Source organism: Streptomonospora wellingtoniae, assembly GCF_031845375.1.
Lineage (GTDB): Bacteria > Actinomycetota > Actinomycetes > Streptosporangiales > Streptosporangiaceae > Streptomonospora > Streptomonospora wellingtoniae.
In genome coordinates this window covers 57,672-115,342 of sequence record NZ_JAVREK010000019.1, presented here as the reverse complement: position 1 = coordinate 115,342, position 57,671 = coordinate 57,672, and the positions used below count along the sequence as shown (strand labels likewise).

Sequence of the window (57,671 nt, the reverse complement as noted above, 5' to 3'; positions counted from 1 at the left end):
AGCAGGCCCTGCACAAGGTGCTGGACAAGCCCGAGGTCCGCTTTCTGGGCAACGTCGACTTCGGCCGCGACCTCAAGCTCGACGACATGCGCCGCCACTACGACGCCGTGGTCTTCGCGACCGGCTCCGACCGTGACCGCCCGCTGAACATCCCCGGCGTCGACCTGCCCGGCTGCCACGGCGCCGCCGACTTCGTCTTCTGGTACGACAGCCACCCCGACGTCGCCCCGTCCTGGAGCGTCGAGGGCACCGGAGTCGCTGTGATCGGCGCCGGAAACGTCGCCGTCGACGTCGCCCGCATCCTGGCCAAGGACGCCGAGGACCTCCTCGACACCGACATCACCGACAACGTCCACAGCGCGCTGGCCGCCAAGGACGCGACCGACGTGCACGTGTTCGCGCGCCGCGGCATCGCCCAGGCCAAGTTCACCCCGATGGAGCTGCGCGAGCTGGACAAGCAGCCCGGCGTCGAGGTCGTCGTCGACCCCGAGGACTTCGACCTGTGCGCGGCCAGCATGGCCGCCATCGAGGAGTCCAACCAGGTCAAGACCAACGTCAAGATCCTGCAGAACTGGGCGATCCGCGACCCCCGCGGCGAGCCGCGGCGACTGCACCTGCACTTCCTGCACCGGCCCGTCGAGGTGATCGGCGAGGACCGTGTCTCCGGACTGCGCACCGAGCGCATGGAGCTGACCGGCGACGGCGGCGTCCGCGGCACCGGCGAGTACGTCGACCACGAGGTGCAGGCCGTCTACCGCGCCGTGGGCTACCTGGGCTCGCCGGTGGCCGGCCTGCCGTTCGACGAGGAGAGCGGGACGGTCCCCAACGACGGCGGCCGGGTGCTCGACCTCGACGAGGACCCCGTCCCCGGCGTCTACGCCACCGGCTGGATCAAGCGCGGCCCCGTGGGCCTCATCGGCCACACCAAGGGCGACGCGCTGGAGACGGTCACCAACCTGGTGGCCGACCGCGAGCGCCTCGAGGAGGCGCCCGAGCCGGAGCCCGCGTCGTTCCTGCGCCTGCTCGACGAGCGCGGGGTCGCCTACACGACGTGGGACGGCTGGCAGCGCCTGGAGTCCCACGAGGAGGAGGTGGGGCTCTCGCACGGGCGCAAGCGGATCAAAGTGCGCTCGCGCGAGGACATGACCCGCATCGCCCGCGCCGACGGGACCGAGTCGGCCTGAGGCCCGTCCACGCCGGGTACGGGGGCGGCTCTGCGGCTCCCGTGTCCGGTGTGACGCGGATTACCACGCGCGATCCCCGGACCGGCGGAACACGGCGGCGCCGTGATGGGTTACAGTCGCCAGTGGCCGGTGTGGTAGCAAGTGTCCCCCGGGCCTCACCTATAGCCTTCGCGGAATACCGCGTGCGGCGCCCGCTCGCCGGGTGACCGTTCGGACTTCGGAGCCGCGTTGTGCCCAGCGCCGAGAGGCGACCGCCACACCGGCCACTCATCCTCTCTTCCCGCCCCGCACTCCTGCCCCCAGGAAGGCGGGGCGGCGCTGTTCGGAAGGACGGACCCCGTGGAAGACGACCGGCGCCCTCCGGGGCCGGGTGGCCCCTCCTCGCCCTCATCCCAGCCCGGCTGGCACGGTGGCCATGCGAACAGTCCCGAGCCCGGCGCGGAGGCCTCCCCCGAAGCGCCCCGCCCCTACAGCCCGCAGGCCGACCCGCCGGATGCCGATCAGCCGGACGCCGGCCAGGCGGACCGGTGGCGGCCGGCCGCACCGGCGAACCCCTACTCCATTCCCGCGCGCGACCAGGGTGCCGCTTCGAGCGACGCCCCCGGGAACGCACACGGCGCCGGGCAGGGCACTCCGCCGCCCGGGAGCGGCGACCCCTACGCCCACCCCGGCGGCCCCCACCACAGCGCCCCGCCGCCCGGCGACACCCCGGCCGGACCCACCGGCGGCGCGGTGTTCGCCCGCGGCGGGGCCTCCGACGGGCAGCCCCCGCCTCCTCCGCCGGGCGTCGACTCCGCCTTCGCCGCCGGTACCCCCGACCCGGGCGAGGCGCCGCGCCGCTCCCGCAAGGGCCTGGTGATCGGTGTCGTCAGCACCCTTGTCGTCCTCGCCCTCGTGGGCGGCGCCGCCTCCTGGTACGTGCTCACCATGCCCGAGCCCGAGGACGCTGTCACCGCCTACGCCGGCGCGTGGAGATCCCAGGACTACGCCGCCATGGCCGAGGTCTCGACCGGCGGCGACCCCGCCGCGGCCCTCAAGCGCGTGGCGGAAGGCCTCGGCGTCGAGGGCGTCGAGGTGACCACCGGCCAGGTCCAGGAGGACGGCGACAGCGCCTCCGTCCCCTTCGACGCGGTCCTCGACCTGAGCAACGCCGGCGAATGGAGCTACTCCGGCGAACTGCCGCTGGTCCGCGCCGACCGCGAATGGAAGGTCGACTTCAGTCCCGCCGTCGTCCATCCGAAGCTCGGCGAGGGCCAGACGCTCGTCCGCACCAACCAGTGGGGCGAGCGCGGCCGCATCCTCGCCGCCGACGGCACCCGTCTGGACGACGGCAGCGCTTCGGGGTCGGTGCAGATGATCGTCGGCGAGGTCGGCACGGCCGCGAAGGAAAACCTCGCCGACCTCGGTCCCGCCTACCAGGTGGGCGACCCGGTGGGCCTCAGCGGCGTGCAGCAGACCTACGAGGAGCGCCTGGCCGGCAAGGCCTCCACCGCCATCCGCGTCGTCGACTCCGGAACCGCGCCCGCCGACGTGCCGGAGGATGCCCCCACCGTCGGCACCCTCGGCGGCTCCGACGGCAAGGACGTCACCCTGAGCCTGGACCCGGCGATCCAGGCCGCCGCGGCGCAGGCGATCGTGGGCCAGTCCAAGCCCACCGCGATGGCGGTCGTGCGGCCCTCCACTGGCGAGGTGCTGGCCGCCGCCAACGTTCCCGGCGGCTTCAACCGCGCCCTCGACGGCCAGTACCCGGCGGGCTCCATCTTCAAGATCATCTCCTACAACGCGCTGCTCGACTCGGGCATGGGCATGGACGCGCAGATGAGCTGCCCCAAGACGGTCGACGTGGCCGGGCGCACCTACAAGAACGCCGGCGACGCCGCCTACGGCGCCCAGACCGTCACCGAGGCCTTCGCCACCTCCTGCAACACAGCGCTGGTACAGGAGGTCGCCAACCGGCTCGACGGTGCCTCGCTGCTGAAGAGCGCCGAGCAGTTCGGCTTCAACACCGGATTCCACAGCGGCGTTCCCGTATTCAAGCCCTCGCTGCCCCAGCCCGACAGCACCAGCCTGCTCACCGCATCCAGCATCGGCCAGGGCCAGGTCCTGACCTCGCCGCTGCACCTGGCGACGCTGCCTGCGGCGGTAGCCGACGGCTCGTGGCGCTCGCCGATGCTGGTGACCGAGCCGGCGCCGGCGAAGCGGCCCGAACCGCGGCCCATCGGCAACGCCGACCGGCTGCGCGACATGACGCGCGCCGTGGTCACACAGGGAACCGCCAAGAACGTGGGGTTCACCGGCGAGGTGCACGGCAAGAGCGGAACGGCCGAGTACGGCACCGCCGAGGAGGGCGAGGAGCTTCCGGCGCACGGCTGGTTCGTGGGCTACGAGGGCGACATCGCCTTCGCGGTGGTGGTCGAGGACGGCGAGAGCGGCTCGGGCGCGGCCGCGCCGCTGGCCAAGTCGTTCCTCGACGCGCTCTGAGCACGCCCTCGGGCGGGCGCCCGGTACTCGGGCCGCGCCGACGCGCCGGTCTCCGGTGCGGCGGCGCGGGGCCTACGGGTCAGCCGCTGCCGCCCCCGGTGCCGGGTTCGACACCGCCCGGTGACGCCGGCGGCACGGCGGGCTCCGTGCCCTGCACCGGCGCACTGAAGTACAGCCCGGCCATCATGGCGCACAGCACCAGGGCGGCCACCCCGAGCAGTAGCCACAGTACCCAGCGGCCCGGCCGGTCGCCGTCGCCCCAGGCGTCGTCGACGCCGAAGCACCTCAGGTGGTCGTCGAGGTCCGGATCGTCCTTGGCCAGGGCGTTCTCGATCTCGGCGAGGATCCGCCGCTCGTTCTCACGCAGTGACATCGCACCCTCCTCGCCGTTCCCGCGGCCGGCGGCCGCGGCCGCCGTGCATGCAACCGCGTCCTTGATGTGTTTCTAACCGCGCTGCCCCTGCGCACGCGTGCGCGCGTGAGAATTCGTGTCCGAATACGAGGGCGCTCGCGCGCCGCCGGTGCGCCGCCGCCTCACAGGTACAGGCCCGGCCGGTGCTCGTCGGGCCCCAGACCTCGGGCCGTGGCGGGAACGTCGGCGGCGAGCAGCTCGCGCAGCTCCTCGGGATCGGTGCCGCCGCTGCGGGCCAGGCGTGCCGCCTGGTTGGCGGCAGCCTGCTCGAAAAGCGCCTCGGCCAGCAGGCCGTTGGCCGCCGAGGCGGACCGGGGCGTGTGGGCCAGGCAGGCCGCCACGGCCTCCGACACACCCGGCGCCGGCGTGAACCCGGCCTCGCGGGCGCGCTCGGCGACGACGGCGGCAAGCTCGGCGTCGGTGTAGTCGGGGAAATGCATGCGCCGGGAGACGAGAGCGGCGAGGTCGGGGTAGGCGTCCAGGAACGCTCCCAGCTCCTCGCGGCCGCCCGCCAGCACTACGACCAGGTCGTGCCGGAGCTCGGCCATGCGCCGTGCCAGCGCCTCCACCGTCTCGGCGGCGGGCGGGGCGCCCGGCCTGTGGGCGCCGAGCCGGTGCGCCTGCGGCACGAGCAGCACACCGCCCAGCGCCGAGGCGAGGGCCTCCTCGACGGGTGCACCGCGTTCGGCGGAGGGTGCTGTGAGCGTGTGCGGTTCGGCGCGCACGAAGTGGCCCGAGCTGAGCAGTCCCCGCTGGCCGAAGATCCCGCCCAGCAGCGCCGCCACCGTCGACTTGGCCGTGCCCGGGTTCCCGGTGAAGGCCATGTGCCCGGGCGCGGCCGCAGCGTGGACGCCGGCGTCGCGGCGGGCCTCCTCCACGCGGGCGCGCGCCTCCAGATCGCGCACCTCCCGCTTGACCCGGTCGTGGCCGACCAGGCCCGCCAACGTGGCCAGCGGGTCGCCCGGGGGCACGGCGCTCACCCGGCCGCTGGCGGTGACCGGGATGTCGGCGGGCAGCAGTTCGCGCAGGCTCGCGGCGGCGCTGTCTGCTCCCTCGGTGACGCGCCGGGCCTGCAGCGCGGTGGCACGCTCCAGCAGGTTGCGCACCAGCCGCGCGTTGCCGAACGAGCCGTCCCGGGGTGCGGCGCGCAGCACGTGGCGGACCCGGGCGGCGGTGCCGGCGCCCGCGGACAGACCGGCGTCGGCCGCCATCGCCGCGAAGATGTCGGCCAGCTCGTCGTCGTCGTAGTCGGGGAAGCGCAGGTGGCGGGGGAACCGCGAGGCCACGCCGGGGTTGGAGGCCAAGAAGCCCGCCATCCGCTCCTCGTAGCCGGCGACGACCACCACGAGGTCGTCGCGGTGGTCCTCCATCAGCTTGAGCAGGGTGGCGACGGCCTCGGCGCCGAAGTCGTTGCCCCCTCCGGAGTCGGTGAGCGTGTAGGCCTCGTCGATGAACAGCACCCCGCCCACGGCCGTGCGCACGGCCTTCTCCACGCGCGGCGCGGTCTGGCCGATGTACTCGGCGACCAGGTCGGCCCGGCTCGTCTCGACCAGGTGGCCCGATGCCAGCAGGCCCAGCTCCGCGTAGATCTCGCCGAGCAGGCGGGCGACCGTGGTCTTCGCGGTGCCCGGATTGCCCATGAACACCATGTGGCGGGCCGGCGAGGAGACCGGCGCCCCGGCGGCCCCGCGCAGCCGCTCGGCGCGCGCCTCGGCGGCGTAGAGCGCGATCTCGCGCTTGACCGTGTCCAGGCCGACCAGGCGGTCGAGCTCGCGCATCGCCGTGCCGGTCCGCTCGCCCCCGGCCGCCGCGGCGGGGGCGTTCCCGCCGGAGGCGTGGGCGGTCGCGCCGCCGGGCCGCGCGGCGACGGGTGCGGTCGAGCCGGGCGTGTGGGCGCCGGTGCGCGGCACCGCCGACTCGGGGATGTCGCAGGGCAGCAGCAGCCGCAGCTCCTCGGCGCCGGCGTCTTCGCCCAGCCCCGCTGCGCGGCGGCCCTGCAGCGAAGCGGCGCGGTCGGCCAGCGCGCGGGCGGCGCGCGCGTTGCCGAACGAGGGGCCGCGGGCGGTCCGGTGCAGCACGCGGCACGCCTTCTCCCGAGCTCCCTCGCCCAGCGCGAACCCGGCGCCGGTCGCAGCGGCGGCGAAGATATCGGTGAGCTCGGGCGAGGTGTAGTCGGCGAATGCCAGCCGGTGCGGGAAGCGCGCCGCAAGGCGCGGGTTGGCAGCCAGGAAGTGCCCGATGTCGCGCTCGCCGCCCGACAGCACGACCGCGAACTCCCCCGCCCGGTCCTCCATGTGCCTGAGCAGCGCGGTGATTGCGTCGAGGCCCAGGCCCCGGCCCGACTCGGACTCGGTGAGGGCAGGGGCCTCGTCCACGAGTAGAACGCCGCCCAGCGCAGACGTGACGACCTGCTCGACGCGGGCGGGCGTCTGGCTCAGCGACTCGCCGACCAGGTCGGCGCGGCCGACCTCGACCAGATGGCCGGAGGAGAGCACGCCCAGCCCTGCGTAGAGGGAGCCGAGGATGCGGGCGACGGCGGACTTGGCGGTTCCGGGGCCGCCGGTGAAGACCAGGTGGCGCGAGGGCGGCGCGGTCTCCACTCCCGCGGCGGCGCGGCGGCGCTGGGCGCGCGCTTCGTCGGCGTACGCGCGGACCTCGTGCTTGACCCGCTCCAGCCCCACGAGCGCGTCCAGCTCGGCCAGCGCCCGTTCGGCGGCGTCGCCCTTCGCATCGGGTCCGTCGCCGGCCGCCTGGGTTCCGCCGGCCGTGCTCTCCGTGCCGCGGGGCAGCGCGGCGGGCACCCCCGAGGGCCGCCGCGGCGGACGCCCGTAGCGGCGCAGGTCCTGCTGGAAGCCCATGACGGGCAGCGGGACCGACCGCGAGGGCTTCTGCAGGACACTCTCCTCGCTGGAGCCCAGCGCGGCGGCGCACCGGCTGCCCATGTCCAGCCAGGCGCGCGCGGCGTCGAGTTCGCCGGCCAGCGCGGCCTGCCACAGCCAGGTGCGCACCCGGCTCATCCAGTTCCGCTGCTGGTAGCCGCCGCGCTCGTCGTCGAACCGCTCCGCCTGCTCGCCGAAGGCGTCGCCGTCCAGGACCACGCTGGCGATGGGAGGAAGGCTGGGCAGCCGCAGCGCCTGGCAGAGGTCGGCGACGGCGTCCTCGATCCCGGGCACGTCGTGGGCCACGGCGGCGAGGCGCTCGTGGGCGGCTGCGAACCCGGTGAAAGCCCATCGCAGGAAGTCGGCGGGGGGCGCGAGCTCGGGCATGGCGGCGAGGACGTCGTCGCCGGCCGCGGCCCTCCACTCCTTGCGCACCTCCCGCAGGCTGCCGGCGAGGTCGCTCTCGCGGGCCTCGGGGTCCTCCGCGCGCCGCTGGTGCAGCCGCAGCAGGGCGTCGCGCCGGTCGTCCCAGGGCGCGATGCCCTCGACCGCCTCGATCAGCTCGCGCACGAGCGCGAGATCGGTCTCGCGGCGCTCCCGGTCGGTGGACTCGAACAGCTCGTAGCAGGGCGGCAGGCGCAGGTTGTCGAAGATCGACTGGGTGGGGTCGGTCGCGGTGTCGGAGTTGGGCAGGTGCTCGGCAGTGAGGGCGGCGGGCAGGCGGGCGTAGTGGCCGGCGTTGATGCGCAGCGTTCCCGAGAGCATGATGGCCTGCTGCAGCGCCTCGTGGGCGATGGGGTCGCGCTTGCGGCGGCCGTCGGCGCGGTAGGGGCGGGCGCGGGGGTCGTCCAGGATCTTGCCGATGCGCCGGGCGAGCTCGTCGACCAGCCCGTCGGGCACCCGCCACGGGCCGTAGGAGTAGACGTCCAGCACCGGTTCGTCGGTGAGGAGCAGCTCCAAGTGCTCGGGCAGGCGGATGGCCGTCAACCTGGCTCCTTCTTCTCGGCCGCTGCGGCGCGGGGGCGCGCCGGGGCACGCGTCGGGGGGTGCGCGGGCGCGGCTCGGGAGCACGGGCGCCGCGGGCGGTGCGTCGTTCCAGGATCACCGCAGGCCGCCGCCCGCCGCGCCGGGAGCGCCGACCGGTACCGGCCACGGCGCCGCCGGACGGAGCCCGCTGCGCCGCACCGCTTCACGCTACCGCCGCCGCGCGGGAGGCGGCGCAGGGCACGGCGGGTCTATCCGGGCGACAGCCGGGCGGCGGGGCCGGGGGCGCTTTCGGCGCGGTAGTCGTCCAGGACGGTGACGTGGTAGCGGACCGAGCCTTCGGCGGGGTCGGCGTCGGTGAAGGCGGGACGCTTCGCGTCGGCGCCGGTGACGGCGAGCAGGTGGGAGGCGTCGGCGAGAGCGCAGGGGTCGCCGCCGTCGCCGGGGACACGGTAGACGGCGTAGAAGCGGGCGCCTTCGACCCTGGTCCAGCTCAGCCGCACCTCGTCGGAGGAGGTCCGCTCGGCGTTCAGCTCGGCGACCGGCGCGGGCGCGGAGTCGCCGCCGGAGTCGGCGGCCGGCGGCAGCGCCGGCCGGCTGTAGTGGTCCTCGCCCACAGAGCCCATGGCCTTCTCGGCACGGCCGGTCAGGTCTGTGATGGAGAAGTAGACGTCGCCGCCGACCTCGCTGTGCTCGGCGTTGAGGTCGAGCTGGCGGGTGAGCGCGTCGCGGCCGCGGAACCCCTGCTCGCCGACGCGGTAGGCCGCCTGGCCGATGTAGAGGTCCACGCCGGTGCCGGCGACCTGTTCGGACCACCAGGGCACCAGCTCGGCGTAGTCGGCGACGTCGTAGCCGCGCGGCCAGTAGAGCTGGGGGACGATGTAGTCGACGGTGCCTTCGCGGATCCAGGCCAGGGTGTCGGCGTACTGGGCGCTGTAGGACTCCAGCCCCTCGGTGGCGGAGCCGGCGGGGTCGCTGTCGGCGTTGCGCCAGATGCCGAAGGGCGAGATCCCGAACCGCACCCAGGGCTTGGTCCGCTGGATCCGCTCGTGGACCTCGGAGACGAGGGTGTCGACGTTGTCGCGGCGCCAGTCGGCGCGGCTGTCGAACCCGCCGCCGTGGCGCTTGAAGCTGCGGTCGTCGTCGAACTCCTCACCCTCGGCGGGGTAGGGGTAGAAGTAGTCGTCGAAGTGGACGCCGTCGATGTCATAGCGGTCGACCACGTCGAGGACGACGTCGCCGACCCATTCGCGCACGTCGGGGTTGCCCGGGTCGAGATAGCCCTGGTCGGCGTACTCGATCAGCCAGCCGGGGTGCCTGCGCGCGGGGTGGTCGGGGTCGAGGTTCTCCAGGTCGGGGTCCTTCCAGCCGACCCGGTAGGGGTTGAACCAGGCGTGCAGCTCGATGCCGCGCCGGTGGGCCTCCCCGACGGCGAAGGCGAGCGGGTCGTAGCCGGGGTCGCCGCCCTGCTCGCCGGTGAGGTAGCGGGCCCAGGGCTCCTTGGCGGAGGCGTAGAGGGCGTCGGCGGTGGGGCGCACGTGCAGGAAGACGGCGTTGAGGCCGAGGCTCTCCGCGCGGTCGAGCATCCTGCGCAGCTCCCGCTGCTGCTCCTCGCGGTCCAGGCCGGCCTCGGAGGGCCAGTCGATGTTGCGGACGCTGGCGATCCAGGCGCCGCGCATCTGGCGCTTGGGATGGGCCGGGTCGGCGGTGCAGTCGTCGGGGACGGGCATGGTGCCGCGCGCTTGCGGCGAGGCGGCGTCCTCGCCGGGGCCGGGGCCGGACCATGGAACGCAGGCGCCCAGCAGCGGCATCGTGGCCGCCGCGGCCGCCATGCCGAGCAGCAACCGTCGCATATGCCCCATTACCTCCCGGTCAATCCTCTTTAGACATTGCAGACAAGAATACGGGGCGGCGTTGACCGCCGTGTCACTTTCAACCGAGCCCGATCGCGGCACCGTCGCGGCGCCGCACGGCGGATCCGGTGTGGTTTCAACCGCATAGCGGGTAAACGGCCGGTCACGGTCGGGTTTGGGACCGGAAGGAACCTAGGATTGACCGTTGTGAGCGCCACACCGGACGAACAGCCGACCCTGGCCGTGCGCACGGCGCCGCTGGAGGAGGACGGCGGCCTCCTCGCGCGCCTGCCCGCGGCCGCGCCGCTGGCGTGGCTGCGCCGCGGCGAAGGACTGGTCGGCTGGGGCGAGGCCGCCCGCGTCGACCTGCCCGCCGAGGCCGCGGCGCAGGGCACCCGCCGCTTCGCCGAGGCGTCCCGGGCGCTGCGGCGGCTGGTGGACAGCGCCGAGGTCGACGACGGCGTGCGGGTGCCCGGCAGCGGCCCGGTGGCCTTCGGCGGATTCACCTTCGACGCGCGCTCGGCCGGTTCGTCGCTGATCGTGCCGCGTGTGGTCGTGGGCCGGCGCCGCGGCCGGTCCTGGATCACCACGGCCGTCCCCGCCGGCGAAGCGCCGGCCGGGGACCAGTGTCCGGACGGCTCCGCTCCCACCCCCGTGGGACCGCTGTCGTGGCGCACGGGCGCGCTGTCCGCCGCCGAGTGGGGCGCCGCCGTGGGCGCCGCCGTCGAGCGCATCCGCGCCGGAGAGCTCGGGAAGGTGGTCATGGCCCGCGACGTCGTCGCCGAGGCCGAGCGCCCCGTGGACGTCCGCACCCTGCTCGCGCGGCTGGCCCGCGACTACCCGGACTGCTACACGTTCTCGGTGGACGGCATGGTCGGCGCCACCCCCGAACTGCTGCTGCGCCGCGAGGGCGACGAGGTCGCCTCGCTGGTGCTGGCCGGCACCCGCCCGCGCGGCGCCTCCCCCGAGGAGGACGCGCGCCTGGCGGCGGAGCTGGAGGAGTCGGCCAAGGACCGCGAGGAGCACCGGTACGCGATCGACTCGCTGCGCGCCACGCTCGCCCCGCTGTGCGACGCAGTGGAGGCGCCCGAGCGGCCCCGGCTGCTGCGGCTGGCCAACGTCCAGCACCTCGCCTCGCCCACCCGGGCCCGACTGCGCCCGGGCGTCTCGACGCTGGACGTGGTGGCGGCGATGCACCCCACCGCCGCCGTCGGCGGTACGCCCACCGCGGCGGCCGTGGAGATGATCCGCGAACTGGAGGGAATGGACCGGGGCCGCTACGCGGGTCCGGTCGGCTGGCTCGACGGCGCGGGCAACGGCGAGTTCGGGATCGCGCTGCGCTGCGCCCAGGTCCGGGACCGCCGGGCGCGGCTGTTCTCCGGCTGCGGCATCGTCGCCGGCTCCGACCCGCGGGCCGAGGTCGCCGAGTCCGAGTCGAAACTGCGGGTCATGCGCGAGGCCCTCACCGACTGAGGCGCCCCGGCCCGGGGGACGCCCGCCGCGGCGCCCGCCGGAGACGCCTGGCGTGCACCGTCGGTCTTGTGGCCATCGCAAACGGAAATCGCTTTCCTTCATGATGGCTGCAAAATCGACGGGGTTGGGCGGGCAACGGGTTCAGAGTCCGTCTGAGGTCTGGTCGACGGCCTCGAAGTCGGCGAAGTCGAATCCGGGCGATACGAAGCAGCTGACCAGCGCCTCCTGGTCGGCCAGCGGGTGCGCGGCCTGCCAGGTCCCGGCCGGGACCAGCGCCTGCAGCACCTGCCCGTCGTCGACGGCGGTGCCCAGGGTCAGGGTCCGCTCCCGTCCGGGGCGCTCCCCGCTGCCGCCCAGGGACAGCGCGAGCGGCCCGCCGCGGTTGAAGACCCACATCTCGTCGGAGCGAACCCGGTGCCAGCACGACCGCTCGCCGGGGTTGAGCAGAAAGTGGATGCCGGTCGCGGTGGAGCGGTCGCCCGGGTAGCCCTCGGGGCGCACCCGGACACCGGTCCTCCAGGTCTGGCGGAACCACCCGCCTTCGGGGTGGGGCAGCAGGTCGAGCCGCTCGGCCGTGGCGCTGCGCTGCTCGACCGAGACGAACACGCCTTGGGGGTCCCGGCGCAGGTAGCGCACGCCGGCCACCGCCTCGCGCGGGAGGGGACCGTAGATGTGCGGGAACAGGGCGTCGGCGGCCACTCCCGGCGGCGGGGCCGGTGCCGCGGCCTCCCACCGCACCTCGGCGTCCAGGAGTTCGGTGTCGACGACCAGGACCGCCTGGGGCTCGGCCGCCTCGGCGTAGAGGGCGTTGGCGACGGCGAGGACCGTGGCGTCGTCGGGCGAGGCGTGCACGAACCCCTCGGTTCGCAGCGACTCCGGCGCGATCGGTCCTTCGCCCTCGCGCCACGTGGCGACGTCCGTCATGTGCAACAGGTACCGCATGGTCGGAGAAACTAGCAGAGGGCGACGCGCCCGGGCGGGCGCGGCCGGCGCCGCTCAGTCCTCCAGCGCGGCCTCGACGGCCTGCTGCACGGTGCGGCGCAGCGCGGCCGAGTCGGCCCGGCCGGTACGCACCTCGACGATCCGCAGCCCCTCCCCCAGCAGCGCCTTGGGCAGGTCGGACGCCCACTCCAGATGCGTGTAGGGCACGTCGGCCATCTGGGCCACCCGCTCCATCGAGACTCCGTGCGGCGTCCCGAACAACCGCTCGAAGCGGGGGTGGCCGGCCTGTTCGAGGCCGGAGAAGATGCCGCCGCCGTCGTTGTTGACCGCGACCAGGGCCAGGTCCGGGCACGGTTCGCCGGGCCCAAGCACCAGGCCGTTCTGATCGTGCAGCATCGCCAGGTCCCCCAGCAGCGCGTAGGCGCTCCCGCCGCCCGCGCGCTGGTGGGCAAGCGCCGCGCCCACGGCGGAGGAGACCGTCCCGTCGATCCCGCTGACCCCGCGGTTGCCGATAATCCGCGCGCCGCACCGCGCGCTCATCGCCGCATCCAGGTCGCGGATGGGCATGCTCGACCCGGCGAACAGCAGCGCGCCGTTGGGCGCCTGGGCTGCCAGATCGCGCGCGAGGCGGATCTCGCTGAGCGCCTCCTCGGCGTCGAGGACGCCGTCCACCGCCGCCCGCGCCCTGCCCTCGGCCTCCTGCCAGGAGCGCGCCCACGCGGTGTCGGGCCGGGCGCCGGAGGGCGCGGCGACGGCCGGGACCGTGTCGGTGGCCGTGCGCACGGGATCGGCGAAACAGCGGTCCGCGCCCACCGCGAAGTGCCGCTCGGCGCGGCCGAGGTAGGCCAGCAGCTGGCGCGAGAGCCCGGGCCGCCCCGCGGTCACCACCAGGTCCGGCGCGTGCTCGGCCGTGAACCGCGGGGAGGCCAGCAGGTGCCGGTAGGCCGATACCGCGTCGCCGCGGCGGGCGTTGGATGTGGGCTCGGCCAGCAGCGGCCAACCGGTCTGCGCGGCCAGAGCCAGGTAGGGGATCGGGTCGTAGTCGCCGTCGCCGCAGACCACGACACCGCGCTCGACCGCCGGCAGCTCCACCGGCTCGGGGTCGCGCACCGCCGCGTGGCGCGCGATCCACGGCCGCCCCGACGCGCGCCCGACCAGTGGCTCCGGCCAGTCGTCGGCTGCTGCCAGGGCCGCGGCGACGGGGTCGGCGGTCGGCGGTGACTCGCCCGGCGCGGGCAGCGCCGTCTCGGGCACCAGCGGCTCGCGGAAGGCGAGGTTGAGGTGCACCGGCCCGGGCCGGTCCGTACCGGCCGCCGCCCACGCACGGCAGGCCAGCGACCTCCAGTAGGCGGTCATCCCCGCGACCGGCTCGGGGGTGCCCACCTCGGTGAACATCCGTACCGCCGAGCCGAACAGGCCGATCTGGTCCACCGTCTGGTTGGCGCCGGTGCCGCGCAGCTCCGGGGGGCGGTCGGCGGTGAGGACGAGCAGCGGCACGCGGCTCTCGTCGGCCTCCAGCACGGCGGGGTGGAAGTTGGCGGCCGCGGTTCCCGACGTGCACACCAGCGCGGCGGGGAGCCGCTGGGTGCGGGCCAGGCCGACGGCGAGGTAGGCGGCGGACCGCTCATCGACCCGGACGTGCGTGCGGACGTCCGGGTGGGCGGCCAGGGCCAGCGCCAGCGGCGTGGAGCGCGACCCCGGCGCGACGACGGCCTCGGACAGGCCGCACCGGGCCAGTTCGTCGACGAGGACGCGCGCCAGAGCGGTAGACGGGTTCATGCGGTCTCTCTAGTTCGTCAAAGCGTGTACAACTTTCGGGCGCACCCCGCACGGCCGTGCCCCGGTCTCCTCGGGGTGGCTCGCCCGCCCGCGCATCGGTCCGCTCGGCGCCGCGGCGCGCCCGCGTCTGCGCCCGCGTCCGGCAGAGCGTCCGGACCGTGTCGGCGCGACGTAAACGCCGGGTCTCCCGTTGTGCAACGAACGGCGGCGCGGTGTTCGTCCTTGCTGGCCGGATAACCGTCCCGAGTGTGACCGGAATCGCCATTCCCGTGCACCCGGAATCGGCGGATGCGCCGGGGCGCGGCTCCGCCCCGCTCATCCCCCTCCCCCGTCGGCGCTGTGCGCCTTCCTATCCGAAGGGGTACCCGATCTCACGCGATCAACCGGTAGAGCGGAAAAATTCGGTCAATCGCAGCCCGCCCGCGGACCGGCGCCCGCTCACCGGCGCCCGGCGTGCTCGGCGGCCTCAGCCCGGCGCAGCCACGGTCCGGCCTCCGCCTCGACGCCGGCGAGCCGGTGCTCGTCGACCGCAGGGCGCCGCACCGGAATGCAGCCGTCGCCCTCGGGTAGCAGCGGATCTGCGGTGACATCGGCCTCCAGCAGGCGCATCGTCGCGAGGCCGCAGGCGTAGGGCAGCTCGGGCAGCGCCGCGGCCAGCGCCACACCGGCGGCCAGGCCGACCGAGGTCTCCACGGCGCTGGAGACCACCACCGGCAGGCCGCAGGCGTCTGCCACCTCCAGCGCGCACCGCACCCCGCCCAGCGGCTGCACCTTGAGCACCACGATGTCGGCGGCGCCGGCGGCGCGCACGCGCAGGGGGTCCTCGGCGCGCCGGATCGACTCGTCGGCGGCGACGGGCACCGCGCTGCGGCGGCGCACCTGCGCCAGCTCCTCCAGACTCGCGCAGGGCTGCTCCACGTACTCCAGGTCGAACCGCGACAGCTCGGCCAGCATCCGCACGGCCGTGTCGACGTCCCAGCCGCCGTTGACGTCGATGCGCACCCGGCCGCTCGGGCCGAGGGCGTCGCGCACCGCCTCGACCCGCGCGACGTCCTCAGCCGGGCCCTGCCCGGCCTCGGCGACCTTCACCTTGGCCGTGGAGCATCCGCCCTCGGCCACGATGCGGGCCGCGTGCGCGGGTCCCACCGCCGGGACCGTGACGTTGACGGGGATCCGGCCGCGCACCGGGGCGGGCCAGCCCAGGTCGGCGGCCTCGCGGCAGGCGGCCCACCAGCGGGCGCACTCGGCCGGCCCGTACTCGGGGAAGGGCGAGAACTCGCCCCAGCCCGCCGGCCCGCGCACCAGCAGCCCTTCGCGCACGTCCAGGCCCCGGAACCGGGTGCGCATCGGTATCGCGTACGCGCGCGCCTCGGCCGTGCCGCTCTCGCCCAATCCGCCTCCCGCCGGAGTGTGCCTGACCTGCTCGTGTGTGCCGGGCCGCCGGCCGCCGGTGCGGACGCGCGCGTCCTAGGGGCGGCGCGGAAAGCGCTCGAACTCCGGGCGCCGCTTCTCCTTGAATGCCTCGCGGCCCTCCTGGGCCTCTTCGCTCATGTAGTAGAGCATCGTCGCGTCGCCCGCGAACTGCTGCATTCCCGCCGCTCCGTCGCTGACCGTGTTGATGGCGCCCTTGACCATGCGCAGGGCAAGCGGGGACTTCTCCAGCATCTCCCGAGCCCAGGCGACGGTCTCATCCTCCAGGCGCTCCAGCGGAACGACGGTGTTGACCAGCCCCATCTCGCGCGCCTCCTCGGCGGAGTACTGCCGGCACAGGTACCAGATCTCGCGCGCCTTCTTCAGACCCACCGTCTGGGCCAGCAGCCACGAGCCGTACCCGCCGTCGAAGGAGCCGACCTTGGGGCCGGTCTGGCCGAACCTGGCATTGTCGGCGGCGACGGTCAGGTCGCAGCAGACGTGCAGAACGTGGCCGCCGCCGATGGCATACCCGGCGACCATGCAGATGACGGGCTTGGGCAGGCGGCGGATCTGCACCTGCAGGTCGAGCACGTTCAGCCGGCCGATGCCCTGGCGGGCAACGGCGTCGTCGCCGATGTAGCCGTCGTCCCCGCGGATCTTCTGGTCTCCGCCGGAGCAGAACGCCTTGTCGCCGGCGCCGGTGAAGATGATCACGCCGACCCGGGAGTCGTCGCGCGCGGCGTTGAAGGCGTCCTGGAGCTCGAAGAGGGTCTGCGGCCGGAACGCGTTGTGGCGCTCGGGCCGGTTGATCGTGATCTTGGCGATCCCCTCGGCGGTCTCGTAGATGATGTCGGCGTACTCGCCCGACCGCTGCCACTCCACGCCACTCACGACTGCCGTCATCTCCTTCACTGCGTCCTCCGGCTTGGGCCGAGGGTCCGGCCGGCCGACGCGGCCGGGGCGGCGCCACAGGGGCCGTCTCCGCGCCCCGGACCCGTCGGAGGCCAACCCTAAACGCTCCGGCGCCCGCCGGAGCACGGCCCACCACCGCATTCGCCGCGGGCCCCGCCCACCGGGGACGGCCCCGGATCCGCCGGCGCCGGTGCAGGGCGCTAACCTTGGCGGACGTGGCGAACCGACCGTTGCAGGCGGTGATGGGCCTGGAGCCCGCACGGCTCACCGAACTGCTCTTGGACTCCCTGAACGGGCACGGCCCGGCCCTTCTGCCGCTCGACCCCGCGCTGCCGCGGCCGCGCCTGGAGGCCGTCGTGGCGGCCATGCGGCCCGCCTCGCTTCGCACCCCCGAGGGCGTCACCGACCTGCCCGAGGCCCGCGGCACCGGCGAGGACGTCGCGCTGACCGTCGCCACCTCCGGCTCCACCGGAACTCCCAAGGGCGTGGAGCTGACCGCCCCGGCCCTGCTTTCCTCGGCCCGCGCCTCGCTGCGGCGTATCGGCGCCCGGGCCGGCGACCGGTGGCTGTGCGTCCTGCCGCACGCCCACATCTCCGGGCTGCTGGTGCTGGTGCGCTCCCTGGTCGCCGGCACCGAGCCGCTCGTCCAGCCATTCGGCACCGAGGCGGCCCTGCTCGCCGCCGAGCACCACCGCCCGCACGTCTCGCTGGTGCCCACGCAGCTGCGCCGGCTGGTGGACGCGGGCGCCGACCTCTCGCACTTCGGCGCCGTGCTGGTCGGCGGCGCCGCCGCCCGCCCCGACCTGCTGGCCGCGGCGCGCGCGGCCGGCGGCCGGGTGGTCACCACCTACGGCATGAGCGAGACCTGCGGCGGATGCGTCTACGACGGCGAACCCCTGGACGGGGTGGACGTGCGCCTCGACGGAACCGGCCGCATCCTGGTGGGCGGGCCGGTCCTGTTCGCCGGATACCGCCTCGACGCCGAGGCCACCGCTGCCGCCGTCGAGCTGGGCGCGGACGGTACGCGGTGGCTGCGCACCGGCGATGCGGGGCGTTTCGACGACGACGGGCGGCTGGCCGTGCGCGGGCGACTGGACGACGTGGTCAACACCGGCGGACACAAGGTCGTCCCCGCCGAGGTCGCCGCGCTGCTGCTGGAGATGGGCTCCGTGGCCGACGCCGCCGTGGTGGGCCGCCCCGATCCCGAGTGGGGCGAGCGCGTGACCGCGGTCGTCGTGCCCGCCGACCCCGCGAACCCGCCGGGCCGGGACGAGATCCGCGCATGGGTGGCAGCCCGCATGCCCCGCTACGCCGCACCGCACGAAGTGGAGTTCCGCACCAGTCTCCCCCGGCTGACCTCGGGAAAGACCGACCTGGCCGCCCTGCGCGGGGGGCCTGTCCAGCGAGATTGACGCGGTCGCCCGCGGGCAGGATGATCGGTGACCGCGATCTTTCGGCAACGGATCCGCCTCATGGGGGAACTTCGCACGCCGGACAGGCGTCTACCAAGGCACCGAATCCAACCCCTCGCGAAGGAGGTCGGCGGTGCGGAACGGCCGGCACCGGCCCCGCGGCCCCCGCTGCGCCGCTCGCAGCACGCGGCACACCGGGCGACGCCCTTACCCGCTCGACGGAGCCGCCTGCGCCGCATCGGGGCGTGAGCTAGACCACGTCCCGCGAGATCCAATCGAGACCGGGAACATTTGACTCTCTGACACGTTAGACATAGTGGCGTGCGAACACGGCGGACTCCTTACCGCCACGCGCCTGACGTCTTGGAAGGGAGGGAGGTGCCTTCATGTCGCGCACTGCCCTAGCCACTTCTCCCACGGTGGCGGAGACCGCAGACGGCAAGGATGTCGCGTCCGCGTCTCTGGACGAGCTGATCACCAGGGGGCGCTCCCAGGGACACCTGTCCCTTGCGGAGCTCCGCGCCGCGTTCTCCGCGGCGGGCATCAGCCCGGCCGACGGCCGCTCCATCCTGCGTGAACTCGCCGACGCCGGCGTGCGGCTCGCCAACGGGGGCGGCGACGCCGCGGTGGAGTCCGTCGACGCCGACGCCGAGGACGAAGCTCTCGAAGAGGCTCTCGACACCGCACCCCGAGAGGCCGCCGAGGCCAAGTCCGAGGATAGCGAGACACTGCCCTCGCCCAGCCAGGAGCCGGAGGGCCCCGAGGCCGACCTCGACGACCAGTCGCCGGCGATGGGCGACTCCGTCCACACCTACCTCAAGGCTATCGGCCGGCGCCAGCTGCTGACGGCCGAGGAGGAGGTCGACCTCGCCAAGCGGATCGAGGCCGGGCTCTACGCCGAGTACCGCCTGGGCACCATCGAGGAATCCCCCGGTCCCGAGGACCTCACCGAAGCCGAGCACGAGGACCTCACCGAGATCGCCGAGGACGGCCGGCGCGCCAAGCAGCACATGCTGGAGGCCAACCTCCGGCTGGTCGTATCGGTCGCCAAAAAGTACAGCGACCGCGGCATGTCGCTCCTGGACGTGGTCCAGGAAGGCAACCTCGGCCTGATCCGGGCCGTGGAGAAGTTCGACTACACCAAGGGCTTCAAGTTCTCCACCTACGCCATGTGGTGGATCCGCCAGGCAATACAGCGCGGCTTCGCCGACTCGGCCCGCACCATCCGGCTTCCCGTGCACGTCCTGGAGCTGCTCAGCAAGGTGAGCCGGCTGGAGCGGGACATGCACCAGACCCTGGGCCGCGAGCCCACCCCGGAGGAGCTGGCCAAGGAGCTGGACAAGACCCCGACCCAGATCGAGGAGCTGCTCCGGGTCACCCGGCAGCCCATCAGCCTCGACTCGACCATCGGAGAGGACGGGGAGACCCGCATAGGCGACCTCATCGAGGACATCGACGCCTCCGAGGCCTCCGAGGTGGTCGACCGCCAGCTGATGGCCGACCAGCTCCGCCGCGCGCTGGACGACCTCGAACCGCGCGAGGCGACCATCATGTCGCTGCGGTTCGGACTGATGGACGGCCGCCCGCGCACCCTGGACGAGATCGGCAAGCACCTCGGGCTGACCCGCGAACGCATCCGGCAGCTGGAGAAGCAGTCGCTGTCGAAGCTGCGGCACCCGAGCCGGGCCCAGCAGCTGCTCGACTTCGCGAGCTGACCGGCTGACCGGTCACCGCCCGCGACCGACCGACACTGACCCCGTGCCCGCCTTCGTGCGGGCACGGGGTCTTTGCGCGCCCCTGCGCCCGCGCGACGCCGCCCCGGGCAGCCCCCGCGTCCGGGTCAGGGGCCCCCTGACCTTCCCCCGAGTTCCCGGCGAAGGGATGCCGATCGCCCCGCCGCCGCGAGACGATACGGATATGGCCGACGACACCGCACCCCCCGCACCCGCCCCAGGCGCCGGCGCGTCCGGCACCGACATCGCAGCCTCGCTGCGTGCCTCGCGCGAACTGGGCCCCGACTACGACGCCGCGATCGCCGCCGCGATCGTGGAGCGGCTCGACGAGGCCGTCGACGAGCGGGTCGGCCGTCGACTGGCGGAGGCCGGCATCGACCCGGCGAACCCGCGGCCCGCCGCGCGGAACGAGCCGAACTGGACGCCGCGGATGACCATGGGGCTGCTGGCCATGTGCTTCCTGATCCCGCTGACCGCGATCTGCGGCAGCTTCATGGGCGCCACCGGTGTCGTCCTCGCCATGGTGGGCACCACGCTGTTCTACCTGATCAGCATCATCGGCACGCGACGCTGACCCGCTGCGCCGGGTCCCGGTGGCGCGCGGGACTCAGCCGCGCAGCGCCGCGCGGACGATGTCGAGCGCCTCCGCCGGGTCCAGCCCGAGCTTGGCGATGACGTCGGCGTAGCTGCGGGCCGCCGCGACCGCCTCGGCGCGCTGGGCGTCGCCGTCCGCGGCGATGTAGGTGCCCGAGCGGCCGCGGGTCTCGACCACGCCGGCCTGCTCGAGCTCGCGGTAGGCGCGCGCGACGGTGTTCACGGCGACGGAGAGGGTCTCGGCCAGCGCCCGCACGGTCGGCAGTTTGTAGCCGACCGGCAGCTCGCCTTTGGCGGCCGCGTTGGCCACCGCCGCCCGTATCTGCTCATACGGGGGAACCTTCGACGTCGGGTCGATCCGGATCGCGTCCGGCATCCTCGCCCCCACTCCCTGTAACCTGCGGTGCCTACGGCGTGCGCGCGACGCCTGCTCCGATCCTCCCACCGGCAGGCAAGCCGCGCACGCCGTCAGACCGCCGCCGGGCTGAGGGGCAGGCGCTCGATCCCGTGTAGGCGGTGGTCCTCCCGGGCGGTGAGCAACCGCTCGGCCGTCTCGGTGGCGTGGCGGACCTCGGGTGTGGCCAGCCGCTTGCGGCGGTGGATCCGGTCGGTGTAGCCGCGCGGGCCGATCAGCACCCGCTCGCGTGCGTAGGCGGCGCGCATCGCCTCGGTCAGTGCGGTGTCCAGCGCGACACCGCAGCGGTGCAGCTCCTCGACTGCGGCGTCGGAGCGCTGCGCCTCGAAGAGCCGCTCCTCGGCCGCGGCGACCTCGCGGAGCAGCTCCGGCAGGCGCTCGGCCCGGGTCCGGTCCTCGGAGTGGCGCTTGCGCGCGGCGTCGTCGGCCTTCCGCTTCAACAGGGCCATGTTCGCTCCCGTGGTGTGATCGAGTGGGCAGGGGGACGGGCCGAGCTTATCGGCGATCCCACTCTAGAGGTGGGCAAGATCACCTGGCGAGTGCCACTGTTTCCGCGGCACTGCCTTTACATAGTAATCCTAGGATCGGGACGTGAGCCGAAACAACGCCGGCCTCAGCGCCGACCGCATCATCAGCGAAGCCCTGCGGATCATCGACGGCCAGGGCCTGCGCCGGTTGACCATGCGCCGCCTGGGCGACGCTCTGGAAGTGGAGGCCATGGCCGTCTACCACCACTTCCCGCTGGGCAAGGAGCAGCTCTTCGACGCGATCGTCGCCCATATCAGCGACGTCACCCGCGGGCGGGCGGGGGCGGACGGAGAGGAGGACGCAGGCCGCGGCGAGGACGGCGGGGGCGCCGCCGACGACGCGGAGGAGGACCTCGCGCCGGCCGGCGAGCGCCCCTGGGACGAGCGGCTGCGGGACTGGGCGCTGGACTACCGGCGCGCGCTGCTGGACCACGCCCAGGCGCTGCCGCTGTTCATCCACCGCCGCCCCGACACCGAAGCCGCCCTGCGCACTCTGGAACTGCACTACGCCGCCTTCACCGAAGCCGGGCTCAGCGGCGACCGGGTGGTCCAGGCCGCCGCGGCGCTGGACTCCTATGTCACCGGCGCCGTCATCCACGAGGTCCGCGCCGACGGCCTGCCGGCCCGGGAACCGGCGGCGGTCGACGGCCGGTTCCCGCTCGCGGCGGCGCTGGAGGGGGTGCGGCTCGACCCCGAGCGCCGCTTCACCGACGGCCTGAACGCCCTCCTGGGCTCGCTGCGTCCGTAGCGCCCCGGCAACCCGTGCGCGACTGCGGACCGGCCGGGAACCGCCGTCTCCGGACGCTACGCGCCACCGCCGCCGGTGGCCGGGTTCACCGCACGTCTTAAGGTGTGAGGCCCGACTCCTGGGCGACGATCGCCGCCTGCACGCGGCTGCGCAGGTCGAGCTTGGCCAGGACGCGGCTGACGTGGGTCTTGGCGGTCGGCTCGGTGATACCCAGGCGGCGGGCGAGCTGGCGGTTGGAGAGGCCCTCGCCCACGCAGGCGAGCACCTCGCGTTCGCGCGGCGTCAGCTCCGCCAGGGCGGACGCGGCCGGGCGCTCCCACCCGCCCGAGGCGGGGGTGTCCGACCGCGCGGCGGCAGCTCCGGCGGCGGAGGCGCCCGCGAACTCCCGGATGAGCCGGCGCGTGACGGCCGGTGCGATCATGCCCTCTCCGCGCGCGACCACCCGCACCGACTCGATCAGGGCGTCGGCGTCGATGTTCTTCAGCAGGAACCCGGCGGCACCGGCGCGCAGCGCACCGAACACGTACTCGTCGAGGTCGAATGTGGTCAGGATGAGGACGTCGGTGCCCGTGCCGACCAGTTCGCGGGTGGCCGTGATCCCGTCCTTACGGGGCATCCGCACGTCCATCAGGACCAGGTCGCAGCCGGTGCGGCGCGCCGCCGCCACCGCCTCCTCGCCGTCGGCGGCCTCGGCGGCCACCACGACGTCGGATGCGGACTCCAGGATCATCACCAGGCCCGAGCGCACCGCCCACTGGTCCTCGGCCACCACGACACGGATCACCGCGCACCGTTCCCTTCGTCGGCGCGGCCGCCCGCCGCACCCTCCTCGGCCTCCGCGCCGTCCGGGCGCTCCACCGGACCGGCGCCGCCGCCGATCGGCTCCCGCCGGCCGGCCCCGGGCCGCTCCTCGTCGGGCACGAGCGGGATCTCGGCACGCACGCGCCAGACCCGCCCCTCCACCGGTCCGGCGCTGAACCGCCCGCCGAGCAGCTGCACCCGCTCGCGCATCCCGGTCAGCCCCGCGCCCGCGCCGTGTCCGTCGAGCACCCCGGGCTCGCGCGCACCCTTTCCGGCGAGGCCGTTGCTGACCGTCAGCACCAGCAGCTCCCCGTCCCCGCTCGCACCGCTGTGCGCGCCGTGCCCACCCCGGGCCCCGCCGGGGTAGTCCAGGGCGATCTCGACCCGCATCGGGTCGGCGTAGCGCATGGCGTTGGTCAGCGACTCCTGCAGCACCCGATAGGCCACCGAGTCGGCACGCTGCGGCAGCGGGCGGTCGCGGCGGGTCCAGACGACGTCGACCTCCAGCCCGGCCTCCCGGGCGTCGGCCAGCAGCCGGTCGGCGTCGTCCAGCCGGGGGGTGACCGCCTCCAGCTCCGGTGCGTCCTGCGGGCCGCGCAGCACCCCGATCATGGCCCGCATCTCGGTGAGGCCGCGCAGACTGCTGTCGCGGATCACGCCCAGGATGCGGCGGGTCCGCTCGGGGTCGGACTCGCGCATCGACAGCGCCGCGGTCGACTGGACGGCGACGGCGCTGAGGTGGTTGGCGACCACGTCGTGCAGTTCGCGCGCCACCCGGCCGCGCTCCTCGGCGACCGCGTTCCGGCGGTCCAGCTCGGCCATCCGCTCGATCCGGCGCGCCCGCTCGCGTTCCAGGCTGGTGCGCAGGCGGTGCTCCCGCACGCTCAACCCGCTGACCGTCGGGCTGCCGAAGGCCAGCACGTACAGCCCGACAGCCTGCGCGACGGCCAGGGGTCCGCCGTGCAGGGCGCCGTCGGCCACCGCGAACACGAGCAGCGCGAACAGGACGACGCCGCCGGCGCACACCGCGGCCAGTACGCCGTTGGCGAGCCTGCGGCGCCCCCAGACGCACGCCGCGTAGAGAGCCTCCCCGTAGTTGATGACCACGGCGGTGGAGGGTCCGACGGCCGCGTCGGCCGCGAGCACGAGGGTCGCCGCCGCCAGGACCGCCCCGGGAGCCGTGCGCCGGAAGACCACGAGCGTGCAGCTGACGGCCAGAGTGGCCAGCAGCCACCGCGGATCGGGGCCGCCGTCGCGGTGGGTGTAGGCGCCCACGCCCCACAGCACCAGGCCCAGAGCGAGCAGGAACCCGGCCCACAGGGCACTGCCGAGGTAGGCGCGGCCGCCCAGGATCGGGTGGTCGAGCAGCTCGCGGCCCGGCGGTCGTGCTCTCACGTTTCCCATCTCAGCACGCGGCGGGCGCGGATGCGTACATCGAAGGCGGTAGGGCGATCTCCCCGCCGCCGACGATCCGCCGACGCCGGGCGCGCCCGCATCCTGGAGGCCGTTCGGCCCGGACGCCCGCTCGGGCACGGGGCCGGTTCCGTGAGGACGGGGGATGCATGGTCACAGGCGCGATCCTGGCGGTCGAGGCGCTCTTCTGGGTGTTCGTGGCGGGCGGGCTGGCGGCCCGCTACCTGGCGCGCGCCGAGCGGCTGAGCACGGTGCTGCTGCTCCTCGTGCCGGTCCTGGACGCGGTCCTGCTGGCGGTGATCGCCGTCCACCTGAGCCTGGGCGGCACGGCCGACCGGTCCCACGGATTCGGCGCCCTGTACCTGGGCTTCACGGTCGCCTACGGCCACAGCCTCATCCGGTGGGCGGACGTGCGCTTCGCCCACCGCTTCGCCGGAGGGCTGCCTCCCCAGCGCCCGCCCAAGGCCGGCGCGGCGGCGATGCGGCGCGAGGCGGCGGCGTGGCTGCGGTGCGCGGCAGCCTGCGCGATCGGCGCGGGCGTGCTGGCCGCACTGATCCTGTTCGTCGGCGACGCCGAGCGCACAGCGGCGCTGCGGGACTCGTTCGGCGTCGTGCGCGTCGTGCTGACCGGGCACACCCTGATCTCCGTGTGGATCATCGCGGAGGCGGCGACGCGCTCGCGGCGGGAGGACGGGGGCAACCCCGGCGCGGCGGACGACCGGCGCGCCGGGATCCGGCGCTGACACCCGGGAGCACACGCATGCCCCGCGGCGTGCGGGCGCCGGGTGCCCGCACGGCCGCGGCGCGTGCGCTGTGGTCCGCGACTAAGCCGCGGCGGAGCGGTGGCGCAGCTCGGCGCGGCGCGCCCGGTGCTTCTTGGCCTCGACGGGGTCGAGGACCGGAGCCGCCGCCAGGAGCTCGCGGGTGTAGTCGTGCTGGGGCGACTCGTAGACGGCGTCGCTGTCGTTGAGCTCGACGACCTCGCCCTTGCGCATGACCGCGACCCGGTCGCTGACCTGGCGGACCACGGCCAGGTCGTGGGCGACGAAGATGTAGGTCAGGTCGAAGTCGTCCTGGAGCTCGTCCAGCAGGCGCAGCACCTGGTCCTGGGTCGAGACGTCCAGGGCCGAGACCGGCTCGTCGCAGATGACCAGCTTGGGGCGCAGGATGAGAGCGCGGGCGATGGCGATGCGCTGGCGCTGCCCGCCGGAGAACGCGTGGGGGAAGCGGTTGTAGTGCGAGGCCTCCAGTCCGACGCGCTCCAGCAGCTCCTGGACCTTGCGCTGGATCTCCTTGGTGTTGTTCTCGCCCTGCACCCGCAGCCCGGCGCCGATGCTGTCGCCGATGGTCACGCGCGGGTTCAGCGACGAGTAGGGGTTCTGGAAGATCATCTGGATGTCGCGGCGCAGCGGGCGCAGCTTGCGCTCCGCCAGCCGGGTGATGTCGCGGCCCTCGAAGTGGATCTGCCCGGAGGTGGGCGTGAGGAGCCGGGTGACCATCCGCGACAGGGTGCTCTTGCCGGACCCGGACTCGCCGACGATGCCCAGCGTCTCGCCCTGGTACAGGTCGAAGGAGACGTCGTCGACGGCGTAGAAGTCACTGGCCCGCCCCAGCAGGCCGCCCCGGACCTTGAAGCTCATGCGGGCGTTGCGCACCGTTAGCAGCGGCGCGTCCGCGGACTCGCCGCTCTTCTCGGGCTTGGCGGCGGCCCCGGTGCGCTGCGGGGCGGCTCCGCCGTCGGCGGAGCCCACGCGCCGGCGCGCCTCATGGGCCTTCTTCGCCTGCTCACCCAGCCCTTCGGACGCGGGCTGCTCGCGCTCGGCGCGCACCTGTGCGCGGCGCTGGGCGCGGGACATGTCCACCCGCGGCACCGCCGCCAGGAGCGACTTGGTGTAGGGGTGCTCCGGTTCGGCCAGAACGCGGCGCACGTCGCCGCGCTCGACGATGTCGCCGTTCTGCATCACCAGCACTTCGTCGACCGAGCCCGCCACCACCGCGAGGTCGTGGCTGACCAGGATCAGCGACATGCCGAGGTCGCTGCGCAGATCGTCGAGCAGGTCCAGGATCTGGGCCTGGACGGTGACGTCGAGTGCGGTGGTGATCTCGTCGGCCAGCAGCACCGTCGGGTCGCACATGAGGCCCATGGCGATCAGCGCGCGCTGGCGCATGCCGCCGGAGAACTCGTGCGGGTAGGAGTTGATCCGCTTGGCCGCGTTGGGGATGCCCACCCGGTCCAGCGACTCGATCGCGCGCTTGCGGGCGTCGGCGCTGGAGACGCCGGGGCGGTGCACCTTCAGCGCCTCGACGAGCTGGTTGCCGATGGTGTACTGCGGGTGCAGCGACGACATCGGGTCCTGGAAGACCATCGCGATGTCGTTGCCCCGCATGTCGCGCACCACGGTGTCGCTCGCGGCGCCCAGGCTCTTGCCGGTGACGGTGATGTCCCCGGTGACGTCGGCGTTGGTGCCTCGGTGCAGGCCCATCAGGGCCAGGGACGTGGCACTCTTGCCGGACCCGGACTCGCCGACGATGCCGACCGCGCCGCCCTTGGGGACCTCGAAGGAGATCCCGTTGACCGCGGTGATCCGGCCCTCGAGAGTGGGGAACGTGATCCGCAGATCGCTGACGCTGACGACCGGATCGGTCATGGCCGCCTCACCTTCGGTGCGTTTCGCCCTCGCGGGCGTGTTTGCGGTACTCGACATGCTCGCCTCCCCGCCTCAGGCGCCCACGCGCACGCGGGGGTCGACCCAGGCGTAGAGCACGTCGACGATCAGGTTGCAGATGACCACGAAGACCGCGGTGATCATGGTGACGCCCAGCACCACCGGCAGGTCGTTGCCGCGGATCGCGTCGACGGCGAACTTGCCCAGACCGGGCAGGGAGAACGTGCTCTCGGTGAGCACCGCGCCGCCGAGCATCAGCCCGAAGTCCAGGCCGAAGATGGTGATGATGGGGGTCAGCGCGGCGCGCAGGCCGTGCTTGGTGACGACCCTGCGCTCGGCGAGCCCCTTGGCGCGGGCGGTGCGGATGAAGTCCTCGCCCATGGTGTCGAGCATCCCGGCGCGGGTCAGCCGCGCGTACATCGCGGCGTAGAGGAACGCCAGGGTGATCCACGGCAGGACCAGACCGTGCGCCCACGCCAGCGGGTTGTCGGTGAAGTGGGTGAAGCTGCCGCCCGGCGGGAAGATCGGCCAGTAGTAGCTGAACAGCGCCAGGGACACCAGGCCGGTGAAGAAGATCGGCAGCGACACGCCGGCCAGCGCGGTCATCATCGCGGCGCGGTCCAGCACGGAGCCGCGGCGCAGTGCGGAGAGCACGCCGATGGACACGCCCGCGACCACCCAGATGACCGCGGCGCCGATCGCGAGGGAGCCGGTCACCGGCAATCGGTCCATCAGCTGGGGCCAGACCTCGGTGTTGGTCTTGAAGGAGTAGCCGAAGCAGGGGGCGTCGCAGTGGATGACGTCGGCCCCGCTGTCGTACTCCTGGCCCATCACCAGACCGGAGACGAACTCCCAGTACTGCACGGTGATCGGCTCGTCCAGATTCAGCCGCTCCTTGACCGCGGCGATCGCCTCGGGGCTGGGCGACTTGCCGATGTAGCGGGCCGCCAGCCCGTCGGAGTCGATGCCGGCGAGCCGGGGCACCAGGAAGAAGATCGCGAACACGACCATGGTGACCACGAGCAGCAGGACGACGCCCGCGGCCAAGCGGCGGAAAATGTATCGGATCACAGCGGGCGGCCGAAGCCTTCACCTGCCTTGCTACACGAGTGAGGTATGCCGGGGGCGGGGCTGGTTGCCTGCCCGCGCCCGTCTCAGACCGGGGTCGTGCTAGTTCTGCTCCAGCCCCAGCGCGGAGTAGTCGTACATCTTGTACGCCTCGCTGAAGTAGACGTTGCTCAGGCTCTCGGGCCGGTAGAGCAGCGCCTTCTGGTTCAGGTAGGGCAGGAACGTCGCCGACTCCATCGCCAGGGAGTTGACGTCGGCGTAGATCTTCTCGCGGCCCGCTGCCTCCTCGGTGACAGCCGCCTCGTCGAGCAGGTCGTTGACCTCGGGGTCGTCGAGCTCGGAGAGGTTGGAGTTGCCGGCGGGCTTGATGGAGTCGCCGTGCATGATCTGCGACATGAAGCCGTAGCCGGAGGGCCAGTCGGCACCCCAGCCGTAGGCGATGATGCCCAGTTCTTCGCGCTTGACGAACTCAGGGGAGCCCGCCTGCTCGCTGGTGTAAGTGCCGGCCGGGTAGCCCTTCAGGTCGGTCTTGATGCCGTACTTCTGCAGGGACTGCTGCAGGGCCTCGGCGGTCTTCTTCTCCTTGTCGCGGTCGGAGCGGTAGGAGATGTTGGTGGAGAAGCCGTCGGGCATGCCGCACTCTTCGAGGGCCGCTTCGGTCTTCTTCTTGCTGCCCTTGTTGCCCTTGGTGCCGTAGGGGTCGATGTCCTTGTAGCCCGGGATGGAGGGCGGCAGCATGTTGGTGGCGATGTCGCCGGCGATGGAACCGCCCCAGGCGCCCTGCATAGCGGTCTTGTCGGCGGCGTAGAGGATCGCCTCGCGGCAGGACTTCTTGTCGAACGGCTTCACGTTGGGGTTGATCGCGAAGTACAGCAGGAAGCCGGTCTGCGGGTTGTCGGCGTTGGCCTTCAGCTCTTCGCTGCGCAGGATGTCCTGGCGGGCGGAGGCCTCGACGCCGAGTCCGGCGACGTCGACGTGCAGGTCACCGTTGATCAGGCGCTTGTCCCGGTCGTTCTCCTCCTGCTTGAACTGCACCTGGACCTTGTCCGGGCGGTTGCGGGTCAGCGGGTCGCTCTCGGGGTCGTACTCCTCGTTGCGGACGAGGTTGAGCTGCTGGCCGGGCGTCCACTCGCTCTCGAACTTGTAGGGCCCGCTGGAGACGACGTTGGTCTGGTACTGGTCGCCGGTGTCGGCGTCGGCCGGAACCGGAGCCGTCTGCGGCATGGCGGCCAGGTAGTCGAACTCCGCGAACGGCTTCTTGAGGTGGAACTCGACGGTCCGGTCGTCGGGGGTGGTGACGCCCTTGAAGTCGTCGAGGTTCTCGTCCTTGTAGGGGCCCTCGTAGCCGCCGGCGTCCAGCAGCTGGAAGAAGTAGTTCGGGCCCTTGTTCAGCACCTCGGGGGCGAAGTTGCTGCGCGCGATGGCGTACTTCACGTCCTCGGACGTGATCTTGGAGCCGTCCTGGAACTTCAGGCCCTTCTTGAGGGTGTAGGTCCAGGTCAGACCGTCGTCGCTGACCTCACCGAGATCGGTGGCCATGTCCGGGACGGGCTCCTGGCCCTTGTCGCCCGGCTTCTGGGGGTAGGTCACCAGGGTGCGGGCGTAGTAGCGCGTGAAGTCCCAGTTGGCGGCGTAATAGGTGTTGCCGGGGTCCAGCGAGTCGAACTGATCGGAGTGGGCGTACTTGAGGGTGCCGCCCTGCTCCGTGCTCTCGTCGACGACGCTGCTGATGGCGGAGTCGTCGACGGAGATGTCGCTGCCGCCGCTACCGCTTTCGTTGCCGCCTCCGCCTCCGCAGGCGGTCAGGAGCATCGCCACCGATGTGCCGGCGGCGGCGAGGCCCAGCCATTTCTTACTCACTGGCGTTTGCCTTTCTCTACGCGAACAATGGTGCGGGCACCGATCGGGTGCTCGGACACCTGGGGTGATCCTTTGGTGGGGTCAGGACTGGGTGCGGGGGTCGAGCGCGTCGCGCAGACCGTCGCCGAAGAGGTTGAACGCCAGCACCGTCAAGAAGATCGCCAGGCCGGGGGCCAGCATGAAGTTCGGTGCGGAGTCGTAGTAGTCGACCGCTTCGGAGAGCATGCCGCCCCATGTGGCTGTGGGCGGCTCGACGCCGACGCCGAGGAAGGACAGCGCGGCCTCGAAGAGGATGTTGGTGGGGATCAGCAGCGTGGAGTACACCAGGATGGGCGCCACCAGGTTGGGCAGCAGTTCCTTGCGGAGGATGTAGAGGTTGCTCGCCCCGAGGCTGCGCGACGCCTCGACGAACTCGCGTTCGCGCAGGCTCAGGGTCTGGCCGCGGATGATGCGGCCGATGTAGGGCCAGTTGAAGAACCCGATGATGAACACCAGGATCGCGATGCGCAGGGCGTTGTCCTCGAGTCCGAACGCGGCGTCGGGCAGCACGCCGACGAGCGCCATCGCGAACAGCAGCAGCGGGAATGCCAGGAAGATGTCCATCAGGCGACTGATCAGGGAGTCGACCAAGCCGCCGAAGTAGCCGGCGATGATGCCCATGATCGTACCGAGGACCACCGAGACGAGGGTGGCCAGGAAGCCGATGAGCATGGAGATCCGGGCGCCGTAGACGATGCGGCTGAAGATGTCGCGGCCGGTCACCGGCTCGACGCCGAAGAGGTAGTCGCCGCTCATGCCGCCCATGCCGCCCAGGGGCATGCCGAGCGCGGGGTCGATCGTCTCGCGGTTCCACTGGTTCGGCGGGTGGCCGAGCAGGGTCACGATCAGGGGCGCGAACAGCGCGATCAGCGCCATCAGGACGACGAATGCGCCGCCGGTCATGGCGACCTTGTCCTTGCGGAGCCGCATCCAGGCGATCTGGCCCAGGGACCGGCCGCGGTCGCGCACGCCTCCTTGTTGGGCGACCGCGTCGGGATGGGCCTCTTCGGCCCCGCCCGGTACGTCCAAAGGCGCGGTCATAGCACCACTACTCCCCCACTAGTCCCGCTCTGTGCGGCGGCACAGTCTTCTCCGTTCGGACAGCCGGCGATACCCGGCACACCCGTGCGACGGCGCGACGGGTGTGCGCGCACGCCTGGATTCCGCGCTGGCACGAGCCGTGGAGGGTGACTCCATGGCCCGTGTGTGACGGACGTGGCCGCCGAGCCCGCAATCCGTGGACATATGCGCGGTTACAGTCAGCCCGACGCGGCACGGCGATTAATGTACGCCGCAATTCAGCACCGAACGTCCAGAATCCGGCGATGTATCCCAATCGTGACGTGAGCACCACAGATCCGTCACTCGACGCGAACTGACCTTACGCACCGGCGTCAGGACCGAGTGTGCATCACGGCAACCAGCGCATTGAACTCGCACATGCAGGTCGGGGCCCTCGCGGCGGCCTCACGACATGATAAACGTAAAATAAGGACAACCCTCACGCCAGGCGGGTAAATTTACTCCGCCGGCCGTCCGGGGCCGCCGAGCCGAGCGCACGGAAATGGCGGTCAGGGGGTTGTTTCCCGGCCTCGCAGCGGGCTGGGGAGAATGGTGCCAGAGGGGCGTGCGGCGTCGTCGGGATGCGCCCCGCGGACGCCTGGATACCGGCGCGGGAGCGTGTCCGGACACGCCTCCGCGGGCGCTCGCCCGCGCCCAGCGGGTCGGCCGGCCCGGGAGCGGGCGCACCCGGCTTCAGCCGCGGCGCGTTCCGCTCCGCGGCCCTGCGTGCCGCCTCCGCTGCTGCCGCTACTCGATCCCGTGCTTGCGCAGCAGGTCCTCGATGTCGCCGAAGTCGTCGTCGCCGCCCTGCTTGGGCTTAGCCGCCTGCTTGCCCTGGCCTTGCCCCGGGGCGCCGGCGGCGCCCGCGGTCCCGCCGCTCGCGGAGGTGATACCGGCGGCCGGACCGCCGCCCTGCTCGGCCGCGGCGGAACCGGACCCCTTGCGCACGCCCACTCCGCGCGCGCGCATGACGCCCGAGACCACCCACAGCACGACCGCCAGGCCGGCCACGACGACGCCGGCCCACACGATGGGGTTGAAGGCCAAGGAGACGAAGAACCCGACCAGGTCGGCGACGAGCCGCCAGAGGATCGTCATGAGCCCCATGAGGCCTGCGGCCAGCGGCAGCAGCGACCACGCGACGCCGCGCAGCCCGGAGGCGGCGCCGCGGCGCCGCCAGAGCACCCACGAGACGATCAGCCCCACGACGGTGAGTGCGGCTCCCAGCATCGGACCTGCGATGGGCAACTGTTCCGGCATGTTTCCAGTGTCGCATCCGCGTCCAGGGCCGCACATCGGGCGAGTCCCCTAGGGACCCCCGCGGCGCGGGAGAGCGGGGCGTGGAGCGGGCAGGACCGCCCCCGGTGCCGCGGAGGCCGGTGTGTGGCAACGCGCCGCACGGCGAAAGGCCGTCCGTGCAGCAGGAGGTACCGCTACGGCGGTCAGGCCGCTACGAGGGACCCGACCCAGTCCAGGTCCACACCCGCCAGCGACTCCAGCACGTGCAGCCGCCCGCCGGGGGTGAAGGCGACCTGGTCGACCACGGCGACCGTCGCGCAGCCCGCCGCCAGAGCGGAGGCCACGCCCACCTCGGAGTCCTCGAACGCAACGCAGCGCGCCGGTTCGGCGCCCAGCATCCGAGCGGCCGTGAGATAGGGAGCGGGGTCGGGCTTGTTGGCCGCGACCTCGTCGCCGGCGACCGAGACGTCGAAGCTGTCGACCCCGATCGCGCCGATCGCCGAGTCGACCAGCGCCCGCTCCGTGGAGGTGACCAGCGCCGAGGGAACGCCGGACGCCGCGACCCGGGCGACCAGCTCCTTGGCTCCCGGGCGAGGTTCGGCGCCGCCGGCGAGCAGGCGGGCGAACTCCGCCTGCAGCCGGTCGGCGACGTCGTGCGCGCCGGCGCGCGCACCGGCCCGCTCGATCATGTAGCGGGCCACCGGCACGGCGGCTCCCCCGATGCTGCGGCGGTGGTCCTGCGCGGTCCACTCGCCGCCGAGGGAGGCCGCCGTGGCCGACTCGGCCCGCCCCCACAGGTGTTCGCTGTCGATCAGGGTGCCGTCCATGTCGAACAGGACTGCCTGCAGGGGCGCGCCGATAGCGGTCATACGTTGAAGTATTTCGCCTCCGGGTGATGAATGACGATCGCGTCGGTTGCCTGTTCGGGAACGAGCTGGAACTCCTCGGACAACGTGACGCCGACGCGCTCGGGCTCCAGCAGCTTCATCACCTTGGCGCGGTCCTCCAGGTCCGGGCATGCTCCATAGCCCAGGGAGAACCGTGCGCCCCGGTAGCCCAGCTTGAAGAACGAGTCGAGGTCCTCGGGGTCCTCGCCCGCGAAGCCCAGGTCCGAGCGGATGCGCGTGTGCCAGTACTCGGCCAGCGCCTCGGTCAGCTGCACCGAGAGCCCGTGCAGCTCCAGGTAGTCGCGGTAGGCGTTCTTCTCGAACAGCTCCTGGGTCGCCCCGCTGATCGCCGAGCCGACGGTCACGACCTGCAGCGGCAGCACGTCGAGCTCGCCCGACTCCTTGGGCCGGAAGAAGTCCGAGAGGCAGAGGTGGCGGTCGCGGCGCTGGCGCGGGAAGGTGAAGCGGACGCGCTCGCCGCCCTCCTCGTCCAGCACGACCAGGTCGTCGCCCTCGCTGTAGCAGGGGAAGTACCCGTAGACCACCGCGGCCTCCAGCAGGCCGTCGGTCTGGATGCGGTCCAGCCAGGCCCGCATGCGCGGCCGGCCCTCGGTCTCGACCAGCTCCTCGTAGCTGGGGCCGTCGCCCTTCTTGGAGCCCTTCAGGCCCCACTGGCCCATGAACGTCGCCCGCTCGTCCAGGAAGGCGGTGTACTCGGCCAGCGGGATGCCCTTGCTGATCCGGTCGCCCCAGAACGGCGGAGTGGGCAGCGGGTTGTCGGTGGCCACGTCGCTGCGCGCGGGCATGTCCTCGGGCGCGGTGACCTCCAGCTTCGCGCCGCCCTTGACCTTGCGCTGGCGCAGCGCGGGAAGCTCGGCGCCCTCGACGCCGCGCTTGACGGCCATGAAGGCGTCCATCAGGCGCAGGCCCTCGAAGGCGTCGCGCGCGTAGCGCACCTCGCCGTCGAACAGCCCGGCGAGGTCCTCCTCGACGAAGGAGCGGGTGAGCGCCGCGCCGCCCAGCAGCACCGGGTAGCTCTCGGAGATGCCCCGGGAGTTCATCTCCTCCAGGTTCTCCTTCATGATCACCGTGGACTTCACCAGCAGCCCGGACATGCCGATGATGTCGGCCTTCTGCTCCTCGGCGGTCTCCAGGATCGTCGAGACCGGCTGCTTGATGCCCAGGTTCACGACGTCGTAGCCGTTGTTGGAGAGGATGATGTCGACGAGGTTCTTGCCGATGTCGTGCACGTCGCCCTTGACGGTGGCGAGCACGATGCGGCCCTTGCCGTCGTCGTCCGACTTCTCCATGTGCGGTTCGAGGTGGGCCACGGCCGACTTCATCACCTCGGCCGACTTCAGCACGAAGGGCAGCTGCATCTCGCCGGAGCCGAACAGCTCGCCGACGACCTTCATGCCGGCCAGCAGAGTGTCGTTGACGATCTGCAGTGCCGGCCGCTCGGCCAGCGCCTCGTCCAGGTCGGCCTCGATGCCGGCCATCTCGCCGTCGATGATCCGGCGCTCCAGCCGGTCCCACAGCGGCAGCGCGGCCAGCTCCTCGGCGCGCGAGGCCTTCATCGCCTGCGCGTCGACACCCTCGAACAGGTCAAGGTACTTCGACAGCGGGTCGTAGTCGCCCTCGCGCCGGTCGTAGATCATGTCCAGGGCGACCTGGCGCTGCTCGTCGGGGATCCTGTTCATCGGCAGGATCTTCGAGGCGTGCACGATGGCCGAGGTCAGCCCGGCCTCGACGCACTCGTGCAGGAACACCGAGTTCAGCACGATGCGCGCGGCCGGATTGAGGCCGAAGGAGAGGTTCGACAGGCCCAGCGTGGTCTGCACGCCCGGGTAGAGCCGGTTGATCTCCTTGATGGCCTCCAGGGTCTCGATGCCGTCGCGCCGGGTCTCGTCCTGGCCGGTGGCGATGGGGAAGGTCAGCGCGTCGATGATGATGTCCTCGCGCCGCATGCCCCACTCGCCGGTGAGCTCCTCGATGAGGCGGGAGGCCACGCGCACCTTCCACTCGGCGGTGCGGGCCTGGCCCTCCTCGTCGATGGTCAGGCCGACGACGGCCGCGCCGTGCTCCTTGATGACCGGCATCAGCCGCTTCATCCGGGAGTCCGGGCCGTCGCCGTCCTCGTAGTTGACGGAGTTGATCACCGCGCGGCCGCCGAGCATCTCCAGCCCGGCCTCGATCACCGCGGGCTCGGTGGAGTCCAGCATGATCGGCAGTGTGGAGGCCGTGGCCATCCGCGAGGCCAGCTCGCGCATGTCGGCGCTGCCGTCGCGGCCCACGTAGTCGACGTTGAGGTCGAGCATGTGGGCGCCGTCGCGGATCTGGTCGCGCGCGATCTCCACGCAGTCGTCGAAGCGCTCCTCCACCATCGCCTCGCGGAACACCTTCGAACCGTTGGCGTTGGTGCGCTCGCCCACGGCGAGGTAGCTGGTGTCCTGGCGGAAGGGCACGCTCTGGTACAAGGAGGCCGCGGCGGCGGCGTCGGAGGCGTTGCGCTCCTTGACGCCGCGCCCGCCGACACGCTCGACGACCTGGCGCAGGTGCTCGGGCGTGGTGCCGCAGCAGCCGCCCGCGATGGACAGCCCGAACTCGCCGGTGAATGAGTCGTGGGCGTCGGCGAGCTCGCTGGGCTGCAGCGGGTAGACGGCGCCGTCGGCGCCGAGCTCGGGCAGGCCGGCGTTGGGCATGCAGGAGATGGGCACGCGCGAGTGCTGGGAGAGGTAGCGCAGGTGCTCGCTCATCTCGGCCGGGCCGGTGGCGCAGTTGATCCCGATGACGTCGATGTCCAGCGGCTCCAAGGAGGTCAGCGCGGCGCCGATCTCCGAGCCCAGCAGCATGGTGCCGGTGGTTTCGATGGTCACCTGGGCGATGATCGGGATGTCGACGCCCTTGGCCCGCCGTGCCCGTTGCGCGGCGATCACGGCCGCCTTCGTCTGCAGCAGGTCCTGGCAGGTCTCGATGAGGATGGCGTCGGCGCCGCCCTCGATGAGGCCGATGTGGCACTGCTCGTAGTAGTCGCGGATGGTGGCGAAGTCGATGTGTCCGAGGGTGGGCAGCTTCGTCCCGGGCCCGGCCGAGCCGAGGACGTATCGGGGATGGTCGGGGGTGGTGTACTCGTCTGCGACCTCGCGGGCCAGGCGTGCGCCGGCCTCGGCGAGCTCATACGTGCGTTCGGGGATGTCGTATTCTCCGAGCGCGGCGTAGTTGGTGCCGAAGGTGTTGGTCTCGACACAGTCAACGCCGACGTCGTAGAAGGCCGCGTGCGTGGCACGTACCACGTCGGGCCGAGTCACGTTGAGGATCTCGTTGCAGCCTTCGAGCCCGTTGAAGTCGTCGAGTGACAGATCATGGGCCTGAAGCATCGTGCCCATCGCGCCGTCAGCGATGATGACACGTTGAGCGAGGGCATCACGGAAGGAGAGTCGAGAACTCATAATCTTCAACTGTAGTGTCGGCCGTCTTGCGCGGCGGGGCGAGGGGGTGCCCCCTCGCCATTTCTCAGACGAACGAGCAGGTCAGGCGGTGTGCGTTCAGCGCCGGGCACCTGTGCCGTCCGCTGTGGAACAAACGCGCGGCGCCGGTCGGTTATGCCGGTGAAGCCCGGAGCCATAGGGTGGTCGTGGTCCGCTGCGCGGGACGCGCGGCGCCGGGCGGCCGGTTGGCTGTCGCCGCCGCGGACTCTCGTGGTAGGGCTGGACCGCGCGTGGGCTTCACGCGCGGTCGATCCGACGACTGACCCCGGATCCGCCGCACAGGGCGCCCGGGATACGTGAGGAGGCGGTCAGTGGCCGAGCTCGACAGCGCACCCGAGCTCGTCGAGCCTGTCATGGTTGCCGCGTTCGAGGGCTGGAACGACGCCGGAGAAGCCGCGAGCGCGGTCATCGAGCACTTGGCCTCGACCTGGGACGCCGACGAGCTGCTCGCGCTGCAGCCCGACGACTACTACGACTTCCAGGTATCGCGCCCGCGCGCGACCGTCGTCGACGGCGAGCACCGCGGCATCTCCTGGCCGGCCACGCGCGTTTCGGTCGCCCGCCCCAAGGGCGCCCGCAACGACGTGGTGCTGGTCAGCGGTCCCGAACCGAACATGCGCTGGCGCGGATTCGCCGGCGACCTGCTTTCCATCGCCCGCGAGCTGGGAGTGCGCCGGATCGTGCTGGTGGGTGCCCTGCTGGCCGACTCCCCGCACACCCGCCCGGTGCCGGTGACCGGCTCCACATCCCCCAGCGCGCTGCGCGGTTCGCTGCACTTGGAGCCCACCTCTTATGAGGGCCCCACCGGGATCCTGGGTGTGCTGCACGACGCCTTCGACTCCGCCGGGCTGGAGGCGGTGTCGCTGTGGGCCGCCGTGCCGCACTACGTCGCCCAGCCGCCCTGCCCCAAGGGGACCCTCGCGCTGCTGCGCCGCGTCGAGGACGTGCTCGACCTCACCGTGCCGATGGGCGATCTGCCCGAGGAAGCGCGCGCCTGGGAGCGCGGCGTCGACGAGCTCGCCTCCGAGGACGACGACATCGCCGGCTACGTCCGCAGCCTGGAAGAAGCCAAGGACGCCGCCGACCTGCCCGAGGCCACCGGCGAGGCCATCGCCCGCGAGTTCGAGCGCTACCTCAAGCGCCGCGGCCGCGGCTGAGGCCGCAAGCGCCCCGGGCCCGCTCCCTGCCCCGCCTGCTGACGCGGCGGGGAGGGGCCGGGCCCGGGGCGGGCCGCCGGACCTGTTCCCGGACGCCGGTTCCCCGTCCGGAGATCCGCCGACGCTCACTGCGCCGGCGCGCGACCCCTGCCGCCGCGGTTCCGGTGCGCCTCCGGGTTTGCCCGGTGCAGCGGAGGGGCCGCGGTTCGGCTCACCGGCGGTCCGGGGTATGGCCATTCAGGCGGGCGGCCGGGTCAGACGCGGATGGTGCGCCACTCGCCGGTCGCCAGTAGCGTCGCCCAGGCGGCCGCGATCCGTGCCAGGCCGCGGCGGACCTCGTCGACGACGGCGGGCGCCAGCAGCTGCAGCGGGTCCTCCGGTGGCTCCAGCCGCACGGTGACGCGCAGTCCGTCGAGGATCCGCTGCCCGCGCACGAGGGCTTCCTCGTCGAAGGCGGATCCCCCGGCGCGCCGCAGCAGCGCAGTGATGGCGTCGCGCAGCGAGACCGCCTCCTCGAAGTCGGCCAGCGTGATCGGGATGGCCCCTTCGGCCACCAGCCGGTGCTTGCGGAGGAACGCGGCGAGGTCCGCGCGGTCGGCGAGCCCGTCGCCGGTCCCGACGAACGCCTGGATGAGGGATGCCGCGGAAGTCTGCTCTGTGGGGGTGGTCATGGCCACCATCCCACCACGGACGGACACGTGGTCGTGGCCTGCGCGGGCCTCTCGTCCACTTGTGGCCGCACGCCCGGCCAATGCGCACGGGGCCGCGGTCCGCGGACGGGTGATCATCCGGTTCCCCACAGGCTGTTAGAGCCGCACTCCCAGGAGCGTGTCGGCGGTGTCGCGCATCAGGGCGGGGGCGGCAGGGTCGTCCCCGCCTCCGGCCAGGGCGCTGTCGGCCCACTCGTCGAGGGCGGCGAGCGCCGCGGCGGTGTCCAGGTCGTCCGCCAGCGCCGCGCGGACACGCTCCAGGGCAGGCGTCGCGTCCGGTCCGGCCGCCAGGTCGGCGGCCGCGCGCCAGCGGTCCAGGCGCCGCGCGCCCTGCTGCAGCACGTCCTCACTCCACTGCCAGGCGGTGCGGTAGTGGAACGGCAGCATGGCCAGCCGCGCCGCCATCGGGTCCACCCCGCGCTTGCGCAGTTCCGAGGCGAAGACCAGGTTGCCGCGCGACTTCGACATCTTCGCGCCGTCGAGCCCGACCATGCCCACGTGCATGTAGGTCTGGGCGTGCGGACCGGTGCCGGTGGCGCAGCGCGCTTCGGCCGCCCCCATCTCGTGGTGCGGGAAGACGAGGTCGTCGCCGCCACCGTTGATATCGAAGGCGATGCCCAGTTCGTTGAGCGAGATCGCGCTGCACTCGACGTGCCAGCCGGGGCGGCCGCGCCCCAGCGTGGTGTCCCAGGCGGGCTCGCCGGGGCGCTCGGCGCGCCACAGCAGCCAGTCCAGGGGGTCCTTCTTGCCGGGGCGCCGGGGGTCGCCGCCCCGTTCGGGGAACAGCTCCAGCATCCGGTCCCGGTCCATCCCGCCGACCTCGCCGAACTTGGCGGCCTCGGCGACGGAGAAGTAGACGTCGCCTTCGAGCTCGTAGGAGGCGCCCGCGGCGCGGATGCGCTCGACGAAGTCGGCGATCAGCTGCACCGACTCCACGACGCCGACGTAGGCGCGCGGCGGCAGGATTCGCAGCGCCGCCATGTCCTCGCGGAAGACGTCGATCTCGCGTTCGGCGAGTTCGCGCCAGTCCTCGCCGTTGTCCCGGGCTCGCTCCAGCAGGGGGTCGTCGACGTCGGTGACGTTCTGCACATAGTCGACCCGGTGCCCGGCGTCGCGCAGTACCCGCTGCACCAGGTCGAAGGCCAGGTAGGTGAAGGCGTGCCCGAGGTGGGCGGCGTCGTAGGGAGTGATCCCGCAGACGTACATCCGGGCCGTGGGACCGGGATCGAGCCGGCGGAGGGCTCCTGAGACGGTGTCGTGGACACGGAGCGGACCGCCGTTGCCGGGCAGGCGGAGGAGGTCTGGAGCGGGCCAAGAGCGCATAGCTCGAGGATATCGGCCGCTTTGTGCGCGGAATCCCCGGAGCACCGTAGTTTCGGCCACGCTCGGCGCGCCCCGCGTCAGCGACGGCGGTGGGAGCCGGCGATGCAGCCGGCCGCGGCGGCCGCCGCCAGCGCGCACAGCAGGGCGGACGTGTGGTTTCCCGCGCTCCAGTGCAGCAGCCCGGCGGGGAACGCCACTACGTAGAGCAGCCAGTAGCTGGCTCTCTCCAGTACGCCGGCTCTCCGGCGGGCCGGCCCCTGCCCCGGACCCGCGGTGCGCTCGGCCGAGGCGCGCTCCGCCGCGGCAGGCCGTCGCCGGCCGGCGCGGCTCGGCCATGCCTGCCTTGGCGCCATGGTCCCCACCCGCCCCTCGATCGAGACGCTGCGTGCGCCCTTCGGACGGGTCCGCGTCCGACACGGTTCCCGGCAACCGACGGGAAGCCGCGCCGTTCGAGGCGGACGCGCCCGCTCCGGGCCTGGTCACGGGACCGCCATGGCAGCGGCGCGCACAGGGTCCCGGGCCTGGTAGACGCCTGCCTCGGGCACGCGGTTTACCTGCGGGTCAAACGGCGGAGGGTGCGGACCGGTTGGCGTAGCGGCCCTCAACGCACGAGGTACCAGGCCGCCGGGTCGCCGGGACGAGCCGAGAAGGCGTAGCGCAGCGTGCGGCGCCCCAAGGCCGCGAGGGTCACCGAGGACGTCGCCCACGCCCGCCCGCCCTCGAACTCGGAACGGGCGATCAGGGACGCGGGATCGTCCGCGCGGTCGCCGAAGCCGCCGGTGCGGGCGTCTCCGCGCGCGGCCTCGTCCAGCAGCGCGGGCCATCCGCCCCACACCGCCTCGACGGACTCGGCCGCGGCCAGCTCCGGCTCAGGCGGGTCGGGACGGGTGCGCTCGAACACCGGCCGATGGCGGCGGGCGCGCGGCGCCTCGGCGTCGCAGCCGGAGTTGACCAGGACGGTCACTCCGACGGGAACGGGCTCTTCGCGCAGCGCGCCGCCGTCCCACGAGCTCAGCACCGCCCGGTCGGGGTCGGCGACGAGCAGGTGGAAGGGATCGTAGTGGCGGGCATCGCCGGCGTCGAGGTCGAGCTTGCCGCCGGCGGCGGCCGCCAGCGGCAGGCGGCCGCGGCTGTAGCGCGCCGTACCGGGCGGCACCGTCGTGTCGGCGGGGGAAGCGGCGCCCGGCGGGATGCCGTTGAGCAGGGCGGCCACGCCCGGAGATCCGGGGGCGCCGGCGCGGCGCGCCGCCAACCACGTGCCGCCTTCGCGGGCGTCCCGCCCGCCCACGAGGTCGGGGAAGTCCGGCCAGTGCGCGGCAGGGGTCTCCCATGCCCGGTCGAGCATCTCGTCACGCAGTGCCGCCAAGACCAGCGGAGTGGCGGCCTCCGGGTCGAAGCCGACGATCACTGTGCACATACCGCCTCCGCTTCAGCGCGGCCGCCCGTCGCGGGCCTGGGGAACACCGCACACCCCGCCAACGCGCCCGCCATGCGGCGTGTTCCGCGGCGCTGCGGTCGGCGGGACGGTGCGGGCGGGCACGGGTGGCGGAGGGCGATCACGTGGTTCCGGCAGTCGTGTGCCGAGGTCGTCGCGGGGTGGCCAGGGGTGGCCGTGGTCCGGGCATGCGGTGCGGCGCGGCGCATGAAAGCCTCGGCGTATGGCAGAAGTGGACATCAGGGACGTCGTCGTCGACTGCCGTGAGCCGGAGCGGCTGGCGGAATTCTGGTCGCAGGTCCTCGGCAGGCCGATCGCGGCGCGCGTCGGACCGTATGTCTTCCTGGGACGCGGGACGGCGGAAGCCGGTGCGGACGCCGGGGGCGATCCCGGCCCCGGCGCGGGGCCCGGCGTGGTGTTCCAGCGGGTCGACGACGTGGACGCGCGAAAGAACAGGGTGCACCTCGACCTGTCCTGCGCGGACCCCGCTGCCGAACGCCGCCGGATCGAGGAGCTGGGCGGCCGCCGCCTGCCGGAGTACGCCGACGGAGGGTTCCTGGTCATGGCCGATCCCGAGGGAAACGAGTTCTGCCTCGTACCCCGGGGAGCCTTCGACGTCGACGACCAGGGCCGAGCCGACTACCTCGGCGGCGCCTAGCCAGGCGCCTCGCTGCGAGCCGCACACCGGCATCTGCGTCGGCACGGGCGGCCCACCCGCCGGGGCGGCGAGGACGGCGGACGGCCCGGCCCGCGGCCACCGGTACGGGCGCCGCGCCCCTCCCCGGCGCCCCTGCTTACACCGGGGGCCAAGGAACCGCGGGCCAGTCGGGCGAGGGGAAGGGATGCACGCCGTGGTGGCGCAGCAGTTCGACGCGGCGCAGGACCGCGTAGGCCTCCGGCCCGGTGAGGTGGCGGCGAAGCTCCGTGGCCACCGGGCTGTCGGGGTCGCGCAGCCGCCCCTCCAGTGCAGCCAGCCCGGCCACGGCGTCGTCGGCGAGCGGCTCGCCCTGCCACTGCCATAGCACGGTGCGCAGCTTGTACTCCTCGGCGAAGGAGACGCCGTGGTCGCAGCCGTAGAGATGGCCGGTGGGAATCGGCAGCAGATGCCCGATCTTGCGGTCGGAGTTGTTGATGACCGCGTCGAACACCGCCATGCGCCGCAGTCCGGGGTGCAGCGTGTCGCGGGCGAGCTCAACGAGGTCCACCGAGGTGTCGCCGTCGATCCACAGTTGGACCATGCCCTCGCCGAACGGGCCGTCGCGGAAGACGGTCGGCGGTACGACGTCCCAGCCCAGCGCGTCGGAGACGGCGAACGCCGAAAGCTCGCGGCCGGCGAGGGTGCCGTCGGGGAAGTCCCAAAGCGGCCGCTCGCCGGCGACGGGCTTGTAGACGCACCCGGCCTCGGCTCCGCCGGGGGCGGAGACGGTGCAGTACAGCGTGGCGTTGGACGCCTCGGTCAGCCGTCCCACCGGTGTGAGCTCCCCGGTGCTCAGCAGTTCCAAGGCGTCGCCGGTCGACAGCCCTTCGAACGACGCGGTCATGTCCCCGTCCCTAGCGGTCCCGCTTGCTCCGCCTGCCTCGCCTGACTCACATCACCCCGGGCTTGTACCCGTTCTGGCGCGGGCAGATGTGCCCGGCGGGGTCGAGTGGCTGACCGCACAGCGGGCAGTCGGGCCGACCGGCTGCGACGACCTTCATCGCCCTGCCAGCGAAAGCCCGCGCCGCGCCTGCGGTCAGGTGCACGCGCAGGACGTCGCGCCCCTCGGGAGCGTCCTCGGCGAAGACCTCGACCTCCTCGGTGTCCTCGTCGTCGGCCTCCTCAGCCTGCTGGGCCTCGACGATGACCCGCGAGGACTCGGCGTCCCAGGCCAGAGCGAGGGTGCCCACCCGGAAGTCCTCTTCGATGGGCTGCTCCAGAGGCCCGTCGTCCGACTCGGCCGCCTCGGCGGCCTCCAGCGGCTCGCCGAAGCGCTGCCGCACCTCCTCCAGCAGTTCCTCGATGCGCTCGGCCAGCGCCGACACCTGAGCTTTCTCGACGACGGCGCTGGTGACGCGGCCGCTACCGGCGGCCTGCAGGAAAAAGGTGCGCTCCCCCGGCTGCCCGACCGTCCCTGCGATGAAGCGGTCGGGCGGGTCGTACTCGAACACGGACATGCAATGAACCCTAGAGGATCGTGCTCAGCCTCGCGATTCGCCGCCCTCGGTGGACCGGGCGGCCCCGGCGCCGCCGCCCACCGCGGCGTCGCCCGAAGCCTGGTCCGGTGCGGGCGCCAGGCCTTCCACCGAGCCGCCGGTGTCGTTGAGCCGGACGACGAACGGGCGGACGCTGGTGTACCGCACGGCGGTCAGCGAACAGGGGTCGGCCTGCACGCGCTGGAACTGGTCCAGATGCAGGCCGAGCGCATCGGCCGCCACCGCCTTGATGACATCACCGTGGCTGCACACCACGTAGACCGGGGCGGGTTCGACGGCTGTCAGCCGGTCGTTCCAGTCGCGTACGGCGGCCACCGCGCGCGCGGACATCCCGCTCAGGCTCTCGCCGCCGGGGAAGCGGGCCGCGCTGGGGTGCGCCTGGACGGTGCGCCACAGCGGCTCGCTCGCGAGGTCGCCGAGCCTGCGGCCGGTCCAGGTGCCGTAGTCGCACTCGACGAAGCGGTCGTCGGTGGTGACCTCGTGCCCGGCGGCCGCGGCGACCATGCCGGCGGTCTCCTGGCAGCGCTCCAGGGGGCTGGAGACCACCGCGGCCAGGTGGAGCCCGCGCAGCCGCTCGGCGAGGGCGGCGGCCTGCGCGCGGCCGCGGTCGTCGAGGTGCACGCCGGGGCTGCGGCCGGTCAGGGTGCTGCCGGTGGACTCGGTGAGCCCGTGCCGCACCAGCAGCAACGTCGCGACGGGTTCGGGCTTGGGGTCCCCGTTCTCGGTGGAGGGGGACCGCTGCTGCTGCGTCGGGGTGCCCATTGGCGCAACCATATCCGCGCGTCTACGACTCGGGGGCCGTGTCGGCCCGGGGGTCGTAGGGCTGCCCGGTGTAGGGGTCGATGGGCAGGCCGGTCTCCGGATCGATCTCGACGTTCTCTCCGGTGTCCGGGTCGCGGTGCTGGCCGGTCTCGGGGTCTTGGGCCAGCCCGGTCTCGGGGTCGATGGGCCAGTCTGTGACCGGGTCGGTGCTGGCCGAGGGCGAGGACTCGGCGCTGGGCGAGGAGGAGGGCCGGGGGCTCTGCCCGTTCTCCGCGGCCGTGTCGTCCTCGGCCTTGTGCTCGCGGCTCTGCTCACCCTGGGAGGCGGGCGTCTGCGTCTCGTCGCCCACGCTGCCGCCGGTGGGATCCAGCAGTCCGAAACTCACCAGTGCCAGGATGAGCACGCCCAGCGCGCAGCGGTAGTAGACGAAGGGCATGAAGCTGTGCGTGGAGATGAAGCGCATCAGCCAGGCGATGACGGCGTAGCCGATGACGAAGGCCACGACGGTCCCAACGACGGTGGCCGTCCAGCCGGCGTACTCGTTGGAGCCGATGTCGGTGAGCTTGTAGATGCCCGAGGCGAACACCGCCGGCATGGCCAGCAGGAAGGCGTACTCCGCGGCGTCGGCGCGCTTGAAGCCCAGCAGCATTCCGCCCGTGACGGTGGCGCCCGAGCGCGACACGCCCGGGATCAGCGCCAGCGTCTGGAACAGCCCGTAGACCAGGCCGCGGCTCACCGTCAGGTCGACGAGGGTGCGGTGCTTGCGCGTATACCGGTCGGCCAGGCCCAGGAACACGCCGAACACGATCAGGGTCAGGGCGATCAGCCGCAGGTCGCGGAAGAGGCTGTCGATCTGCTCCTCCAGCGCCAGGCCCAGGACGCCGATCGGGATCGTGCCGATGATGACGTACCAGCCCATCCGCGCGTTCATGTCCGATCGCAGCTCGGAGTCGAACAAGGACCGCGACCACGTGGACAGGATCGCCCAGATCCGCTTTCGGAAGTAGATGAGCACGGCGAGCTCGGTGCCGATCTGGCTGACCGCGGTGAAGGCGGCCCCGGGATCGGGCCAGCCGAGGAAGGCGGATACCACCCGCAGGTGGCCGCTGGAGGAGATCGGCAGGAATTCGGTCAGTCCTTGGATGACACCAAGGAAGATGGCCTCGACTATGGACACGGCGGGCTCGGCTCCTGGGTCTTCGGTCGGGTGCGGGGGGCTCCAGTGCCCTGGCGTTCGCGCGTGCGGGGGCGAACCGCCGCGGCCGACCGTGGGAGCGCAAGGCACGGCCGGGCGCCCGCACGCCGGTGCGCGGGAGCAGCGCCTACGTCGGCAGCGCAGCCGAAGGAGCGGCTCCGTGCCGCGTGCGGGGGCAGACCACGGCAGCTTACTGGGATCTCGGGGTGCGTGACATCCTCGCGGAGCCCCGGCGGCGCCGAAGGCGGCGGGGCCGCTCCGGGCCCGCCCGCACCGGCGTGACTTCGGGTGACCTCGGAATCCCCCGGAGCGGCCCAGAGTCGCTGACGGCGGTACGCGGTAATCTCCGCGCCATGGAACAGCGACAGGTGGGCGGATCGGGGCTGTGGGTCTCCCGTACGGCCCTGGGCACGATGACCTGGGGAAAGGACACCCAGGAGGAGGACGCCGCCGATCAGCTCACCGCGTTTGTGGACGCCGGCGGGACGCTGATCGACACCGCCGATATTTACGGCGGCGGCCAGAGCGAACGCATCGTCGGGCGGCTGGTGAGCGGGGTCGTGCGTCGCGACGATGTGATCATCGCCACCAAGTCGGGGCACACACCGCAGGGGTTCCGGCCCTGCGACCTGTCGCGCCGCCACCTGCTCGCGGCTCTGGACGCGTCGCTGCGCCGACTGCGCACCGACCACGTCGACCTGTGGCACCTGCACGTGCACGATCCCGACACCCCGGTCGAGGAGACCCTGTCGGCGCTGGAGGCGGCCCAGCGCGCGGGCAAGGTGCGCTATGCCGCCACCGGCGACTTCTCCGCCTGGCAGTTCGCGACCTACTCCGCCTGGCAGCGCGCAGCCACCCGGTTCGCGGGCGCGCCGATCGTCGCGGCCGGCTGCGAGTACTCCCTGCTCAACCGCGCCCCGGAGCAGGATCTGCTGCCGGCCCTGCGTGCGCACGGCGCGGGCCTGGTCGCCTGGTCGCCGCTGGGCCGCGGAGTGCTCAGCGCCCAGTACCGCAACGGGGTCCCCGGCGACTCCCGGGCGGCCCGCCAGCACATGGCCGGCTACGTCGAGCCGTATCTGGACGAACGCAGCCGGCGCATCGTCGAATCGGTCTGCACGGCCGCCGAAGGGCTGGGCGTCTCGCCGCTGGCTGTGGCCCTGAGCTGGGTCCGCGACCGCGCGGGCGTGTCGGCCGCCGCGGTGGGTCCGCGCACGACCGCCCAGCTGGAGGAGATCCTGTCGATGGAGAGCGTGGAGCTGCCCCGGGAGATCCGCGACGCGCTGGACGACGCGTCGTCGGCACCCGAGCCGGAGTCGTCCCCGCGCTGAGCCCCTGACGGCGCCCCGGGCATCGAGTGGGCGGGATCCGGGGGTGTGGGCGTCGGCGACCGGGAGTCAGCCGGGTCGCTAAGCTCCGAAGGGCAGGGACCACCGTCGGAGAGGACCGTTCACCATGTCCGCCACCCCCGGATCCGAGGCGCCGACGCCGGTGCCGACACCGCAGGGCCCCGCAGGCGGTCCGGGTCCGGCGGCGGATCCCGGCGGGGAGACCGCCGGCCGTGTCCGGGCGGCGCTGGAGCGGATGGGAGCGCCCGCCGCGCTCGCGGATCCCCTGGTGGCGGCGCTGGGTCCCGACGCCGGCGCCGAGGTCTCCGCCGACCCCTGGCGCCTGCTGGCCGTCAGCGGGGTGACCTTGGAGCAGGCCGACTTCTGCGCCCGGCGCGCGCTGGGCGACGAAGCCTCCCCCGACGACCCGCGGCGCGGGCGGGCGCTGGCCGCGCACCTGCTGCGCCGTGCCGCGCGTGAGGGCCATACGGCGCTGGAGGAGCAGCGCCTCGCCGGCGCGCTCCGGTCGGCGGGCGTCCGCTCGGTGGAACCGGCGATGAACGCGGCACTGGACGCGGGCGAGGTCATGCTCTTCGAGATGTTCGACGAGCCCGACGACGACTTCGACGAGGGCGACCCGGGCGAGATGCCCGACCCCGACCGCTGGTACGCCCTCACGCGCCTGGGCTTGGCCGAACAGGATCTGGGCGAGAGCCTGGTCCGCCTCGTCGGCACGAGCGAGCCGATCATGGACTCCGCCACCGCCGCCGAGACCGTCGAGGCCACCGCCGAGCGCCTCGGCGCCCCGGTCGACCCGCGCACCGCCGCGGCGCTGGTGACCGTGGCGCTGCGCGGGGTCTGCGTGCTCGAACACGGCGCGGGCGCCGACACCGCTGTCGCCCACACCATCGCCTGCGCCGCCGCCATCGCCGCCGACAGCGAGGTCGGCATCGCGGTCGCCGCGCCCACCTCCCAGGCCGCCGCCGACCTGAACGCCGCGCTCGCCGGACTCGGCGCCGGTGACAGCGCGACCGCCGTGCCGCTCGCCTCCCTGCTCGAAACCCGCGCCCGGGGTGTGCACGCGCGCGGCTCCGAGCGGCCGATCGAGGCGGGGCTCGTGGTGGTGGCCGGCGCGATGTGGCTGGACGTCGAGCGCGCCGCCGCTCTGGTCGACGCCTGCGCCGACGGCACGCACCTCGTGCTGCTGGCCGACCGCGCCCAGGCGCCCTCTGCGGCGCCCGGCAACGTCGCGGCCGACCTGGCCTCCTCGCGTACCGTGCACGTCGCCGAGCTTCCGGACGACCCGGACTCCGGGCCCATCGCGCGTACGGCGGCAGGCGTGGCGAACGGCGAACTGGACGAGGCCTCGTCTCCGGGGCGCGAGGTGGTGGTCGTCCCTGCCGGCTCCGCCACGGCCGCCGCCCACCGCACCGTGCAGCTCATCACCGACTCGATCCCCCGAGCCCTGGAGATACCGCCCGAGCAGGTGCAGATCGTCACCGCCACCCGGGGCGGAGAGGCGGGGGCCGACGCGCTGAACACAGCGTGCAAGGAGCGCTTCAACCCGGGGCCCGGTACCTACGGCGGTCTGGACGCCGGGGACCGGGTGCTGGTCACCGCCGACGGGCCGGGCTACGCAGCAGGCGACGTCGGCTACCTGCGCGTCGGCACGGACAGCGGCGGCTCCGGCGGGGAATCCGGCGGTACGGGCCGCCCGGTCCCGGCGGTCGAGCTGCCCGGCGGCGCGCTGTGCCCGGTGGCCGATCCCGCGCACCTGCGCCCGGGCTGGGCCGTCACGGTCGCGGCCGCGCACGGCAGCCGGTGGACCGCGGTCGTCGCCGTGTTCCCGCCGGAGACCCGGGCCTCGCGGCCACAGGCCTACACGGCGATGGCGGCGGCACGGCGCCACCTTTCGATCGTGCAGGCCACCGGCCCCGCACTGGCCGAGGCGGTGCGGGACAAGGCGGCGCTGCCGCGCCACACGCGCCTGGCACAGGTACTGCGCGAAGGCTGAGGCCCCGTCCGCTGTATCCCGTCGATCTTGTAGCCATCGTGAAGGAAAACGATTTCCAGTGACGATGGCTACAAGCTGTGTGGGGCCTCCCTCTGGTCGGCGGTACCGGAGGAACAAAACGAGGGTGAACCGGCCCGCTCCAGACCCACTTCAGGGAATGTCACGGAACGATAACGGGATTTCGTGAGTGTCTCGCGATGGAGTGCGTTTGCCCAGGTCAGAGGTGCTAGCTCCGCTGTTTTGGGAATAGATCGGTGGTGCGCCGAGCTCAGACCCGGTCGACGAACCCGCCGTCGACCACCAGGTTGGCGCCCGTGATGAACGACGCCGCCGGGCCGGAGAGGAAGGCGACCGCGCGGGCGACCTCCTCGGGGCGGCCGAGGCGCCCCACGGGGATGCGGTCGCGGATGCTGTTGTAGAAGTCGGGGTCGGAGCCGCGCCGGCGCGCCCAGCCGCCGCCCTCGAACTCGATGGGGCCGGGCGAGACGGTGTTCACGCGGATCCCCTCCGCGGGCAGCCGGTGCCCGAGGGCGGCCGCGTGGTGGTTGAGCGCCGCCTTGACCGCGCCGTAGGCGGTGGGACCGGCGGGCGCGGTGGTGTGCAGCGCCGAGGTGGAGGAGACGAGCACGACCGACCCGCCGCGCTCGGAGGCCGCGAGGTGCGGCCGGGCGTGCTCGGCCAGGTTCACGAAGGGCATGATGTCGGTGGCGAAGCCGCGTTCCCACTGCTCAGAGATCGCCGCGCTGCCGCCGGAGACGTTGGAGACCAGGACGTCGATTCCGCCCAGCTGCGCGGCGGCGGCGTCGACGAACCCGCGCAGCGCCTCGCCGTCGGAGACGTCCAGCGCCCGCTCCACCACCGTGCGTCCGCCCGTGCGCAGCTGGTCGGCGGCGCGCTGCAGCGGCTCGGCCGTGCGGGCGCAGATCGCCAGGTCGGCCCCCTCCTCGGCGAAGGTCTGGGCGATGGCGCGGCCGATCCCGCGGCTGGCGCCCGTGATGACGACCCGGGCGCCGTGCAGTCCGAGATCCATGGTGGCGGTCCCTTCTCGTTCTCTGGCGTGGCTGTTCGGCCGTGCGAACGCGAACGCGAACGCGGGCGCCCCCGCCACTGCTGGAGGGGCGCCCGCGATCCGCGTCGTTCGGCGGGGGAAGTCTACGCGCCGGTGGAGTGGAATCCGCCGTCGACGTGCACGGTCTCGCCGGTTGTGGCGGGGAACCAGTCCGACAGCAGCGCGACCACCGCGCGCGCGGCCGGCTCCGGGTTGTTCGTGTCCCAGCCCAGGGGCGCCCGCGCCGGCCAGGCGTCGGCCAGCTCGGCGAAGCCGGGGATGGAGCGCGCGGCCATGGTGCGCAGCGGCCCGGCCGAGACCAGGTTGACCCGGACGTCGTGCTCGCCCAGGTAGCGGGCGAGGTAGCGGGCCGTGGAGGCGAGCCCGGCCTTGGCTACGCCCATCCAGTCGTAGACCGGGAACGTGACCTCGTTCTCGAAGTCCATGGCCACGATCGACCCGCCGTCCTTCATCAGCGGCAGCACCGCCGTCGACAGCGACTTCAGCGAGAAGGTGGAGGTGTGCATCGCGGTGGCGACGTCCTGCCAGGAGGTGTTGAGGAAGTTGCCGCCGAGCGCCTCCTGGGGGGTGAAGCCGATCGAGTGCACGATGCCGTCGATGCCGTCGACGTGCTCTCGGATGCGGTCGGCGAGGCTGGCGAGGTGCTCGTCGTCGGTCACGTCGAGTTCCAGCACGGGCGGCGCTTCCGGCAGGCGCTGGGCGATCCGCTCGACGAGGGAGAGCCGCCCGTACCCGGTCAGGAGGACGGTGGCGCCCTGCTCCTGGCACATGCGGGCGACGTGGTAGGCGATCGAGCTGTCGGTGATCACCCCGGTGACGAGGATGCGCTTGCCCTCTAGGAGTCCCATTCAAGCCTGCCGTTCTGTTCTCGTGTGGTCGGTGGTACCAGGGGTCGGGGGGCGCGTTCGCGGGGGTGGTGCGGGGGGTGGTGCGGGGCGGGCGCCGCTTTTCGTCAGTGGCCCATGCCCAGGCCGCCGTCGACCGGGATCACGGCTCCGGTGATGTAGGCGGCGTCCTCGCTGGCCAGGAAGCGCACCGTCTTGGCGATCTCCCCGGTCGAGCCGAAGCGCCCCAGCGGGACGTTCTTCTTGATCTCGGCCTGGCGTTCCTCGGGCAGCTCGGCGGTCATGTCGGTCTCGATGAAGCCGGGGGCGACCACGTTGACGGTGATGCCGCGCGAGCCCATCTCGCGGGCCAGGGAGCGGGCGAAGCCGACCAGCCCGGCCTTGGACGCGGCGTAGTTGGTCTGGCCGCCGGAGCCCATCAGGCCCACGACCGAGGAGACCAGCACGATGCGGCCGCTGCGGCGGCGGATCATGCCGCGCGCGGCCCGCTTGGCGACCCGGAAGGCGCCGGTGAGGTTGGTGTCCAGGACCGACGAGAACTCGTCCTCGGTCATCATGGCCAGAAGGTTGTCCTTGGTGATGCCGGCGTTGGCGACCAGCACCTCGACCGGCCCCTGCTCCTCCTCGACGCGCTTGAACGCGGCGTCGACCTGGGCCGTGTCGGTGATGTCGCAGGTGACTCCCAGCAGCCCCTCGGGGGGCTCGCCGGAGCGGTAGGTCACCGCGACCTGGTCCCCGGCCGCGGCGAGCTCGCCGGCGATTCTCCGGCCGATTCCGCGGTTTCCGCCGGTGACCAGTGCCGATCGGGACATTTCGTGCTCCTCTGCGCGCCGAACGGCGCTTCGCGACCATGGACGGAATTGAGAGCAGCGTATCGAGCTACCCGGTGGTAAGTGGAACCGAGGCCCGCGGCGCCCGCCCCCTGCGACGTGCGTATCCGCACACGCACCGCGCGCCACCGCCCTCGGCGGGGGTGCAGCGCGGCGCGTTCCCGGCGTTCCTTTCGGCGTGCGCGCCCGGGCGGCGTGCAGCACCGGCGCCGGCGGGGTACGGGTATGCGGGAGCAGATACGCGCCCGCGCGACCGGACCGCGCCGGAGCCGTCGTCCGCACCGGGAGGCACAACGTGCGCACCGCCATCGTCGCCACACCCGTCGACTTCGGGTTCTACGGCGACTACGGGGACCGGCTGACCGCGCCCGCGGGCGCGGCGTTCCAGCGCCCCGCCTACCCGTTCCGGGGCCGCATCGGCGGCTCCGAGTTCCCCGCCGAGGCGGGTCGCTACCACATCTACGCCTCCTACGCCTGCCCGTGGGCCACCCGCAGCCTGATCGTGCGCAAGCTCAAGGGGCTGGAGAACGCGATCTCGGTGGGCGTCGTCGACCCCGTCCGCGACGGCCGCGGCTGGGCCTTCCGCGAGGGGCCCGGCCACGGCCCCGACACGGTGGGGCACTTCACTCTGCTGCGCGAGGCCTACGAGGCCGCCGAGCCCGGCTACGACGGCCATATCTCGGTGCCGGTGCTGTGGGACACCGCCACCGGGCGGATCGTCAGCAACAACTTCCCCGACATCACCATCGACCTCGACACCCGCTTCAACGCCTGGGCCAAGCACGACGTCGAGCTCTACCCGGCGGACCTGCGCTCCGAGATCGACGCGCTGGACGCCCGCATCTATCCCGCCGTGAACAACGGCGTCTACCGCTGCGGCTTCGCGCCCGACCAGCAGGCCTACGACACGGCCGTGCACGAGCTGTTCGAGGCGCTGGACGAACTGGAGGACCGGCTGGCAACCCGGCGCTTCCTCACCGGCGACCACATCACCGAGGCCGACGTGCGGCTGTGGGTCACCCTCATCCGGTTCGACCCCGTCTACCACACCCACTTCAAGACCAACGTCCGCCGCCTGGCGGACTACCCCAACCTGTGGGGCTACACCCGCGAGCTCTACTCGCTGACGGCCTTCCGGCGCTCCACCGACCTCGACCACATCCGGCGCCACTACTACCTCACCCACGGGGCGCTGAACCCCAGGCGCATCGTCCCCGCCGGACCGGTGCAGGACCTCGACGCCCCGCACGACCGGGCCCGGCTGAGCAGCGGCGGGCCCGGCGCACCGGTGCTCAGGAGCCGTCGAGGTACCTGAGCCCGCCGTCGACCAGGACCGGCACCACGTCACCGATCCGGTCGAAGTCGTCGCCGACCGTCTGGCCCTTGCTGTGGCGGTAGTGGATGCCCTCCAGGATCACCGCGAGCTTGAAGAAGGCCAGGCCCACGTACCAGTCGAGGGACGAGACGTCGCGGCCCGACCGCTCGGCGTAGCGCGCGATGATCTCGTCGGCGTCGGGGTAGCCCTCGGCGGTGTGCGCGTTGCTGACGGTGCTGCTGCCGACCAGGGCGGCGCTGCTGTAGGTGATGATCAGCGCCAGGTCGGTCAGCGGGTCGCCGAGTGTGGACATCTCCCAGTCCAGCACGGCCTTGATCTCGTCGTCGGCGCCCACGAGCAGGTTGTCCAGGCGGTAGTCGCCGTGGACGACCGTCGGCTGGGGCGAGTCCGGAACCTCTGCGCCGAGGCGCTCGTGCAGCTTGTCGATGCCGGGCAGCTCGCGGCTGCGCGAGGCCTCCAGCTGCTTCCGCCAGCGGCGCAGCTGCCGCTCCAGAAACCCTTCGGGCCGTCCGAAGTCGGCCAGGCCGACGCTCGCGGGGTCGACGGAGTGCAGGTCAACCAGGGTGTCGATCATCGACGCGGCGATGGTGCCGGTACGGGAGGCACCGAGCGAGTCGAGCTGCTCGGCGCTGCGGTACGGCATCCCCTCGACGTACTCCATGACGTAGAACGGGGCCCCGATCACCTCGGTGTCCTGGCACAGCAGCACGGTGCGCGGAACCGGGACGGGGGTGTCGTCGAGGGCGGTGACGACGCGGTGCTCACGGCCCATGTCGTGGGCGGTCGGCAGCACATGGCCCAGCGGCGGCCGGCGCACGACCCAGCGGCCCCGGCCGTCGGTGACGCTGTAGGTGAGGTTGGAGCGCCCTCCGGCGATGACCTCGCCGGTGAGCGGACCGGCGAGCATGCCGGGGATCGCCTGCTCCAGGTACTCCCCCAGCCGCTGCAGGTCCAGTCCCGGCGGATTCGTCACACCTGTCTCGCCCATGCGCTCTCCCACGCTCTGCTCGCCCGGCGGCCTGCGCCCGAGCGGGGCCGCCCTCGCACCGGAGGGGGCCGCGCGGCCGCGGCCGCCTGCTCTTTGCCTCGGCCGTGGGACAACATACCATCTGGTCGGTATCCGGACGCTTCCGGTCCAGCCGCGGGACCGGACGGGCCGGGCGCCCGTTCCGGACGGCCGGACGGCTCCGGCGGCCGGAGGAGGCCGCCGGAGTTCCGGTGCCGCGTCTAGTAGGTGACCGCCTCGGCGCCCAGCAGCGACTTCAGGTCGCCGGCGAGCTCCGGGCCCACCCGGACCGGGTAGCCGGGCAGGTCGTAGACCCGCGACTTGACCGGGTGCTCGACCCGGACGGTCAGCGGGGTCTCGCCGCGGTTGGCCTTGAGCACATGCTTGAGCTCGTCGATCAGCTCGGCGGTCAGCCGCTGCTCCTGCACGGTCAGCAGCATGGGCGGCGGCCCCTCGGCGACGTGGCTGATGTCCAGCGGGGCCAGTTCGAACGCCTGGATGGAGTACTCGCCCTCGCGCTCCTTGACCCGGCCTTTGACCGATACGGCGGTGTCCTCGGTCAGCACCTCGGAGTAGAGGGTGTAGGACTCGGCGAAGAACAGCACGTCGATGCTGGCGTCGAGGTCCTCGACGGTGACCTTGGCCCAGGGGTTGCCGGACTGCTTGCTGACCCGGCGCTCAACCGCGGAGATGAGCCCCGCCACCTGCACCTCGGAGCGGTCGCGGCGCTCGCCGTTGTTGATGTCGAGGATGGAGACGTCGCTGGAGCGGGCCAGGATGCGCTCGGCACCGGCGAGCGGGTGGCTGGAGACGTACAGTCCCAGCATCTCGCGCTCGAAGGCGAGCTTGGTCTTGCGGTCCCACTCCTGATCGGTCCAGTTGATGTCGAGCCCGATGGGCGCGGACTCGGCCTCCTCGGCGCCGCCGAACAGGTCGAACTGGCCGTGGGCCTCCTGCTTCTTGGCCGAGATCATCGCGTCGACCGCGTGCTCGTGGTGGTTGAACAGGTCCATCCGTGGCTGGCCGAAGCTGTCGAACGCCCCAGCCTTGACCAGGGACTCCACTACGCGCTTGTTGCACGCGGCCAGCTCGATCTTGGAGACGAAGTCGACGAACGAGGTGAACTCGCCCTTGGCCCTGCGCGTGTTCATGACCGACTCGACCACGTTGGCACCGACGTTGCGCACCGCGCCCATGCCGAAGCGGATGTCGGCGCCGACCGCGGAGAAGCGCAGTCCCGACTCGTTGACGTCGGGCGGCAGCACCTGGATGCCCATCTTGCGGCACTCGGCCAGGTAGACGGCCATCTTGTCCTTGTCGCCGCTGACCGAGGTCAGCAGTGCCGCCATGTAGGAGGCGGGGTGGTTGGCCTTGAGGTAGGCGGTGCGGAAGGACAGGATCGCGTAGCCGGCCGCGTGCGACTTGTTGAAGGCGTAGCCGGAGAAGGGGAGCATGACCTCCCAGAGCGTGTCGATGGCCTTCTGGGAGAACCCGCGCTCCAGCATGCCGGCGTTGAACTTGGTGTACTCCTTCTCCAGGGCCTCCTTCTTCTTCTTGCCCATGGCCCGGCGCATGAGGTCGGCGCCGCCCAGCGAGTAGCCCGCCATCTGCTGGGCGATGGCCATGATCTGCTCCTGGTAGACCAGCACGTGGTAGGTCTCCGACAGGATCGGGTCCAGCGCGTCGTAGAGCTCGGGGTGGATGGAGGTGATCTCCTGGCGCCCGTTCGAGCGGTCGGCGTAGTCATTGTGGGCGTTGGCCGCCATGGGGCCGGGCCGGTACAGGGCGTTGACGGCCACGATGTCGGAGAACTGGGTGGGCTGCATGCGCCGCAGCAGGGCCCGCATGGCCGTGCCGTCGAGCTGGAACACACCCAGGGTGTCGCCGCGTGCCAGCAGTTCGTAGGTCTGCGTGTCGTCGAAGCCGACCTGGGACCAGTCGATGTCGACGCCCTCGTTGGACTTCACGTTCTGGATGGCGTCGTCGATGATCGTGAGGTTGCGCAGGCCCAGGAAGTCCATCTTCAGCAGGCCCATCTCCTCGCACTGAGGGAAGGGGAACCCGGTGATGATGGCGCCGTCGGTGTCGCGCTTGTGCAGCGGCACCACGTCCAGGAGCGGCTCGGCCGAGAGGATGACGCCCGCGGCGTGCACCCCGGTGCCGCGGGTGAGGCCCTCGATACCGCGCGCGGTCTCCATGACCTTCTTGATCTGCGGGTCCTTCTCCATGAGGGTGCGCAGTTCGACGGCCTCGGCGTACCGCTCGGCGGCATCGTCGTCGACCTCGGTCAGCGAGATCTCCTTGCCGCCCACCGGCGGCGGGAACGCCTTGGTGATCTGGTCGCCCAGCGCGTAGGGCAGGCCGTGGATGCGGGTGGAGTCCTTGACGGCGGCCTTGGCCTTGATGGTGCCGAAGGTCAGGATCTGGGCGACGCGCTCCTCGCCGTAGAGCTCGGTGACGTACTCGATCATCTCCCCGCGCCGACGCTCGTCGAAGTCGAGGTCGATGTCGGGCATGGTGACGCGCTCGGGGTTGAGGAAGCGCTCGAACAGCAGTCCGTGTTCGATCGGATCGAGGTCGGTGATGCCGAGCACGTAGGCGATCATCGACCCGGCGGCCGAACCGCGCCCCGGCCCGAGCGCGATGCCGTTCCTGCGGGCGTACTGGCAGATGTCGGAGACCACCAGGAAGTAGGCCGGGAAGCCCATCTCGTTGATGATGCCCAGCTCGCGGTCGATGCGCTCGCGCACCGCCTGGGCGGGGCCGCTGGGGTAGCGGGTGGGGGTGAGCCGGTCGATCTCCTTGCGCAGCCACGACGCCTGGGTCTCGTCCTCGGGGACGTCGAACTTCGGCATCAGGTCGCGCTCGGCGAACACCTCGTCGAAGGCGCCGTCCTCGACGCTCTCGGCGACCAGCAGGGTGTTGCGGCAGCCCTGGGCCCATTCGTCCAGGCTGACCAGGGCGCGCATCTCTTCGGCGGACTTGATGTAGTAGCCGTCGCCGTTGAACCGGAACCGGGCGGGGTCGTCGAGGTTCTTGCCCACCCCCACGGCGAGCAGGGCGTCGTGGTCCTGTGCCTGGTCCTGGGTGACATAGTGGGAGTCGTTGGTCACCAGCGGCGGCAGGTTCAGCTCGCGGCCGACCTTGAGCAGGCCTTCGCGGACCTCGCGCTCGATGCTGATGCCGTGGTCCATCAGCTCCAGAAAGACGCTGTCCTTGCCGAAGATGTCCTGGAGCTTGGCGGCGTAGTCGATCGCCTCCCTCTCCTGGCCCAGGCGCAGGCGGGTCTGCACACCGCCCGAGGGGCAGCCGGTGGAGACCATGATGCCCTCGGAGTGGCGGCTCATGAGCTCCAGGTCCATGCGGGGCTTGCCGTAGTAGCCCTCGATGCTGGCCAGCGACGACATGCGGAACAGGTTGCGCAGGCCGGCGGCGTTGCGCGCCCACATGGTCATGTGCAGGTAGCGGCCGCCGCCGGAGATGTCCTTGCCGCCCTCGGTGTTCTCGTCGGAGTCTCCGCGTCCCCAGCGCACCCGCTTCTTGTGGAACCGCGACTCCGGGGCGACGTAGGCCTCGATACCGATGATCGGCTTGACACCCGAGCCTTTGGACTGCTGCCAGAACTCGTAGGCGCCGAACATGTTGCCGTGGTCGGTCATGGCCACGGCGGGCATCTGGAGCCGGGCCGCCTCGGCGAACAGCGGCTTCAGCTTGGCGGCGCCGTCCAGCATCGAGTACTCGGTGTGGACGTGCAGGTGGACGAAAGGGTCAGCCACGGTCGTTCGAACCTCTTAGCAAAGAACAGGACTGGCGGGAATCGTGTGCCACCTGAGACTAGTCCCGCCGCACGGGCCGCCACCACCGAACACCCGTGCCCGTGGAGACACGCCCGCCCGACCCGTCCGCCCGCGCACCAGCCGCGGCGCGGGTCAGATCGCGGGCGGCCCGTCGCCGGCGCTGACGGTGGCCAGCAGTTCGGGTTCGACCTCAGCGCCGCCGGGAGCGCGCCGCAGCACGGAGACCTCCCCTGTGGACTCCATCACCACCGCGGCGGCCTGGTCGAAGGCGGTCACACCGGCCAGGCGCAGCTTGGAGCACAGGTCGCCGCGGCTCATCCGCGCCCGGGCGAGGTTGTCCTCCACGACTACTCCGTCGCGCATCAGCAGCAGCGGGCCGCTGTCCAGCAGCCTCTCGGCGCCGTAGCGGC

At 72.7% G+C, this 57,671-nt stretch carries 45 protein-coding genes (2 of these 45 cut by a window edge); 13 read left to right on the top strand and 32 right to left on the bottom strand.

Features of this window, described 5'->3' with window-relative positions; translation table 11 throughout:
* Together RM446_RS17510 and RM446_RS17505 are read left to right on the top strand one after the other, a co-directional pair.
* A protein-coding gene (locus tag RM446_RS17510) for an FAD-dependent oxidoreductase (RefSeq protein WP_311546417.1) crosses the window boundary here: on the top strand, positions 1-1,184 show its 3' portion. 178 nt of this gene lie to the left of the window's left edge; 1,184 of the gene's 1,362 nt are visible here — the last part of the coding sequence; its start codon lies off the left edge, out of view; its stop codon occupies positions 1,182-1,184.
* A 339-nt stretch (positions 1,185-1,523) separates the two neighbouring features.
* Complete coding sequence (locus tag RM446_RS17505) at positions 1,524-3,665, top strand: penicillin-binding transpeptidase domain-containing protein (protein ID WP_311546409.1); 2,142 nt, start codon at positions 1,524-1,526, stop codon at positions 3,663-3,665.
* A 79-nt stretch (positions 3,666-3,744) separates the two neighbouring features.
* On the opposite strand, the gene RM446_RS17500 is transcribed toward RM446_RS17505, so the two are convergent.
* From RM446_RS17500 to RM446_RS17490, 3 genes are all read right to left on the bottom strand, one after another.
* Positions 3,745-4,038 (bottom strand): DUF3040 domain-containing protein, encoded by a 294-nt coding sequence (locus RM446_RS17500; protein WP_311546408.1) that lies wholly within the window; start codon positions 4,036-4,038, stop codon positions 3,745-3,747.
* A gap of 161 nt (positions 4,039-4,199) precedes the next feature.
* Entirely contained in the window at positions 4,200-7,943 is a 3,744-nt protein-coding gene (locus RM446_RS17495) for an AAA family ATPase (protein WP_311546407.1), read from the bottom strand.
* A gap of 248 nt (positions 7,944-8,191) precedes the next feature.
* The gene (locus RM446_RS17490; protein WP_311546406.1) at positions 8,192-9,793 is read right to left on the bottom strand and encodes a glycoside hydrolase family 10 protein; all 1,602 of its coding nucleotides are present in this window, start codon (positions 9,791-9,793) and stop codon (positions 8,192-8,194) included.
* Between the two features lie 198 nt (positions 9,794-9,991).
* On the opposite strand from RM446_RS17490, the gene RM446_RS17485 reads away from it, so the two are divergent.
* On the top strand, positions 9,992-11,266 hold the full coding sequence (locus RM446_RS17485) for an isochorismate synthase (RefSeq protein WP_398695375.1): 1,275 nt from the start codon (positions 9,992-9,994) through the stop codon (positions 11,264-11,266).
* Positions 11,267-11,407: 141 nt separating this feature from the next.
* Here RM446_RS17485 and RM446_RS17480 read toward each other — a convergent pair whose 3' ends face one another.
* The 4 genes from RM446_RS17480 to menB all read right to left on the bottom strand — a co-directional run bounded on the left by RM446_RS17480 (position 11,408) and on the right by menB (position 16,303).
* Positions 11,408-12,208, bottom strand: a complete 801-nt coding sequence (locus RM446_RS17480) for a cupin domain-containing protein (RefSeq protein ID WP_311546405.1) — start codon at positions 12,206-12,208, stop codon at positions 11,408-11,410.
* Between the two features lie 54 nt (positions 12,209-12,262).
* Complete coding sequence (gene menD, locus RM446_RS17475) at positions 12,263-13,987, bottom strand: 2-succinyl-5-enolpyruvyl-6-hydroxy-3-cyclohexene-1-carboxylic-acid synthase (protein ID WP_311546404.1); 1,725 nt, start codon at positions 13,985-13,987, stop codon at positions 12,263-12,265.
* 438 nt (positions 13,988-14,425) lie between these two features.
* Complete coding sequence (locus RM446_RS17470) at positions 14,426-15,379, bottom strand: o-succinylbenzoate synthase (RefSeq protein ID WP_311546403.1); 954 nt, start codon at positions 15,377-15,379, stop codon at positions 14,426-14,428.
* A 75-nt stretch (positions 15,380-15,454) separates the two neighbouring features.
* Entirely contained in the window at positions 15,455-16,303 is an 849-nt protein-coding gene (gene menB, locus RM446_RS17465; protein WP_311546402.1) for a 1,4-dihydroxy-2-naphthoyl-CoA synthase, read from the bottom strand.
* 251 nt (positions 16,304-16,554) lie between these two features.
* Here menB and RM446_RS17460 point away from each other — a divergent pair, with 251 nt between their 5' ends.
* From RM446_RS17460 to RM446_RS17450, 3 genes are all read left to right on the top strand, one after another.
* A complete protein-coding gene (locus tag RM446_RS17460; RefSeq protein WP_398695384.1) occupies positions 16,555-17,724 on the top strand; it encodes an AMP-binding protein in 1,170 nt (389 codons plus the stop codon).
* A gap of 386 nt (positions 17,725-18,110) precedes the next feature.
* Positions 18,111-19,439, top strand: coding sequence for an RNA polymerase sigma factor (locus tag RM446_RS17455; RefSeq protein ID WP_311546400.1), 1,329 nt, complete (start codon positions 18,111-18,113; stop codon positions 19,437-19,439).
* A 202-nt stretch (positions 19,440-19,641) separates the two neighbouring features.
* Complete coding sequence (locus RM446_RS17450) at positions 19,642-20,031, top strand: hypothetical protein (protein WP_311546399.1); 390 nt, start codon at positions 19,642-19,644, stop codon at positions 20,029-20,031.
* Positions 20,032-20,064: 33 nt separating this feature from the next.
* On the opposite strand, the gene RM446_RS17445 is transcribed toward RM446_RS17450, so the two are convergent.
* Complete coding sequence (locus RM446_RS17445; protein WP_311546398.1) at positions 20,065-20,427, bottom strand: GntR family transcriptional regulator; 363 nt, start codon at positions 20,425-20,427, stop codon at positions 20,065-20,067.
* Between the two features lie 92 nt (positions 20,428-20,519).
* On the bottom strand, positions 20,520-20,915 hold the full coding sequence (locus tag RM446_RS17440; protein WP_311546397.1) for a hypothetical protein: 396 nt from the start codon (positions 20,913-20,915) through the stop codon (positions 20,520-20,522).
* Positions 20,916-21,057: 142 nt separating this feature from the next.
* On the opposite strand from RM446_RS17440, the gene RM446_RS17435 reads away from it, so the two are divergent.
* On the top strand, positions 21,058-21,741 hold the full coding sequence (locus RM446_RS17435) for a TetR/AcrR family transcriptional regulator C-terminal domain-containing protein (RefSeq protein ID WP_311546396.1): 684 nt from the start codon (positions 21,058-21,060) through the stop codon (positions 21,739-21,741).
* A 97-nt stretch (positions 21,742-21,838) separates the two neighbouring features.
* Here the strand turns inward: RM446_RS17435 and RM446_RS17430 are convergent, their stop codons facing one another.
* Together RM446_RS17430 and RM446_RS17425 are read right to left on the bottom strand one after the other, a co-directional pair.
* On the bottom strand, positions 21,839-22,525 hold the full coding sequence (locus tag RM446_RS17430) for a response regulator transcription factor (RefSeq protein WP_311546395.1): 687 nt from the start codon (positions 22,523-22,525) through the stop codon (positions 21,839-21,841).
* Positions 22,522-23,937, bottom strand: a complete 1,416-nt coding sequence (locus RM446_RS17425; protein WP_311546394.1) for a sensor histidine kinase — start codon at positions 23,935-23,937, stop codon at positions 22,522-22,524. The genes RM446_RS17430 and RM446_RS17425 overlap by 4 nt, the downstream gene beginning before the upstream one ends.
* Positions 23,938-24,104: 167 nt before the next feature.
* Here RM446_RS17425 and RM446_RS17420 point away from each other — a divergent pair, with 167 nt between their 5' ends.
* Positions 24,105-24,698, top strand: a complete 594-nt coding sequence (locus RM446_RS17420) for a hypothetical protein (RefSeq protein ID WP_311546393.1) — start codon at positions 24,105-24,107, stop codon at positions 24,696-24,698.
* Between the two features lie 81 nt (positions 24,699-24,779).
* On the opposite strand, the gene RM446_RS17415 is transcribed toward RM446_RS17420, so the two are convergent.
* The 7 genes from RM446_RS17415 to metH form a co-directional block, all read right to left on the bottom strand.
* The gene (locus tag RM446_RS17415; RefSeq protein WP_311546392.1) at positions 24,780-26,603 is read right to left on the bottom strand and encodes an ABC transporter ATP-binding protein; all 1,824 of its coding nucleotides are present in this window, start codon (positions 26,601-26,603) and stop codon (positions 24,780-24,782) included.
* Between the two features lie 72 nt (positions 26,604-26,675).
* Positions 26,676-27,692, bottom strand: coding sequence for an ABC transporter permease (locus tag RM446_RS17410; protein ID WP_311546391.1), 1,017 nt, complete (start codon positions 27,690-27,692; stop codon positions 26,676-26,678).
* A 99-nt stretch (positions 27,693-27,791) separates the two neighbouring features.
* Entirely contained in the window at positions 27,792-29,549 is a 1,758-nt protein-coding gene (locus tag RM446_RS17405; RefSeq protein WP_311546390.1) for an ABC transporter substrate-binding protein, read from the bottom strand.
* 81 nt (positions 29,550-29,630) lie between these two features.
* Positions 29,631-30,629, bottom strand: a complete 999-nt coding sequence (locus RM446_RS17400; protein WP_311546389.1) for an ABC transporter permease — start codon at positions 30,627-30,629, stop codon at positions 29,631-29,633.
* 768 nt (positions 30,630-31,397) lie between these two features.
* A complete protein-coding gene (locus RM446_RS17395; RefSeq protein WP_311546388.1) occupies positions 31,398-31,910 on the bottom strand; it encodes a cellulose synthase in 513 nt (170 codons plus the stop codon).
* A gap of 182 nt (positions 31,911-32,092) precedes the next feature.
* Positions 32,093-32,758: an HAD family hydrolase gene (locus tag RM446_RS17390; RefSeq protein ID WP_311546387.1), complete on the bottom strand. Its 666-nt coding sequence runs from the start codon at positions 32,756-32,758 to the stop codon at positions 32,093-32,095.
* On the bottom strand, positions 32,755-36,225 hold the full coding sequence (gene metH / locus RM446_RS17385; protein WP_311546386.1) for a methionine synthase: 3,471 nt from the start codon (positions 36,223-36,225) through the stop codon (positions 32,755-32,757). Before metH ends, RM446_RS17390 begins: the two co-directional genes overlap by 4 nt.
* A gap of 350 nt (positions 36,226-36,575) precedes the next feature.
* On the opposite strand from metH, the gene RM446_RS17380 reads away from it, so the two are divergent.
* The gene (locus tag RM446_RS17380; RefSeq protein WP_311546385.1) at positions 36,576-37,421 is read left to right on the top strand and encodes a PAC2 family protein; all 846 of its coding nucleotides are present in this window, start codon (positions 36,576-36,578) and stop codon (positions 37,419-37,421) included.
* 254 nt (positions 37,422-37,675) lie between these two features.
* Here the strand turns inward: RM446_RS17380 and RM446_RS17375 are convergent, their stop codons facing one another.
* The 4 genes from RM446_RS17375 to RM446_RS17360 all read right to left on the bottom strand — a co-directional run bounded on the left by RM446_RS17375 (position 37,676) and on the right by RM446_RS17360 (position 40,871).
* Positions 37,676-38,092: an ABATE domain-containing protein gene (locus RM446_RS17375; protein WP_311546384.1), complete on the bottom strand. Its 417-nt coding sequence runs from the start codon at positions 38,090-38,092 to the stop codon at positions 37,676-37,678.
* A 135-nt stretch (positions 38,093-38,227) separates the two neighbouring features.
* Positions 38,228-39,454 carry a cysteine--1-D-myo-inosityl 2-amino-2-deoxy-alpha-D-glucopyranoside ligase gene (gene mshC / locus RM446_RS17370; protein ID WP_311546383.1) on the bottom strand — a complete coding sequence of 409 codons (1,227 nt, stop codon included), beginning with the start codon at positions 39,452-39,454 and terminating at the stop codon, positions 38,228-38,230.
* Between the two features lie 77 nt (positions 39,455-39,531).
* On the bottom strand, positions 39,532-39,807 hold the full coding sequence (locus RM446_RS17365; protein WP_311546382.1) for a hypothetical protein: 276 nt from the start codon (positions 39,805-39,807) through the stop codon (positions 39,532-39,534).
* A 248-nt stretch (positions 39,808-40,055) separates the two neighbouring features.
* On the bottom strand, positions 40,056-40,871 hold the full coding sequence (locus RM446_RS17360) for an NRDE family protein (protein ID WP_311546381.1): 816 nt from the start codon (positions 40,869-40,871) through the stop codon (positions 40,056-40,058).
* A gap of 241 nt (positions 40,872-41,112) precedes the next feature.
* Here RM446_RS17360 and RM446_RS17355 point away from each other — a divergent pair, with 241 nt between their 5' ends.
* Complete coding sequence (locus RM446_RS17355) at positions 41,113-41,547, top strand: VOC family protein (RefSeq protein ID WP_311546380.1); 435 nt, start codon at positions 41,113-41,115, stop codon at positions 41,545-41,547.
* 136 nt (positions 41,548-41,683) lie between these two features.
* On the opposite strand, the gene RM446_RS17350 is transcribed toward RM446_RS17355, so the two are convergent.
* Genes RM446_RS17350 through RM446_RS17335 form a run of 4 tightly spaced genes read right to left on the bottom strand, consistent with a single transcriptional unit; the run spans position 41,684 to position 45,021 of the window.
* A complete protein-coding gene (locus RM446_RS17350) occupies positions 41,684-42,430 on the bottom strand; it encodes an SCO1664 family protein (RefSeq protein ID WP_311546379.1) in 747 nt (248 codons plus the stop codon).
* 46 nt (positions 42,431-42,476) lie between these two features.
* A complete protein-coding gene (locus tag RM446_RS17345; protein ID WP_311546378.1) occupies positions 42,477-43,043 on the bottom strand; it encodes a DUF3090 family protein in 567 nt (188 codons plus the stop codon).
* Between the two features lie 24 nt (positions 43,044-43,067).
* Positions 43,068-43,844 carry a histidine phosphatase family protein gene (locus RM446_RS17340; RefSeq protein WP_311546377.1) on the bottom strand — a complete coding sequence of 259 codons (777 nt, stop codon included), beginning with the start codon at positions 43,842-43,844 and terminating at the stop codon, positions 43,068-43,070.
* 22 nt (positions 43,845-43,866) lie between these two features.
* Positions 43,867-45,021, bottom strand: coding sequence for an undecaprenyl-diphosphate phosphatase (locus tag RM446_RS17335; RefSeq protein WP_311546376.1), 1,155 nt, complete (start codon positions 45,019-45,021; stop codon positions 43,867-43,869).
* A 371-nt stretch (positions 45,022-45,392) separates the two neighbouring features.
* Here RM446_RS17335 and RM446_RS17330 point away from each other — a divergent pair, with 371 nt between their 5' ends.
* Complete coding sequence (locus RM446_RS17330; protein ID WP_311546375.1) at positions 45,393-46,367, top strand: aldo/keto reductase; 975 nt, start codon at positions 45,393-45,395, stop codon at positions 46,365-46,367.
* 124 nt (positions 46,368-46,491) lie between these two features.
* Positions 46,492-48,378 carry a helix-hairpin-helix domain-containing protein gene (locus tag RM446_RS17325; protein ID WP_311546374.1) on the top strand — a complete coding sequence of 629 codons (1,887 nt, stop codon included), beginning with the start codon at positions 46,492-46,494 and terminating at the stop codon, positions 48,376-48,378.
* A gap of 268 nt (positions 48,379-48,646) precedes the next feature.
* Here the strand turns inward: RM446_RS17325 and RM446_RS17320 are convergent, their stop codons facing one another.
* The 3 genes from RM446_RS17320 to fabG form a co-directional block, all read right to left on the bottom strand.
* Complete coding sequence (locus RM446_RS17320) at positions 48,647-49,408, bottom strand: SDR family NAD(P)-dependent oxidoreductase (protein ID WP_311546373.1); 762 nt, start codon at positions 49,406-49,408, stop codon at positions 48,647-48,649.
* Positions 49,409-49,530: 122 nt separating this feature from the next.
* The gene (gene fabI, locus RM446_RS17315; RefSeq protein ID WP_311546372.1) at positions 49,531-50,295 is read right to left on the bottom strand and encodes an enoyl-ACP reductase FabI; all 765 of its coding nucleotides are present in this window, start codon (positions 50,293-50,295) and stop codon (positions 49,531-49,533) included.
* A 104-nt stretch (positions 50,296-50,399) separates the two neighbouring features.
* Entirely contained in the window at positions 50,400-51,104 is a 705-nt protein-coding gene (gene fabG, locus RM446_RS17310) for a 3-oxoacyl-[acyl-carrier-protein] reductase (protein ID WP_311546371.1), read from the bottom strand.
* A 313-nt stretch (positions 51,105-51,417) separates the two neighbouring features.
* Here fabG and RM446_RS17305 point away from each other — a divergent pair, with 313 nt between their 5' ends.
* Positions 51,418-52,437 carry a glutathione S-transferase family protein gene (locus RM446_RS17305; RefSeq protein ID WP_311546370.1) on the top strand — a complete coding sequence of 340 codons (1,020 nt, stop codon included), beginning with the start codon at positions 51,418-51,420 and terminating at the stop codon, positions 52,435-52,437.
* On the opposite strand, the gene RM446_RS17300 is transcribed toward RM446_RS17305, so the two are convergent.
* The 3 genes from RM446_RS17300 to RM446_RS17290 form a co-directional block, all read right to left on the bottom strand.
* A complete protein-coding gene (locus tag RM446_RS17300) occupies positions 52,415-53,446 on the bottom strand; it encodes a phosphotransferase family protein (protein WP_311546369.1) in 1,032 nt (343 codons plus the stop codon). The two genes, RM446_RS17305 and RM446_RS17300, sit on opposite strands and share 23 nt — an antisense overlap.
* A gap of 239 nt (positions 53,447-53,685) precedes the next feature.
* Positions 53,686-57,240, bottom strand: a complete 3,555-nt coding sequence (dnaE, locus tag RM446_RS17295) for a DNA polymerase III subunit alpha (RefSeq protein WP_311546368.1) — start codon at positions 57,238-57,240, stop codon at positions 53,686-53,688.
* A gap of 153 nt (positions 57,241-57,393) precedes the next feature.
* A protein-coding gene (locus RM446_RS17290; protein ID WP_311546367.1) for a DUF421 domain-containing protein crosses the window boundary here: on the bottom strand, positions 57,394-57,671 show its 3' portion. Its footprint extends 268 nt past the window's final position; 278 of the gene's 546 nt are visible here — the last part of the coding sequence; its start codon lies off the right edge, out of view — the gene reads right to left on this strand; it ends in the stop codon at positions 57,394-57,396.

Coding starts and splice junctions, on each gene's coding strand:
- menD (WP_311546404.1), bottom strand. CDS start 13,987: ATGAACCCGTCTACCGCTCTGGCGCGCGTCCTCGTCGACGAACTGGCC.
- RM446_RS17375 (WP_311546384.1), bottom strand. CDS start 38,092: ATGACCACCCCCACAGAGCAGACTTCCGCGGCATCCCTCATCCAGGCG.
- RM446_RS17390 (WP_311546387.1), bottom strand. CDS start 32,758: ATGACCGCTATCGGCGCGCCCCTGCAGGCAGTCCTGTTCGACATGGAC.
- RM446_RS17420 (WP_311546393.1), top strand. CDS start 24,105: ATGGTCACAGGCGCGATCCTGGCGGTCGAGGCGCTCTTCTGGGTGTTC.
- RM446_RS17450 (WP_311546399.1), top strand. CDS start 19,642: ATGGCCGACGACACCGCACCCCCCGCACCCGCCCCAGGCGCCGGCGCG.
- RM446_RS17445 (WP_311546398.1), bottom strand. CDS start 20,427: ATGCCGGACGCGATCCGGATCGACCCGACGTCGAAGGTTCCCCCGTAT.
- RM446_RS17395 (WP_311546388.1), bottom strand. CDS start 31,910: ATGCCGGAACAGTTGCCCATCGCAGGTCCGATGCTGGGAGCCGCACTC.
- RM446_RS17440 (WP_311546397.1), bottom strand. CDS start 20,915: ATGGCCCTGTTGAAGCGGAAGGCCGACGACGCCGCGCGCAAGCGCCAC.
- RM446_RS17400 (WP_311546389.1), bottom strand. CDS start 30,629: ATGACCGCGCCTTTGGACGTACCGGGCGGGGCCGAAGAGGCCCATCCC.
- fabG (WP_311546371.1), bottom strand. CDS start 51,104: ATGTCCCGATCGGCACTGGTCACCGGCGGAAACCGCGGAATCGGCCGG.
- RM446_RS17345 (WP_311546378.1), bottom strand. CDS start 43,043: ATGTCCGTGTTCGAGTACGACCCGCCCGACCGCTTCATCGCAGGGACG.
- menB (WP_311546402.1), bottom strand. CDS start 16,303: ATGACGGCAGTCGTGAGTGGCGTGGAGTGGCAGCGGTCGGGCGAGTAC.
- RM446_RS17365 (WP_311546382.1), bottom strand. CDS start 39,807: ATGGCGCCAAGGCAGGCATGGCCGAGCCGCGCCGGCCGGCGACGGCCT.
- RM446_RS17490 (WP_311546406.1), bottom strand. CDS start 9,793: ATGCGACGGTTGCTGCTCGGCATGGCGGCCGCGGCGGCCACGATGCCG.
- RM446_RS17460 (WP_398695384.1), top strand. CDS start 16,555: ATGGGCCTGGAGCCCGCACGGCTCACCGAACTGCTCTTGGACTCCCTG.
- RM446_RS17350 (WP_311546379.1), bottom strand. CDS start 42,430: ATGACCGCGTCGTTCGAAGGGCTGTCGACCGGCGACGCCTTGGAACTG.
- metH (WP_311546386.1), bottom strand. CDS start 36,225: ATGAGTTCTCGACTCTCCTTCCGTGATGCCCTCGCTCAACGTGTCATC.
- RM446_RS17325 (WP_311546374.1), top strand. CDS start 46,492: ATGTCCGCCACCCCCGGATCCGAGGCGCCGACGCCGGTGCCGACACCG.
- RM446_RS17320 (WP_311546373.1), bottom strand. CDS start 49,408: ATGGATCTCGGACTGCACGGCGCCCGGGTCGTCATCACGGGCGCCAGC.
- RM446_RS17415 (WP_311546392.1), bottom strand. CDS start 26,603: ATGACCGATCCGGTCGTCAGCGTCAGCGATCTGCGGATCACGTTCCCC.
- mshC (WP_311546383.1), bottom strand. CDS start 39,454: ATGCGCTCTTGGCCCGCTCCAGACCTCCTCCGCCTGCCCGGCAACGGC.
- RM446_RS17330 (WP_311546375.1), top strand. CDS start 45,393: ATGGAACAGCGACAGGTGGGCGGATCGGGGCTGTGGGTCTCCCGTACG.
- RM446_RS17340 (WP_311546377.1), bottom strand. CDS start 43,844: ATGGGCACCCCGACGCAGCAGCAGCGGTCCCCCTCCACCGAGAACGGG.
- RM446_RS17360 (WP_311546381.1), bottom strand. CDS start 40,871: ATGTGCACAGTGATCGTCGGCTTCGACCCGGAGGCCGCCACTCCGCTG.
- RM446_RS17500 (WP_311546408.1), bottom strand. CDS start 4,038: ATGTCACTGCGTGAGAACGAGCGGCGGATCCTCGCCGAGATCGAGAAC.
- RM446_RS17480 (WP_311546405.1), bottom strand. CDS start 12,208: ATGCGGTACCTGTTGCACATGACGGACGTCGCCACGTGGCGCGAGGGC.
- fabI (WP_311546372.1), bottom strand. CDS start 50,295: ATGGGACTCCTAGAGGGCAAGCGCATCCTCGTCACCGGGGTGATCACC.
- RM446_RS17355 (WP_311546380.1), top strand. CDS start 41,113: ATGGCAGAAGTGGACATCAGGGACGTCGTCGTCGACTGCCGTGAGCCG.
- RM446_RS17455 (WP_311546400.1), top strand. CDS start 18,111: ATGTCGCGCACTGCCCTAGCCACTTCTCCCACGGTGGCGGAGACCGCA.
- RM446_RS17300 (WP_311546369.1), bottom strand. CDS start 53,446: ATGGGCGAGACAGGTGTGACGAATCCGCCGGGACTGGACCTGCAGCGG.